Here is a 45424-nt window from a genome sequence, read left to right as displayed (position 1 = left end):
TCATCGGCCCGCACGTACAGTGCAGTTGCGAGGGTGTCTATCTCGGTCGTCACACACTGAGAATGGGCACCCTCGCTCCGTCCGCGCAGCTACCCTTTGGAATCAATCATCTAGGCGGCGCGCTCTGCGGGAGTCAGTCTCTCCAGCATCAGCAGCAACGCCAGTTCCACCGCCTCCGCGCGCTCGACGCCGACCCCGCGATCGGCGAAGAGCCGCCTGCGGTGGCGTACGAAGAGGGCGACTGCCTCGTCGAGGTCGTCGGTCGGGGTGGGTGACGGTTCGACATACATGATCCAGTGGGCTCCGTCACTCCGCTCCACGGACGCGCACCGGCGTTCCCGGGCGACGCTCGGCGGTCAGCGTGACGAGCCGAGGATCACCACGACGCAGGCGCTCATCCCCATGGTGACCAGGACCATGGCGACGAGTGTTCCCCGCAGCCACTGCCGGATCCGGGCCTGGTGCCGCGCTTCCGCCGCGGCGACCTGTTCGGCGATGTGGTCGGTCACCATGCGAGCGACGTGCCGCTGCTCGTCGACGTACCACTTCCCGATGTCCCGCCGCTGCTCTGGAGTGAGCCCCTCCACTCGCGCGGTGAGGTCCGCCACGCGGAGGTACACCGCCCCCATATGAGCCTCCCGGTACAGGAAGCCCTCGATGTCGCTCAGGCCACGAGCGGCCTCCTCACGTGCGGTCATGGCGCACCCCCGGTGGAAACGAGAACCCCGCGCGGTCATGCCGTGCTCCCTTCCTTCGTACGGCCGACACCCTGGCCCTGCGCGCGCCCGCCCGTGACGGAGGCGTCCCGGGGGTGCTGCACGGACGCGAGGGACACGAGGTCCCGGCCCGTCAGCGCCGCGGTGAGCCAGACCGCCAGGACGCGGATCTTCCGCTCCCAACTGGGCACCGCCAGCACGTGATAGCCCCGGTGCATCAACCATGCCGGGAATCCCTTGATGACGATGCCCTTGTACTGGAAGATTCCGCGCCCAAGCCCCAACGTCGCCACCACGCCGAGGCTGCTGTGGCGGTAGTTGCGGACGCGCCTGCCGCGCAGGTCGGCCACGAGGTTCCGGGCGAGGAGCCGGCCCTGCCGTACGGCGTGCTGGGCGTTGGGCACCGTGCGCGTCCCCGGCACCGGCGAGGCCAGGTCGGGAACGGACGCGTCGTCGCCGGCCGCCCACACGTCGGGCACCGGTTCGCCGTCCGTGCCCACGCGCAGATCGGCGCGGACCAGCAGCAGACCCCGTTCGTCGACCGGCAGGTCCGTGTGGTTGTGCACGACCGGGTTCGAGGCGTTGCCCGCGGTCCAGACGATCAGCGTGGAGTCGTACTCCTCCCCGTCGGAGAGGACGACGTGGCCGCCCTCGGCGGACAGCACCTGTGTGTCGAGGTGGACATGCGCGCCCCGGCGTTCCAGATGGCGTACCACCCACGCACCGGGTCCGTCGCCCACCTCGGGCAGGATGCGGCTCCGGGCCTCGACCAGGTGGAAGGACAGGTCGTCGGTGGTGAGTTCCGGATAGGACCTGAGCATCGCGGTCGCCAGCGAGAGCAGTTCACCGAAGCCCTCGACGCCGGAGAACCCGCCGCCCACGAACGTGACGGTGAGCAGCTTTCGCCGCTCGGGGCCGGGCGGCAGCGACGCGGCCTGGTCGAACGCCGTCATCAGCCGGTCCCGGATCGCCACGGCCTCCTCGACGTGCTTGAGACCGATGGCCTGCCGCGCGAGTCCGGGGATGGGGATGGTGCGGGTCACGGCTCCGGCGGTGACCACGAGGATGTCGTAGCGCAGCTCGTAGGCGGCTCCTTGCACCGGGCGGGCGGTCACCGTACGGTCCGCGGCGCAGATCCCGGTCACGGTCCCCGCGATCAGCCGGGTACCGCTCAGATGCCGCCGCAGTGAGACGACGGCGTGCCGCGCCTCCACCGAACCGGCCGCCACCTCCGGCAGGAAGGGCTGATAGGTCATGTACGGGCGCGGGTCGACGACCGTGACCCGGGCCTCGCCCGGACGCAGCTTCTTCCGCAGGCCCCATGCGGTGTAGAAGCCCGCGTAGCCGCCGCCGACGATCAGGATCTCTCGCATGATTCCCTCTGCTTCGTTGTCCGTCACCACATAGACCGCGTGGGCCGCGCAGATGTGACACGCAAGGTGCTCACGGACACCGTGCGGGGAATCCGTGGGCGTGAACGAGGAATGGGCGGGCAGACGGAGGTTCGGAGGTTGAAACTATGATTCCGCTGCTTCTTGTTCTTCTGCTGGCCCTGATTCTCTTCGGTGCGGGTTTCGCGCTGAAGATTCTCTGGTGGGTCGCGATCATCGTGCTGGTGCTGTGGCTCGTCGGTTTTGTGGCCCGTCCGAAGGGCGGGAGCGGCCGTTGGTACCGCTGGTAGCACTGTTATTCGGCGCGAGGAAATAATTCCCGTGTAACCGACGGGGAAAAGGGGACCGGCGGTATTGTCCGCCGGTCCCCTTCCGCGCGGCATCGCCTGTCGGCTCCGGCGTACCCTACGGTGCGGATGTCGGCAGGGCGGGGGGAAAAACATGGGCGACATGGTGGTGGTCGAGGACCTGCGGCGTACCTACGGCAGCGGTGGCACCGCCGTGCACGCGCTGCGCGGTGTCTCCTTCAGCGTGCCGCGCGGTGAACTCGTCGCCCTCAGAGGCCGATCGGGCTCCGGTAAGACCACCGTGCTCAACCTGGTCGGCGGTCTCGACACTCCCGACGGCGGCCGGATCACCCTGGACGGCACCGACCTGGCAGGCCTCGGTGAGGACGACCTGCTGGCGCTGCGCCGGGACCGTATCGGCTTCGTCTTCCAGTCCTTCGGGCTCATCCCGATTCTGACCGCGGCCGAGAACGTCGGGGTCCCGTTGCAGCTGCGGAAGGTTCCGGCCCGCGAGCGCGAGGCCCGCGTCGGCCTTCTGCTTTCCCTGGTCGGGCTCTCCGGCCATGCCGACCAGCGTCCCGGCGAACTGTCCGGCGGCCAGCAGCAGCGCGTCGCCATCGCCCGCGCGCTGGCCAACAACCCGGCCCTGATCATCGCCGACGAACCCACCGGCCAACTCGACGCGGACACCGGGCTCACCGTGATGGACCTGCTGCGTGCCGTCGTCCGCAGCGAGTCCGTCACCGCGCTCGTCGCCACCCACGACACCCAACTCCTCGCGCTGGCCGACCGCGTACTCGAACTCCGCGACGGCCGCATCGTCGAGGACGCCTGACCGCACCCGCCGCCGCGCACTCCATGCGCCGTTCCGCATTAGCCTGGCCGCTGTCCCACCGCTTCAGTGCCAGACCTCAACTCCCGGGAGTCCGCGTGGCAGTTCATCAACAGCCCACCGGGGCAGCGGACTTGGACGAGCTGCGGCGGCGGGCCACCGCGGCTGCCGCCCCGCGACGTGAGGAGGGGCTGGTCGTCTGCGAGAACCTGGTGCGGATCTACCAGACCGAGGGCGTCGAAGTGCAGGCCCTCCAAGGGCTCGACCTGGCCGTGGCCGAGGGCGAGATGATCGCGGTGATCGGTGCCTCCGGCTCCGGCAAGTCCACTCTGCTGGGCATACTCTCCGGCCAGGACGTGCCGACCGCTGGTGCCGCCGAGGTCGCCGGACACGACCTGCTGGCCATGAAGCGCCGCGACCGCCTCAACTACCGCCGTACGACTGTGGGGTTCGTCTGGCAGCAGACCTCCCGCAATCTGCTGCCCTACCTCTCGGCGGCCGAGAACGTGATGCTTCCGATGACGTACACCGGGGTCAGGCGTTCCCAACGGCGGGCCCGTGCCGAGGAGTTGCTCGACCTGCTGTCCGTCGGCCACTGCCGGGACCGCACCCCCGACACCCTCTCCGGCGGTGAGCAGCAGCGGGTCGCCGTGGCCGTGGCGAACGCCAACGAGCCCCGGGTGCTGTTCGCCGACGAACCCACCGGCGAACTCGACACCGCCACCAGCGACGAGGTCTTCGCCGCACTGCGCCGGGCCAACGAGGACCTGGGCGTCACCGTGATCGTGGTCACCCACGACGCGCTGGTGTCCGAGCAGGTCCAGCGCACCGTACTGATCCGCAACGGCCGCACCTCCACCGAGGTACTGCGCCGGGTCGCCACCGGCGAGGACGGCGTCGACGTGCTCACCGCCGAGGAGTACGCGGTCCTGGACGCCAGTGGGCGGCTGCAGTTGCCGGGCGAGTTCACCGAACGCCTGCACATGCGCAAGCGGGTGCGGCTGGCCCTGGAGAGCGACCACATCGGCGTTTGGCCGGACGAGGCCGCCCGCCGGGCGAAGTCCGAGGCCGAGGACGCGAATTAGCGGGCGTTCACGTGAGGCGCAGTACCGCCCCCAACCGGCGTCGCCGGGCGAGGACCGTCTCGGTGGCCGCCGCCGTCAGGATCAGCGCGGTCACGCCCGCGACGAGGGCGAGGGTCAGTGAGTAGTCGGTCCGCAGCGCCGGCTGGGCGGGGCCGCCGGTGAACTGCCGTAGGTCCAACGTCCCCGCCATGAGCAGTGGTTCGAGCAGTCCGAGCAGTGTGCCGCCCGCCGCCGAGGCCACCGCCAGCGGCAGCAGTTGCAGGAAGTGCAGTGCCCCGGCCTCCTTGCCGCCGAGTCCGAGCGTGCGCAGGAACGAGGTGGTGCGGCTGCGCTCGTCGGAGGTGAGGGTGAGTTCAAGGGCGAGCGCGAGCAGGCCCGTCAGCGCGGCGAGGAGCGAGGTGACGGTGTAGATCGTGCCGAGCCCTTGTGTCAGGCCGTCCGCACGCAGGGTGTCCAGCGTCTCGGAACGGACGCGGATCCGGGCCAGGGGCCCGAGCGCCCCGGCCGCCGCCGACCGCAGTGCGGCGGGCCCGGTGTCGGCGGGAGTGTCGCCCTTGAGGAGCAACACGGTGCTTCCCGAGGGCTGTTGGGGCAGCAGGCGGTCGGCGTCGGCGGTGGTGATCAGCAGGGGCGTCCCGGCGGGGAGCTGCGCCGTGACCGGCCCGAGGAGCGGGTCGTCGAGCTGCGCGGCGGTGAGCGTGCCGACCGGCTCGAGGGCCAGGTCCACCGGAGGCCGGCCCGGGGTCACGACCGTGGTGGTGAAGCCGCCGGTGTGCTCCCTCGCCCGGAGACCGGGGGAGAGGAAGGACGGCAGCGGGGTGCTCGCGCCGGCCCGGGTCCCAAGCCCGGACAGCAGGGCTTCGGCCAGCGGTGACTTCGGGGCGACGGCGGCCAGTTGGCGCGGATCCACGGTGACCACGGCGACCTGGGGGATCGCCGCGCCGTCGGCCTGTCCCGCCAGGTCTAGGAGGCGCAGCCGCTGGACGGCGGTCCGTATTCCGGTGGTGGCGGCCCCAGGCGCCGCGGTGCCGGTGGAGGCTGCGGTCCCGGCCACGGTCGCGCTCGCGTCGGCGCCGGTGGTCCAGGCCGCCCCCGTGGTCAGACCCTCGTCGATCGTACGGTGCACAAGGCCCCCGAAAACGGCCGTCCCCAGCGTCAGGACCAGGACGAAGAGCGCCAGGCCGGTCGCCGGGGCGTCGTGGGCGGCCCGGGCCGCTCCGACGAAGCCCACCGTTCCCCGGCCGCGCCGGGCCTGCCGCAGTACCAGGCGCAGGACGAGCGGACAGATCCGCAGCAGGAGCAGTACGACGGCCAGCGCCACCAGCACCGGCACCGCGCCCAGGATCCCGTCGGGGCCCTGCGAGCGCAGCGCGACCACCCCGGCCGCCGCCGTGAGCAGCACCGTCAGCTCCAGGACCAGGCGTCGGCCGACCACGGTCCTCCGGCGCGAGCGGCGGAGTCGGCCGGGCCTGCGCGGTTCGCGGACCGCGAGCCAGGTCATCAGCGGCACCGTCAGCGCCACCACGGCGGTGGCGAGGGCGGCGGGCACCGGTCGCGGCGATCCGGAGGTGCCGGTGGGGGCGAGGAACCATCCGATCGCCCAGCCGAGCAGGGCGGCGGTCAGCACCACCGGCCAGGCCACGGCGCAGCGCAGCAGTACCAGCCGCGCGGTGGACGCGCCCCGCGCGCGCTGCAACCGCAGGTGCGCCCGCCTTCGGCGCAGCAGCAGCCGTACCGCTACGGCGGTGGTGGCCAGCGCGACCGCGGCCAGCGCGTCGACGGCGAACGTCGCGAGCGAGCGGGCCTGTTGGTCCTGTGCGGTGAACGCGGCGAGCATCGGCGTCAGGAAGTCGGTCAGCAGCAGCGGCCCGGTGGTCTGGCCGCCGACCTGGCAGGCGGTGTCGCCGGTGATCGAGTCGACTCCCTGGCACAGGGTGGCACTGAGGTCCGCGCTGTAGTGGGACAGCGGTCCGGTCAGGGCACGGGCCCGGTCGAGCGCCGCTCCGGACAGGTCGGCGCGCAACTGCCAGGTCACTCGCGGGCCGCCCACTCCGGCGCCGGCCAGCAGGTCGGCCGCGTCGAGGCCGACGAGACCGCGGACGGCGAGCACGCTCCCCGCGGAACGCTCCGCCGGGTGGCGCGACGGCTGGTCGAGGTTCTCCCGGCCGGTCCAGAAACCGTCGGTCGCGGCCGTGGTGCGGTAGACCCCGCTCACCAGCAACTGCGCCTGGGGCGGGGCGTTCTGCACCCCGGCCGCCTTGGCGAACTCGAGCGTCAGCCGACTGCCGGCCCGGACGCCCAACGCCCGCGCGGTGGCTTGCGACAACCCGACCTGGGGCGCAGTGGCCGGTGGTGTGCGGTCGGCGGGCGCGTGGCCGCTCACGTAGCGCAGATGGGCCCGAGCGGACGGCAGATAGCCGACCGTCAGTTGGGTGCTGGTGTTCGCCGCTCCGGGCGGTCGCGGGGAGAGCAGGGACGCCTGGTCGTAGTCGTAGCTGCCGCCGCCGGTGAAGGCCACGTGCCGGGCGGCTCCGCCGCCGAGCTGCTGGGTGAGGGCGCGGCCGGCGCCGAGCAGGGTGGCCATGTCCACGGCGGGCGGCTGGGTGTTGAAGACCTCCGGTGTGGTGCTCAGGCTGATCAGGGGAGCCTGGGACTGCGCGGCGTCGACCCGCTGCCGTAGCGCACGGTCCTCCTGGCCGCCCGCGAAGGCGGGGGCCCAGGCGCACAGCGCCGTCAGCGCCAGGACCAGCGCGGCGAGGCAGGCCAGCAGGGGCAGGTCGCCCCGGCTCTCCCTGCGGATCAGGTTGCGCGTCACCGCCGCGCCCACTGGGCGCGTCATCGTCTCGTGTCCGGTCGTACGGCTCAACGGTCCTCCCCCGCTCGCAGCACACGCACCAGGTCCACCCGGGACAGCAGTCGGGCCAGTGCCAGTACGACCGCGCTGATGGTGAGCGCGGTCCCCAGCGCGGTCAGTGCCACGGTGCCCCAGGGGATGACCTGCGGGAGCGGCGGATAGGGGGTCCGTCCGCTGTCGTCCACGGTGACCAGGGGCAGCACCACCGCTGCCAGGGCCATGCCCAGCAACGCCCCCGGGACCACCGCGAACAGCGCCAGACCCAGCTGCTCGGCGCCCAGCAGCGCGGACAGGCTCTTGGCACGGACTCCGATCGCCCGCAGCAGGGCGAACTCCTTGCGCCGCTGCCGGGCGGAGACCACCGCGTGCACGGTGAAGGCGACGACCGCGAAACCGGGGGCCAGATACCGGACCAGCTCCAGCGTCCGGCGCAGCCCGGCGCGGAACGGGTCGGCCTGGAGGGACGCGGTGGTGCGCGCCGTGGTGGTGACCCGGCCCAGCGCGGGCTGCGCCTCCACGGCGGCGGCCGTACGCGCGCTGTCGGTGCTGCCGAGCCACCAGAACGCGGGATCCTCCTGGTCCACGCCGGCCTGTGTCATCGCGGTGGCGAGTTGCCGCTGATCGGCGATCAGATGCCCTTGACCGCGGCCCAGTCCGGGCAGCGAGTCGACCTCGCCCACGATCCGGGCGGTGATCCGGCCCTCGCCCAGGTCCAGGGTGGTGGTGCCGCCCACGCTCAGCCGTGCCTCGCGCAGTGTCGTGGCGTCGGCGCGCACCGGAAGCGGCGCCGGACCGCCCGCCGGACCCGCGACCAGCCGCACCTGGCTGCCGGCCTGAGTGTCGTAGTCGCTGTCGGACAGACCGCCGAAGGCGTCCGAGGTCGCCGGGGAGGGCCGGATACCGGTGCTGACGGTGGTGCGCAGTACCTCGGAACGACGGGGGGCGATCGAGCACACCCCGGGGGTGCCGGGTTGGTAGCTGTCGGTCAACCGCCCTTTGCAGGCGCCCTCGGTGGAGTCGGCGGCGTGGGCCGTGCCGTCGGCCCAGGCCTGCTCGCCGGGGAGCCGGGAGACCCACCTGTCCGTGGTGTCGCGCGCGCCGACCCGGATCAGTTCCAGGTCCAGGCGCGCGGGACGCGTGTCGGGCTGAGGCAGGACGTTGACGGCGGTCACCGTCAGCGGATACGCCCGGGGGTGGCCGCCGCTCAGCGCCACGCCGAGGGGGACCGCGACGGTGTGTACGGCGCCGTCGGCGGTGGGCAGCCGGGTGGTCACGGCGCTGACGAGGCCGGACGCGTCCTGCACGGTCAGCTCCAGGCTCGGCGCCGCTCGGTTGCCGTCGCTGCGCAGCCGCTCGTCCAGCAGCAGCGCGGTCGGACGCCCGGGGAGCGGTATCCCGAAGACGACCGGTGCCGGGGTGCGGGGAGCGGGCCCGCCGACCGTGCCGACCAGGTCCTCGGTGGCGCCGCCGGGCAGGTTCACCGTGGACCGCGTCACCGGGGCCACGCCGGTCACCGCCGGCAGCGTGCGATAGGCGGTGCCCAGGACGGAGGAGGGGTAGCCGTCGTCCGCCGACGGGGTGATCCGCACGTCCGCGCCGACGGTGAACGCGGCCTGCTCCGACGCCAGACCGCCCAGACAGGCCAGCGCGGTGGTGGCGAAGGCGCTCACCGACATGGCCAGGCACATCAGCACCACCGGCCCCGCGTTGCGCGCGGCCCGCCGGCCCAACTGCCAGCCGGCCAACGGGAGTACGAGACCGCGGCCGCGCCGCCCGAACACGTCCAGCAGCAGCGAGGTCAGCGGCAGCAGCCGCAGCAGCAGGAGTGCGGCGGCGCCGGCCACCAGGGTCGGCACCAGGACCAGCACCGGGTCCACGGAGGCGCTGCCGGTGCCCACGTCGGCGATCAGCGAGTGGTGCCGCCGTAACTCCAGATAACCCAGGGCCGCGACGGCCGGCAGGGCCAGGTCGGCGCCCAGCCGCTGTGCGGCGGCGGCCCGTGCGCCTCGGGCCGGCCGCGACCGTGCCGACGGGAGCACGGGCAGCAGGACCGCCGCCGCGTGCACCAGCAGGGTCACCCCTACGGCCGCCCACGCGTCGGTGCCCCGCCTGCCGGGGTGCAGCAGCCCCGCGAGGAAGGGGGCGGCGACGACGGCCGGGACACCGGTGAGCGCCCACTCGGCCGCCGCGCCGCGCAGCAGCCGGGGGGTGCCGGCGCCTCTGGCCCGCTGGAGCGCCAGTTCCTCGCGCCGGCGCACGGTCAGCTCGCGGGCGGCCAGCACCAGGGTGGCCAGCGCGAGGACCGCAAGCAGCACGCTCGGCAGGTACAGCGAGGACCGGGCCGCCACCGTCGGCACCGTCAAGTCGTCGATCGCGCCCGGCAGTCCGGAGGCCACCGTCACATCGGCCAGCGACGGCCGTCGACCGCCGAACACCGACACGCGGCTCTGACTGCCGGAGAAGGCGCGCAGCCGGTCGCGCAGTCCGGCGAGGCCGTCCGCGTCGAGCCGGGAGAGGTCGGGCTGCACACTCCAGTGGGCCGTCAGATGCCCGTTCAGGACGGCGCTGCCGTTGAGAGCGGACGGCGAGACCACCAGCAGGTCCTGGTCGGCGGTCTCTCCCTGGGCCAGATCGCCGGCCATCGCGGGCCAGAACCCGACGGCACCCGTCGCCCGGAAGACGCCGGTGATCCGCAGGGTCATGGCGCGGTTGAACGCGTCCTGCACGCGGAGACCGGAGCCGGGCCCGATGCCCAGGCGTTTCGCCAGCGCGTCCGGCACCGCCGTGTCGACCGGGGCGGTGGACCCGGTGGAGACCCTGACCTCGGGCAGCGAGGTGAACGCGCTGGCCGGGGCGTCGGCGGCACCGGCCGGCCAGCGTCCGGCGACCAACCGCCCGAACCCGCCCCCGTCCTGCACCGCGACCGGATGCAGTCCGGCGCCTCCGGGGGTGCGCGGTGGGCCCGCGACCCCGTCGATGCCCGTCACCGAGACCGGCGAGGTGCCCTGCAGCCCCACATAGGTCCGCTGCGGCACCCCGGCGAACACCCGGTCGGCGGCGGCCCGCACATCGCGGTCGGCCGCGGCCATTCCTCCGGCCCGGAAGGACGCGTTGACGTTCACCTGCGCGTCGAGGTCGGCGGCCAGCCGTCGTACGGCACCGGCCTGCACCGAACTGCCCGCCAGCGCCGCGAGGGCGGCCAGTGCCGTGGCGCACAGCAGCACGGTCACCGCGACGGCGGCCAGCACCAGTCCGTGCTGTGCGGCCCGCCTGGCGACCACGGGAAGCCGGCGCCGGGCCGGACGCGGAGCGCGCGGGCCGCGCCGCGGCGAAGACCTGACGGCCGTGGCGAACACATGAACCCCCGCAGAATCGAACATGTGACGTACGGCGCGCCACAGTCCTACCAGGCACGCTTCGGGCGACGCAAGAAACGCCGATCGTCGACGTCCGCGAACCGACCTTGCGGATGGCCTCGGTTGAAGCGCGGGAGCGGTGCCGCTACCACCGGTCGCACGCCGCTGACCATTCCTTCGGCCGTCGTGTTCAGGTTGTGTTCAGGCTCGGACGGGCCTCGGCCAACTCACGCACCAGAAGCGCCAAAGCTCTGGCAAAGGGGGCTGGGGCGACCGCCGGACACCGTGTCATCGTGCCTGCCATGACGACAGATCACCTCACGCATCACCGGCCCCCGGGCCATGTACGACACACGGCGAGCAAGGTGCCGGAGGTGACCGTCTACTTCTGGATCATCAAGGTGCTGACGACCGGCATGGGCGAGACGGCCTCCGACTTCCTGGCCCATGTGTTCGGCCCGATCCCCGCCGTCGGCCTCGGCGGCCTCGCCCTGGTGGGCGCCCTCGCGGTGCAGTTCGCCGTCCGGCGGTACGTGGCCTGGATCTACTGGACCGCGGTCGTCATGGTCAGCGTCTTCGGCACCATGGCCGCCGACGTCCTGCACGTCGGCCTCGGTGTGCCGTACGCGGTCTCGACGCCGTTCTTCATGCTCGCGCTGGCCGCGGTCTTCGCCCTCTGGTACCGCTCCGAGGGCACCCTGTCCATCCACAGCATCCACACCCGGCGCCGCGAACTCTTCTACTGGGCAACCGTGTTGGCCACCTTCGCCCTGGGCACCGCCGCCGGGGATCTCACCGCCACGATCGGCCTCGGCTATCTGGGCTCCGCCGTCCTGTACGCAGTGGCGATCGCCGTTCCGGCCGTCGCCCACCGGTGGGGCGGTCTGAACGCGGTGGCCGCGTTCTGGACGGCGTACGTCATCACCCGCCCGCTCGGCGCGTCCGTCGCCGACTGGATGGCCGTCGGCCACGGCCGCGGCGGCCTCGCCATGGGGCTCGGACCGGTCACGCTGTCGTGGACGGTGGCCATCCTCGGCTTCGTGGGGTACCTGGCGTTGTCCCGCAAGGATGTCGGGCAGGGCGGCACGAGGTGAGGGACAGGTTCGTGGTCATCCTGCGGGCAGGGTGACCACGAACCGTGCCCCGGGCGTGTGCCCGGAGTCGTACGTCACCTCGCCGCCTGCGGAGCGGGCGAGACGTCGGGCCAGGGGCAGGCCGAGGCCCGCCCCGCCGTGGCCGTCGTCCGGATCCGCCCGTCGGCCGGGCTCGAAGAGCAGCCCGGCGAACGCGGGCGGTACGCCGGGGCCGTCGTCGGTGACGTCGACGCCCACACCGTCGGGTGTGCGGTGCACGCGGACGGCGACGGCGGAGCGGGCGTAGCGGCCGGCGTTGGCGAGCAGCGGGCCGACGATGCGTTCGAGGAGGGCGGGCGGCACCCCCGCCACCAGAGACGGGCCGTCGACGGTGACCGTCAACTCGCCCGGCACGCACAGGACTTCGGCCGACCGCCGTAGCGTGGGCAGCATCTGGGCGGTGCCCGGAGCGGTGAGTGTGCCGTCGCGGGCGTCGGCCAGCAGGGTGTCGCAGATGGTGCGCATGGACTCGGCGGCCTCCGCGATGACCTGGTGACTGGCGCGGGTCTGGTCGGCCGTGCGGGGGTGGGCCCGCCACCAGTCGAGCTCGGCGATGATCCGGCTCAGAGGGGTACGCAGCTCGTGCGAGAGCTCCCCGGTGAGCTGTCGCTCGTGGCGCAGCAGGGTGCGGATACGGTCGAGGATGGCGTCCAACGACGCGCCGAGACGGGCGAGTTCGGCCGGGTGCCGCATGCTGCCGAAACGTTCCCCGGAGGCCACGGCGCTCCACTGGCCGGCCTGGTCGGTCATCGTGCGCACGGGACGCAGGGCGCGGCCGACCGCCAGCCGGGTCAGGACGTAGGTGCAGGCGAGCATGACGGCGTCCAGGGCGAGCGATCCCAGGAGCAGGGTGTCGGCCGAACTCCGGTAGGGGGAGAGGTCCAGCGCGGTGACGACCATGGCCCGGCCGGTGCCGCCGGGGACCGGACGGGAGCACAGGCGCAGCGGCCCGTGGACGTCGGCGGTGACGCACCGTTGTCCGCCGCGCCCGGCGAGCGCGTCGGCGACCCGGGTCAGGGAGCCCGCGGCCGGCGGCGCCTCCAGCAGCTGCCGTCCGGAGTAGATCCACACGTCGGCGTCGAGGAGCTCGTCGTGGGAGGTCTCCAGGACGCGCACCGTCGGGCCGCTGGTGTCGACCGTGGTCGCGACGGCCGCGGCGCGGGTGCGCAGCTCGTCGTCCGCCTGGTGCTGGAGGCGGTGACCGGCCACGGCGTTGAAGGCGACGGTGAGGACCAGCATCAGCAGCGTGGCCGTGACGAGGGCCACGAGCGAGAGCCGGCCGCGCAGCGTGCGGGGCGCCGCACGGCGCAGTAGGGCGCTCATGTGCCGCCGGCGAAGGACACCGCTCATGCCAGGTGGTGCCCGATCCCGCGAGCGGTGCCGATCGTGCGTTCGCTGCCCGCCTCGCGCAGCTTGCGGCGGAGCCGGGTCAGGTACTGGTCGAGGGTGTTGTCATGGACCCGGGCCCCTTCGGGCCAGCCGGCCCTGACCAGTTCGCGGCGGCCGACGATCCCGCCGTGGGCGGCCATGAGCGCGGCCAGCAGCCGGAACTCGGTCGGCGTCAGATCGACCCGCGCGCCCCGGACGTCGACCGTGTGCCGGACGGCGTCCAGCACCAGGTCTCCCGCAGTGGCGGCGGGCGGCGGCGCGGCCCGTTTGAGGGCCGCCCGCAGCCGGGCGGCGAGTTCGGCGAGATGGAAGGGCTTGGACAGATAGTCGTCGCCGCCGGCCGAGAACCCCGCCAGCCGGTCGGGCAGCCGGTGGTGCGCGCTGAGGAAGACGACGGGGGAGCGGAACCCGTTCGCGCGCATCGCCTGGCACACGTCCCGCCCGTCGGCGTCGGGCAGCCCGATGTCCAGCACGGCTGCACAGATGTCGTCGGTGGCCAGCCGCAGGGCGGTCGCGCCGTCCGACGCGGGGACGGTGTCGAAGTCCTCGTCGCGCAACCCGCGCATCAGCACGTCCCGCAGCGCGTGATCGTCCTCGACGACCAGGATGGTCCGGCGCATGATGCTCCCCTGGGTGACTACAATTCTGTAGACCGTCTACGGCACTGTAGACGATGGTGGGACGGGAGTGCGCCGCACTGCGGTCCTGGTGCGGGCATCCGACGGCACGGTCCGGTCACCGGGCGGACGCCTGACCGCGCCGTCCGCACGTCACCCCCTCCGACGGACATCGAAGCGCCCGACCGGGGCACGCGGGAGAGTGGGCCACTTACCGTGCGCCCGCGCAGCGGCCCGTCCAGTGTTTCCAGGAAGGCATCATGGCGTCGTCTCATACGCACAAGTGGGGCTCACGGAACGGCAGTTCCACGGGCGGCCGAAGCCGCGCGCCGGGCGAGGCCGAGGGGAAACAGGCGCTGGCCGCCACCGGGCGCGCCGGATTCGTCGCACGAGGCGTCGTCTACGTCCTCGTCGGCGCCCTCGCCCTGCGGATCGCGTTCGGCGACAGCGGCCCGGAGGCGGACCGGCAGGGCGCGTTGCAGCAGGTCGCGGCGCAGCCCTTCGGCAAGGTGATGCTGTGGATGCTGGTCGTCGGCTTCGGCTGCATGGCGATCTGGCGGGGTTCCCGGGCACTGCTGGCCAAGGGGCCGAAGAACAAGGTCGGTTCGCGGTTGCTGGACGGGGGCCGGGCCGTGTTCTACGGCTTCGTCTGCTGGGGTACGGCCTCCTTCGCCGCCGGTACCGGTGGGTCGTCCGGCAGCGACGCCAAGTCACGGGACTGGACCGCCTCGGCGCTGAAGCTGCCGGGCGGCCAGGTCCTGGTGGGTCTCGTCGGCTGCGTCCTGATCGGAGTCGGTGTGACCCTCGCGGTGCGCGCGGTGATGCGGCGATTCCTGCGGAGGCTGGAGACCGGGCGGATGAGCCGCCGGGTACGGCAGGTCGTCACCGCCCTCGGTGTCGCCGGCGGTGCGGCGCGCGGTGCCGTGTTCGCCGGGGTGGGCGTCTTCGCGCTGGTGGCGGCCGTCCGCTTCGACCCGCACCAGGCCAAGGGCATGGACGCCACCCTCCGCACCTTCGCGCACACTCCGGTGGGCCCGTGGCTGCTGGTCGCGGTGGCCGTCGGACTCGTCCTGTTCGGCGGATTCTCCTTCGCGTCGGCACGCTGGCGCCGCCTGTGACCGGTGCTCGGCCGAATCCGGTGGGCGGGGCCGGGGAACAAATATCCGTCCGCGCAGACATGAAGTCGCCCGGAGCGGGCACGTGGGGTTCGTCCTGTCCTCCCACTCAAGGCGGCATCGTGGTTTCCTCCGTGAACACCCTCGGCGCAACTGCCCCCGCCCGCGCGGGAACACGGCAGACAGTGGACGAACTGCCGTGGATCGAGGACGGGTCCAGGGTCGCGCCCAAGGACGCACGCGTGATGTCGAGGCTCTTCCTGGACCGGCTGCGGGAGCTTGAGGAGGGCACCCAGGAGTACCAGTACGCGCGGAACACGCTGATCGAGATGAACCTGTCCCTGGTGGCCTTCGCCGCCCGCCGCTTCCGCAACCGGGGCAGCGGCGACATGGAGGACGTCATCCAGGTCGGAACCATCGGCCTCATCAAGGCCATCGACCGCTTCGACCTCACCCGCGAGGTCGAGTTCACCTCCTTCGCCATCCCCTACATCGTCGGCGAGATCAAGCGCTTCTTCCGCGACACCACCTGGGCCGTCCACGTCCCGCGCCGCCTCCAGGAACTCCGCGTCGACCTCGCCAAGAGCAAGGAGACCCTCGCCACCGAACTGGGCCGCAACCCCACGGTCAAGGAACTCGCCACCCACCTGGAACTGACCGAGGACGAGGTCATCGAGGGGCTCATCGCCGCCAACGGCTATGTCGCCGGCTCCATCGACACCCCGGGCGGCGACGACGACACCGACGGCGCGCCGAGGTACAGCGACACCCTGGGCGACGCCGACCCGGCCCTGGAACTGTTCGAGGACCTCCACACGCTCGGCCCGCTGCTGCAACGGCTCGACGAGCGGGAGCGGACCATCATCGAGATGCGCTTCGGCCAGGAGCTCACCCAGGTCGAGATCGGCCGCGAACTGAACCTCTCGCAGATGCACATCTCCCGCCTGCTGAACCGCACCCTCAAGAAGCTGCGCACCGGCCTGCTGTCCACGTGACCCCCACCCGCACCGCGCCGAAAGGTCAGGGATGAGCGCCGAGCACGATCCGCTCCACCAACCGTCCGCACCCGTCGTCACGGAGCCGGTACCCGACCTCCAACTCCAGCTGCTGGTACGGCTGATCGGCCAGGACGCAGAGGCCGCCCTGCCCATCACGCTCACCGTCGGGGGCGCGTTCCTGCACGGCGACCTGATCTCCCACGAGGCGTGGACCACCGACTGGGCGCACAGCCTGCACGGTCTCGACGGCCCCGGCGCGAAGCTGCTGGAACGGTTCCCGGAGCAGGTGGACGAGGTGGTCGAGGAGCGGCAGGGCCGGTCCGCGCCGCAACGGCTGCCGCAGTGGATCCATCTGCGCGACGCCACCGGCGTCGCCGCCGGAGGCGGCTCCGTGGTCATGCCCCTGTGGCGTGGCCGGCTCACGGACGTGTCCGGCTGGTCGCTGGGGAAGCCGAAGTAGTCGTCGCGGGCGTCCGCCACGGCGCGGGTGGAGTGGGTGGGTGAGGAAGCGGTCTGTGAGGATGGGCCCATGGATGTGCGCAGCAGAAACCGGGTGACGGTGACCGGCCGGGCCGGCGGGCCGGTGGTGGTGCTGGCGCACGGATTCGGGTGCGACCAGCACATGTGGCGGCTGGTGGTGCCGCTTCTGGAACACCACTTCACCGTGGTGGTCTTCGACCATGTGGGAGCCGGACGCTCCGATCTGTCGGCATGGAGTCCGGAGCGCTACTCCACACTGGACGGCTACACCGAGGACGTACTGGAGATCTGCCGTGAACTGGACCTCGGCCCGGTGACCTTCGTCGGGCACTCGGTGAGCGCGATGATGGGCGTCCTGGCCGCCGCGCGGGAGCCGAAGGCGTTCACCGGCCTCGTGCTGCTCGCCCCCTCGCCGTGCTTCGTCGACGATCCGGCCACCGGCTACCGCGGCGGGTTCAGCGCCGAGGACATCGACGAGCTCCTGGGCTCCCTGGACGCGAACTACCTGGGCTGGGCGGGCGCCATGGCACCGGTGATCATGGGCAATCCGGAGCGCCCGGAACTGGGGGAGGAGCTGACCAACAGCTTCTGCCGCACCGATCCGGAGATCGCCCGCTCCTTCGCCCGCGTCACGTTCCTCTCGGACAACCGGGAGGACCTCGCCGGCGTCACCGTGCCCACGCTGGTCGTGCAGTGCTCCCGGGACGCCATCGCGCCCCCGGAGGTCGGCGAGTTCGTACGGTCCCGGATCCCGGGAAGCCGCCTGGTCACCCTCAAAGCGACCGGACACTGCCCCCAGCTCGCCGCGCCCGAGTCGACGGCCGCCGCGATCACCGACTTCGCCGAGGCCGCCCGCCGATGAACACGAGCGGCGAGACCGGGAGCGGCGATCACCGATCTCCCGCCAGACAGCCCGGTGCCGAGCACGCGGCGTTCTCCGCGCTGCTGGAGGACAGCGCCGAGGACCTCTACGAACACGCGCCCTGCGGCTACCTGTCCACACTTCTGGACGGCACCATCGCGAAGATCAACAGCACCCTGCTCGACTGGCTCGGCCACGACCGCGGTGACCTGGTGGGCCGCAGGACCTTCTCCGACCTGCTGACCGTGGGCGGCCGGCTCTACCACGAGACCCACTTCGCCCCGCTGCTGCGCATCCAGGGCGAGGTCAGCGGGATCGCCCTGGAACTGAAGGCGACCGACGGCACCCGGCTGCCCGTGCTGGTGACCTCCACGGTCAAGACCGGCGAAGACGGCCGGCCGCTGCTGATCCGCACCACCGTCTTCGACGCCCGCGACCGCCGCGCCTACGAGACGGAACTGCTGCGAGCCCGCCGCCAGGCCGAGCACGAACGCGAAGAGCTCATGCGCCTCAACGCCACCCTGCAGCAGACCCTGCTGCCGCCCACACTCGTGAACGTGCCCGGACTCGACGTCGCCGCGTACTACCACGTCGCCTCCACCGACATGGTCGGGGGCGACTTCTACGACCTCTTCCCGCTCTCCGCCGGGACCTGGGGGCTGTTCCTCGGGGACGTGTGCGGCAAGGGCGCCGCCGCGGCGGCCGTCACCTCGCTGGCCCGCTACACGCTGCGCGCCGCCGCCGTCTACGACCCCGACCCGGCCGCCGTCCTGAGCAACCTCAACACCGTCCTCAACCACGAGTACAACGGCCACGACCCCCGGTTCTGCACCGTCGTCTTCGGGCTGCTCACCCCTGAGGGCGAGTACGGCGGCTTCCGCATCACGCTGGCCAGCGGCGGCCACCCCCCGGCCCTGCTGCTGCGCGCCGACGGCAGCGCCGACCAGGTGGACACCCCCGGCGGACAGCTCATCGGCGTCCTGCCCGACGCCCACATCGCCACCGCCACCGTGCACCTGGCGGCGGGCGACACCCTGCTGCTGTACACGGACGGTCTCACCGAGGCCCGCCAGGCCCGCACCGGCGACGGCGGCCGCTACGGCGACGAGGCGCTCCTCGACTTCGCCCGGGCACTGGCACCCACCACCGCCTCCGACGCCGTCGCCGCGATCCGCGACCTGCTCGACACCTTCGGCACCGGCATCGACGACGACACCGCCGTCCTCGCCATCAACGTGCCCCGACCGCCCAGCGAAGAGCAGCAGTGAACCGACTCGCCGTGCAGACCCGGACCACACCCGCGGGCCCCGTCGTCGAACTGACCGGCGAGCTCGACTACGACAGTTGCGTCCAGGTGCGTGAACTCCTGCCAGAGCTCGCGCTCCAGGACGGTCAGCAGCTCGTCGTGGACCTGACCGGGGTCACCTTCTGCGACTCCAGCGGCATCACCGCGCTGCTCGCGGCCCGCAACCACGCCCTTGCCGCGCGGGCAGGAATCGCGCTGGCCGCGGTTCCCGCGCATCTCGGCCGGATCTTCCAGATGGTCGGCCTGGACCAGGTCTTCCCCACCCACCCCACCGCACAGGCGGCCGAAGCGGCCTGGACCCCTCCGGCGGCCGGGCCCTGAACCGTCAACGCGCGAGATAGAACCGGATCGTCGTGCCGTCCGGAGCCGTATGCACGCGGACGAGGTCGGCGACGGCGTGGACCAGGAGGAGTCCGCGCCCGCCGGGCAGGTCGCGTGAGGACGGGTGGCGGCCGGCCAGCGGATCGGTCAGCCGGCCGCGGTCCTCGACCTCGCAGACGATCTGCTCGCCCTCGGCCCAGATCCGCAGCGTCCCCGAACCGCCCCCGTGCACCACGCTGTTGGTGGTCAACTCCGCGACGGCCAGCGCCAGATCCTGCAGCCCCATGCCCGCCAGGCCCAGACGCTCGGCCTCCTGGACCGCGAAACTGCGGGACTTGGGGAGCTCGCCCGCGTCGAAGGCGACGGAGGCCGCGCCCGGAGGATGGACGAGCGGCTCGTTGTAGCGGGCGATCATCCGCTCGGGGTCGTAGGTGCCGGCGGCGAGCCGACCCTGTCCGTCGAGCACGAGCGGGTGGGTGGCGCGGGCGTCGGCGAGCACCCGCGGTGCCAGGCGGTCCGCGTCGTAGGGGCACAGGATCGTCAACTCGCGGCCCGCGAAAGCGGAGTTGATCAGCGCCTCGTGCTGGACGCACGCCGGGTACTCCAGGGCGGTGCGACCGGGCCAGATCGGTTCCCCTATGATCCGCACCGGGCCGCCGGAGTGCGTGTCGGCGAAGGCCCGCAGCACGCCCGGGATGATCCGCCCCGGATTGCGGCCGACCTCGGTCATGTCGAGGAACCGCACCTCGGCGGCGCCCGGCCCGAGACCGGCTCTGATCAGGTCGAGGTGCGGGCCCGGCACGGCGACCGCGACGGGCTCCCCGGCCGCCAGGCCTTCCAGGACGAAGGGCACCGTGGCCGCCGCGTACTGCTCCTCACCCCGGTAGAACAGCGCGGGATGTACGAACGGTCGACCGTCGGTGGCCGTACTCATCGCACCGCCACCTCGATCCTCGTCGGTCCGGCCGGAACATGTCCACGACGCGCGGCAGTCTACGGGGGTGGCCGCCGGGGCGTCAGGAACAGAAGTCCGTGACCGTGTCGGCGAGGATGTCCGTCAGCCGGTGCAGGGAGGCGATGTCGGCCCATTCGACGGTCTCGTGGGCTCCCGCGCCGTCGGCCCCGAAGAGCAGACAGGGGATCCCGGCCCGGTCCAGCAGGGCGCAGTCGGTCCAGTACGGCTCGGCGAGGACAGCGGGCGTGTGCCCGAGGACGGAGCGCGCGTGGTGGAGCAGCGTGCGTACAACAGGCTGGTCCGGGTCTCCCTCGAACGGCTCGCGGTGCAGACCGCGGCGCAGCTCGTAGGTGAAGTCCGGGACGGTGGCGGTGAGTCGGTCGAGGATCGCGGTCAACTCGGCCTGGACGGTGTCGGCGTCCTCGCCCGGCACGGTGCGCCGTTCGAGGGTGATCCGGCACTGCGCGGGGTAGGTCGAGGGCTCCTCGCCGCCGTGGATGACGGAGGCGTGCACGGTGCCGGAGCCGAGCCGCGGATGCCCTTCGGCCGAGGCGAGGCGTTGGCCCAACTCCTCAACGGCCACCAGGAAATGACCGGCCTTCGCGATGGCGTCGATGCCCAGGCCGGGCTGCGACCCGTGGGCGGCCCGCCCGTGCACGATCACGTCGAACCAGACGAACCCCTTGTGGGCGAGGACCACTTGGAGCCGGCTCGGCTCGGTGACGATCGCCGCGTCGGCGGTGAACGACTCAAGTACCTCCTCTGTGCCGGCACTCGCGTTCTCCTCGTCGGCGACGAGGGCGAGCAGCACATCACCGCGCAACGGCTCCCGCGCGGTGGCCCGGGCGGCGGCGATCATCATGGCCGCGACACCGCCCTTCATGTCGCAGGCCCCCCGCCCGAACAGCTTCCCGTCCTCTGTCCGGGGGCTGAGCGGCTCGCCCTCGTAGCCGCCCAGGCCCACGGTGTCGAGATGCCCGTTGAGCATCAGCGAACGGCCACCACCCGTGCCCCGGGCGATCGCGACGAGGGACGGGCGCCCCGGATTCCGCTCCAGCCGGTGCACCTCGAACCCGCGCGTACCGAGCCAGTCGGCGCACAGATCGGCGATCGCGCCTTCGCCCGCGCCCGAGGCCGCGAGACCCGGGTTGACCGAGTCGACCGCGACCAGCCGCTCCAACAGGCGTACGGGGTCGAGCTCTTCGGACTTCTGCGTCATCGCTGCTCCTCCTGGACGTGGGGGTTGGCGGTCGTGCCCTCGGTGCTCAGCAGGACCACGGTGGAGTCGGGACCGACGGCCAGGGCTCTACGGCGCCCGGTGGCGCCCGCCCCGGTCAGCGCGGCGCGGGCACCCGCGAGCGAGGCCGCGCCGCAGGGGCCCGCGGAGACACCGGCGGCGGCGAGATCGCGGGCGGCGCCCGCGCTGTCCGCGTCCGTGACCGCGACGGCGGCGTCCAGACCGTCGCGCAGCAGCGGCCACGCCAGGCTGGAGACGGTGCCGCAGTTCAGCCCGGCCATCGTGGTGGTGCCGGTCGGCACACTGACGAGCTCCCCGCGGCCGAGGCCGGCCAGTACACAGGCCGCGGTGACGGGCTCCACCGTCAACAGCGCGGTCGCGGCGGCCCCGTCCCGCCGGCTGCGGTAGTGCGTGACGGCGGCCTGCGCGAGCGAGCCCACGCCCGCCGGGACGACCACCAGGCCCGGCGCCCCGGCGCCCAGCTGCTCGTCGATCTCGGCGAACAGCGTGGAGTAGCCCTCTACGATCCAGCCTGGGATGCGCTCGTAGCCGGGCCAGCCGGTGTCCTGCATGAGCACGGAGTCCGGTCCGTCCGCCGCCTCGGCCGCCCGGCACACGGCCTCGTCGTAGGTGCCGGGCACCAGGACCACGTCCGCGCCCTCGTCCTCGATGGCGGTCACGGCCGCCGGGTGGACGCCTCGGGGCACGAAGACCTGGGCACGCTGCCCGAACTGCCGCGCAATCCGGGCCACGGCCCGGCCGTGGTTGCCGTCGGTGGCGGTGACCAGGCGTACCGGGGTGCCGTCCGTCCGCCGGGCCAGCACCCGGTGGATCGCCCAGGACGCGCCCAGCGCCTTGAACGCGGGCAGCCCCAGGCGCGCGGACTCGTCCTTGACGAACACTCGCCCGATCCCCAACTCGGCTGCCAGAGAGGGGAGTTCGGTCAGAGCGGTGGGCGCGTAGCCGGGCAGCCCGGCGTGGAAGTCCCGCACCTCGGCCGGAGGCGGCGCGCAGGTCCAGGTTCGGGCGCCGGACCTGACGTACCAGGGCAGGCGGCGCGGGGCGGAGCTGTCGGAGAGGAGAGAAGTCGTGGACACCTGATCAGCGTGTGATCAATCGTATGATTAGTCCAGCGCATGTTTCCGAACGGTATTCGTCAGAAAAACTGACCGATGGCGGACCGATGGAGGCCGGTGATGTTCGACCTGCACCGACTGCGCCTCCTGCGCGAGCTGAAGCACCGCGGCACGCTGGCCGCCGTCGCCGCCGCGCTGTCGTACAGCCCCTCCGCCGTCTCCCAGCAGCTCTCGCAGCTCGAATCCGAGGTCGGCGTCCCGCTGCTGGTGCCCGTGGGGCGCAGGGTACGGCTCACCCCGCAGGCGGAGATCCTCGTCGCGCACACCGAGGCCGTGCTCAAGCGGCTGGAGGAGGCCGAGGCGGACATCGCCACCTCCCTCACCGACCTCACCGGCACGCTCCGCATCGCCTCCTTCCAGACCGCGGCGCTCGCCCTGGTGCCGACCGCGCTGACACTGCTGCGCGACGCCCACCCCCGCCTGCGGGTCGAGGTCACCCAGGCCGAGCCGAGCGAGGCGCTGCCCGCGCTCCTCGCCCGCGACTTCGACCTCGTCATCACCGAGGAGTACCCGGGCAACCCGCACCCCCGGCCCGCCGAACTCGAACACGAACCCCTCTGCGAGGACCCACTGCGGCTGGCCACCCCGAGATCCGTCGGCCAGGACACCGGACCGATGGACGCGCTCCGTGCGCTGGCCGACCACCCCTGGGTGATGGAACACGTGGGCTCACCCGCCCGGCACTGGGCCACCGCACTGTGCCGCACCGCGGGCTTCGAACCCGATGTGCGCTTCGAGTCCGCCGACCTGGTGCTGCATCTGCGACTGGCCGAACTCGGCCATGCCGCCGCCCTGTTGCCGGACCTCGCGTGGAACGGTCGCCCGCCCACCGTCACGCTTCGACAGCTCCCCGAGGGCCATCGCGCCCGCTCCCTGTTCACCGCCGTACGCAGCGGACGCGGCCCCCACCCCGCCATCCGCGCCTGCCGCCAGGCACTGCGGCGGGCGATCGCGCCCTAGTACGCGAACTCACCTACGGAGCGGTCCTGTCCAGGTCGAGCCGGCCGACGCGGGCCACGTTCTCCCGGTCGTCGGCGTCCGCGCTCGGCTCCGCCGCGAACCAGGCGTCGAGGATCTCCCTGAGCAGCGGCTCGGACGTCAGGCGCAGGCCGAGGGCCAGCACGTTGGCGTCGTTCCAGCGGCGCGCGCCGTCCGCCGTGTAGGCGTCCGTGCACAGCGCCGCCCGTACGCCCGCCACCTTGTTCGCGGCGATCGACGCGCCCGTACCGGTCCAGCAGCACACGACCGCCTGGTCCGCGGTCCCGGCGGCCACCTCACGGGCCGCCGCCTCCGAGCAGACCGCCCACTGCGGGTCGTCCCCGGGCCGCAGCGCCCCGTGCGTCAGCACCTCGTGACCGCGCTCGCGCAACTCCGCGACGAGGGCGCGCGCCACAGGTTCGTCCATGTCCGAGGAAACAGAGATCCGCATGTCCCGCAGGCTAGTCAGCGGACGCGTTCCGTGCCATCTGCGCGCACACGGGAGCGGTCCCGGCCGCGTCGTAGGGCGGCGACAGACCCCTGGCCCACGACCCGGCGGGAGCCGATGACGGTTACGACCGGCGCCAGTTCTGGTTGGCGCCGCCGGTGCAGGTCCAGATCTCCAGTGCCGTGCTGTTGGCCGTGCCGTGGCCGACCGCGTCCAGACACTTCCCGGAGCCGACGTCGACGACGCTGCCGTCGGAACGCACCCGCCACTGCTGGTGCGTGCCGCCGTTGCAGTCCCAGATCTCCACCGGGCTGCCGTCGGCGGTGGCACCGCCGGTGACCTCAAGGCACTTGGAGCCGTAGACGGTCAGCTGGTTGGTGGTCGTGGAGGTCCAGGTCTGGTTGGTGCCTCCGTTGCAGTCCCACAGGGCCGGCTGGGTGCCGTTGGTCTGGTCGGCACCGGGGACGTCGACGCAGCGGCCGGACTCCTGGCCCTTCAGAGGCGCCGACTCCGCGCCGCGCAGCCAGCTCTGGTTGGTGCCGCCCGTGCAGGTCCACAGCTCCAGCAGGGTGCCCGGGGCGGTGTCCTCGGCCGTGGCGTCCAGGCATTTGCCCGAGGCGGGGTTGACCACCGTGCCGTCGCTGTTCACGGTCCACTTCTCGGTGGCGGTGCCGTCGCAGTCGTGGATCTGCACCGGGGTGCCGTCGGTGGTGGCGCCGCCCTTGGCGTCCAGGCACTTCGTGCCGCCGTAGACGGTGAGTTGGCCTGCCGGGGTCAGGGTCCAGGACTGGTTCGCGGCGCCGTTGCAGTCCCAGAGCGCGAGTTGGGTGCCGCTGGTCCGGCTCGCCCCGGGGACGTCCGCGCACAGGCCGGACTGGCGGCCCTTGAGGATGCCGGCGTGGTTGCCCGGCGGGTTCGCGGTGACGGACAGGTTGTCGAACTGGTCGCTCTGGTAGCCCACCACACCAAGGCCGATCTGTCCCGCCGAGAACGAACTGTCGTCCGTGGCACCGAGGCCGGCGCCGTCGGCGGTGGCGGTGATCCGGTCGCCGGAGAAGCCGAGGGAGAGTGTGTGCCACGCGTGGGTGCCGAGCGCGGCCCGGGTTCCCGAGACCAGGGTGGTCAGGGTGCCGGCCGCCGAGCTCCTGACGATGGACCAGGTGCCGGTGTCGCTCACCCGGAGCAGATAGGCGGCCTGGTGGCTCTGTGGACGGTTCTGGGTGTTGGCACGGCCCAACAAGCTCGACCGAACCGGCCTGTTGGAGGTTCACGTCGACCTTGACGGTGTAGTCGGTCCACGTCGGGTCGCCGAGCAGCGAGAAGGCGTCGGAGTCGTCCTGCCACTCGATCGGCTTGACCGGGGCCACCTGCTGCACGCACTGCCCCGACCGTCCGTCGGCGCACGCACGTGCCTCGAACGCGCCCTGCATGTCGGAGAGATACGTGGCCTCGCTACCGGTGGCGTAGCTGTCGAAGGTGTCGCCGTAGGGCAGGGCGAGGGCGTGGGCCGCGGGCGCGGTGGCGGTGCTCCTGCCCTGGCCGGTGGTCGTGGTGACCGTGTAGATCCAGCCCGGCTGGAGCGTCAGCGAGTACGCGCCGCCGGTCGGGGTGATGTCCTGCGTGTGCACGAAGTCGGTGGCCGGGCCGGGGCTGTTCACCCTGGTCGCGCAGACGTGCACCGCCCCGGTGGACAGACCGCTGCGCACCTGCACGTCGACCGTCTGCGATGCGGTCGCGGTGGTGGTCTCCAGGACCGTGGAGTAGTCGGACCCGTTCGGCGACTTCAGCGTCGCGTAGGTGCCGTCGGACTCGGCGCCCCCGAGGTAGCCCGACGCGGAGTCGACGAACTTCCAGCCGGGCTGGGCGAATTGGGTGACCTGAGCGGTCGCCCAGGTGTCCTCGCCGATCGCGTAGTTGCCGGACCAGGGCGAGTTCGCGATGGCCGGGCCGACGGTGCTGTACGGCAGGTTGGGGTAAATGGCCGCGACCAGCGGCCAGTTGAGATACGCGGTCATCCGGGCGTCCACATAACCGCGCACGATCGAACGGATCAGTGCCGGGGCGCCGGAGTCCATGTCGAGCGAGCCGTTCTCCGACGCCCACAGCGGTTTGCCGTTGTTCTTCGCCGTGGTCGTGCTGGAGCAGGTGTCGGCACTGCCGCCGTCACCGCCCGCGCAGGGGTAGTGGGCGCCGATGACCGAAACGGCGTTGTCGAACGCGGAGTTGACCGCCATGTCGTCCGCGACGCTCCAGCCCGAGTCGTCGCCGACGATCTGTACGGAGCCGTAACCGGCGCTGTCGAGCGCGGACCGCAGCTGGATGTACCAGTCGACGTCGTGGCCCCGTTCGTTCCAGCCGCCGAGATAGCTGATCGTCAGACCGTGCTGCTTGGCACAACCCAGCCAGGAGATCAGGTAGTTGATGGTGTCGGTGGACCAGAACCCGCCGCTGATCCAGCCCGCGGCGGCCCAGGCCGGGCCGTACAGCTTGAGGTCCGGGTTGCGGGCCTCGGCCTGCTCGGCGAGCCAGAACTCGTATCCCGCGTCGCAGTTGACCTGTCCCTTGGTGTGCTCGACGGACGGCTCCGAGCCGTCGGTGGAGTTGGCGTCGCCACCGATCTCCAGTTTCAGCAGCTGCAGGTTCGCGCCGTAGCCCGGCTTGAACAGATAGTCCAGGATCTGCGACCGCTGGGCGGCCGGATAGTCGCGCAGCAGACGGGAGTTGCCTCCGCCGCCGCTGATCGCGCCGATCCCGTCGAACGTCCGGCCGCTCTGACCGCCGTCCACGGTGATCGTGGTGGCTGCCGCGGCGGCGGCCCGGGCCGGCTGCGCGCCGACGGAACAGAGGGCGGCGACAAGCGCCATGACCCACAAGGGCAGGAGATGCCTCAAGGTTCTTCGCACAGTGTCGTCCTTCTCCACCGGGGGGTGAGGACAGCGTCGGAGAGCGCTCTCAGCGCGAATCGGCGGAGCTGTCCGTGGAGGTTTGTGCGACAGTGTGGGGACGTGTTGAATTAGGATCAAGGGTCTATACCTGTTGACCTGCGCACCGGTGATCCGGGCAGTGCACTTCCGGCCAACTCGCCTGCTACGTCGCCGAATCCGCCGTTCCCCGGCCGGTCCCGCCGCTCCACTCCCGGTACGCGGCCACCGCTGTCGGCAGGGTGGGGAAGATGTGGTCCTCGCCGACCGAGTCCACCAGCCCGTACGCCTCCAGGTCGTCGAGGAGGTCCTGTTTCACCCGGGCGAGGGCGAACACCACGCCGCGGTGGACGAGTTCGCGGCGGACATCGTCGACCGCGTCCAGGGCGGTGATGTCCACCTCCACGTTGGCCTCGGTGTTGAGGACGAACCATCGCACCGGGACCGACTGTTGGTCGACCGCGGCCAGCGCGCGCCGGCGGAAGTCCTCCGCGTTGGCGAAGAAGAGCGGTGAGTCGTAGCGGTAGACCAGCAGGCCGGGGATGGTGCGGGCCTGGGGGTAGTCGTCCACGTCGTGCATTCCGGCCACGCCGGGGACCAGGCCCTCGACGGCGTCGTGCGGGCGGGCCACCCGGGTGAGGAGTTCGGCCACCGACAGGCCCACGGCGACGATCACGCCGTAGAGGATGTCCAGAGCGAGGACGCCGGCCAGGCAGCCGAGGGCCAGGAGCAGTTCGCGGCGGCGGAACGCGGCGAGGCGGTGGAAGCCGGTGAGGTCGATCATGCGGACGGCTGCGTAGACGACCAGGGCGCCGAGCACCGCCGAGGGGGTGCGGGACAGCAGCGGGCTCAGGAACAGCAGGACCGCCAGCACGGCCGCCCCGGCGACCAGCGAGTAGGCCTGGCTGCGGGCGCCCGCGGAGGAGGCCAGCGCGGTGCGGCTGGCGCTGCTGCTCACCGGGAAGCCGTGCAGCACACCGGCGCCGAGGTTGGCCGCGCCCAGGGCCAGGAACTCCTGGTCGGCGTCGAGACCGGGGCCCTCGTCCTCGTCGCCGCCGGTGAAGGCGCGGGCGGTGAGAATGAAGTCGGTGTAGCCGACGAGCAGGACACCGAGCGCGGGCAGCACCAGGTGGGGCAGTTCGTTGAGGTCCGGCAGGCCGACCGTGGGAAGCCCTGCCGGGACATGGCCGATCACCTTGATGCCGTACCGGTCGTCGAGGTCGAACACCACCACGGCCGCCGTGCCCAGCACCACGGCCAGCAGGGGACCGGGCACCGCCTTGGACATGCGCGCCACCGTGAAGAGGAACACGAGCACGACGGCGGCGACCAGCAGCGTGGGTACGTGGAGGTGGTCCAGGTGCCGTACGAAGGACCAGAGTTGGGGGAAGAAGGCCGAACCGGTCGTCGGCACCCCGGTGAGCTTGGGCAGCTGGTCCACGATCATGATCAGGGCGACGCCCGCCAGATAGCCGATCAGAACGGGGCGCGAGAGAAGATCGGCGACGAAGCCAAGCCGTACCGCCCACGCGGTCACGCACAGCAGGCCGACCGTGGCAGCCAGAGCGGCGGCAAGCGTGGCGTACTGGCTCGGGTCGCCGGCCGCGAGGGGGCCCACCACGGTCGCCGTCATGAGCGCGGTCGTCGACTCGGGGCCCACGGACAGCAGCCGGGACGAGCCCAGTACCGCGTACAGGGCGAGCGCGGGCAGGATCGCCCACAGTCCGGCGACCGGGGGCAGCCCGGCGACCCCGGCGTACGCCATCACCTGCGGGACGAGATACGCGGCGACCGTGACACCGGCCAGCAGGTCGCCGCGCAGCCAGGCACGCCGGTATCCGGCGAGCGCGGCGATTCCGGGCGTCAGGCGCCACGCCATGCGGCGCTCGCCCGGGCTCTGGGACACGGTGTTCCTCGGCCTGTCGCGTTCAGAGGCTCGCCGCGTGATCCGGGACGTAGGTCTGCAGATCGCGCGGCGGGCGCTCGTAACCGGTGGACGGCGGGCGGGGCGGGAGTTCGAGGACCGGCGGCGTCACCTCGTGGTAGGCAAGGGAGTCCAGCAGGTGGGCGATCATGTTCAGCCGGGCCCGGCGCTTGTCGTCGCTCTCCACGACGTACCACGGGGCCTCGGAGATGTCGGTGTGCACCAGCATCTCGTCCTTGGCCCGCGAGTAGCCCTCCCAGTGGGTGATGGACTCCAGGTCCATCGGCGACAGCTTCCAGCGCCGCAGCGGATCCTCCAGCCGGCGCCGGAACCGGTCCTGCTGCACGGCGTCGCTCACCGAGAACCAGTACTTGCGCAGCAGGATCCCGTCCTCCACGAGCATGCGCTCGAAGATGGGGCACTGGCGCAGGAACAGCTGGTACTCCTCCTTGGTGCAGAAGCCCATCACCCGTTCGACGCCGGCCCGGTTGTACCAGGAGCGGTCGAACAGCACGATCTCCCCCGCGGCCGGCAGATGCTCGACGTACCGCTGGAAGTACCACTGGGTGCGCTGCCGGTCGGTCGGCTTCGGCAGTGCGGCGATCCGGGCGACGCGCGGGTTGAGGTGCTCCGCGACTCGCTTGATGGTGCCGCCCTTGCCCGCCGCGTCCCGGCCCTCGAAGACGATCACCAGCCGGGCGCCCTCGGCCCGCACCCACTCCTGGAGCTTCACCAACTCCGTCTGCAGACGCAGCAGTTCGGTCTCGTACGCCTCGCGCGGCAGCTTTGCCGCCTTCTTGCCGGCCATGCCGCCTCAACCCCTCGATGACGTGCGCAGTCGCTTGTGTCCAAGGTCGAACACCTGGACAGCACCGTACTGATCGCCGGGCGCCCGCGCACCCCCGGACGCCCGCCTGCCGGGTTTGCGGCGGCCGGCAGCGGCAACCCGGAGCCCGTGACTGCGATGACGACCCAACAGGAGCTCGTCCGGTTTCTGGAGGACCGCTTCGCCTGTGCGCAGGCCTGCACCGCCTGTGCGCGGGCCTGTGTGCTGTGCGTCAGCCGCACGGATCCGGACGCCACCGACCACGAGGCACTCGTACGGCAGAAGGCGCTGTGGTGCGCCGAGGTGTGCGACGCGACCTGCCGGATGCTGGCCGAGCAGAACCTCCAGGACGAGTCCGCCCTCCGCCTCCAGGCCAAGTGGTGTCTGCTCGTCTGCCTGGAATGCGCACAGGTCTTCGACGGACGGCCGGGCGCGGAGGCGGACGCGGAGACCTGCCGGGACTGCGCACGGGCGTGCACGGAGTTCCTGGCGACGCTGAACTGACCGGCGCGGGCGCCCTCTTCGCCTGCATCGCCATTCCCAATTTCTGGAACACGTTCTACGGTGTGCGCCGTCAGGACCGGCCTGGGGAAGCCTGGAGGCGCCGTGCATCTCGAATACACGCCCGAGCAGCAGCGGCTGCGCACCGAACTGCGCGCCTACTTCGCCGAGTTGGTGCCCGACCACGCCTACTCCCGCTACGCCGACCCGGCCGCCCAGAAACGCTTCTACCGCGAGACGATCCGCCGGCTCGGCACGGACGGCTGGCTCGGAGTCGGCTGGCCCGAGGAGTACGGCGGGCGCGGGCTGACACCGATGGAGCAGTTCATCTTCTTCGACGAGGCCGCGCAGGCGGGCGTACCGCTGCCGCTGATGGCGCTCAACACCGTCGGCCCGACGATCATGCGGTTCGGCACCGACGAACAGAAGGCGTACTTCCTCCCCAAGATTCTCTCCGGCGAGATCGACTTCGCCATCGGCTACAGCGAGCCCGAGGCCGGCACCGACCTTGCCGCGCTCAAGACCAAGGCCGTACGGGACGGCGACGAGTACGTCGTCGACGGGCAGAAGATCTGGACCACCAACGGCGACACCGCCGACTGGGTGTGGCTGGCCACCCGCACCGACCCGGACGCCCCGCCGCACAAGGGCATCACCATGCTCCTGGTGCCGACCGCAGACCCCGGCTACACCTGCACGGTGATCAACACCCTCGCCTCGCACGACACCACCGCGAGCTACTACGAGAACATCCGTGTCCCGGTCTCCCGCCGCGTCGGCGAGGAGAACCGGGGCTGGCGCCTGATCACCAACCAGCTCAACCACGAACGCGTCACCCTCGCCGCCCACGGCACCATGGCCATCCGCGCCCTGCACGACGTCCAGCACTGGGCCATGGAGACCAAACTCGCCGACGGCCGCCGCGTCGTCGACCTCCCCTGGGTCCGCCGCCTCCTCGCCCGCACCCACGCCAGGCTCGACGCGATGAAACTCCTCAACTGGCAGATGGTGAACGCCGTCCAGGAAGGCACCCTCACTCCGCAGGACGCCTCCGCCGTCAAGGTCTACGGCTCCGAGGCGCGCCGTGACGCCTACGCCTGGCTCATGGAGATCGTCGCCGCGGCGGGCGCCCTGAAGGAGGGCTCCGCGGGCGCCGTCCTGCACGGCGAACTGGAACGCGGCTACCGCTCCGCCGTGATCTTCACCTTCGGCGGCGGCAACAACGAGATCCAGCGCGAGATCATCTCCTGGATCGGTCTGGGAATGCCGAGGGTACGGCGTTAGCCCGCGTGTGACGAAGATTTTGGTTGGCACAAAAGAGGGATAGCCGGCACCAAGATCGCCATCGCTACTCAGAGGCGACGGCGCATCATCTCAATGCAGGCTGCTCGTGCAGCGGTTGACCGGTCACGGGGGTAGGCGGAGCCGAGGTTCATCCCCTCGTCGGTCCTGATGGGCGGCTGCTGCCAGGCGAGACTCATCTGTGCGCCGCCTTCCGCGCGGGCCGTGGCGACGAGGATCGCGTACGGCCCCGCGAGGGACGACGTTTCGATCTGGAGCCATGCCTGGTGGAACGCCATGCGCGCCAGCAGACTGCTGACCTCGTCCGTGAGTTGCTGCCCGATCAGGTCCGAGGACGCAGGGCGGCGTCGTATGCGGTAAGGCGTCTCCAGGTACTCCTCGACCGCGGTCAGGGCTTCGGCCAACGTCTTCGCCCGGTGCTCCCGTCTCACCGCCCGCTGGTTCGTTCGAAGTCCTGGCGAACCCTGGCAGTTGACCTCGACTGCTCCAAGATCCCCGACAGAGTCAAGCTCGGAAGCTGTGTCAGAACCGGTGATCAGTAACGTTCCGTAGCGATCGGCTGAGAACGCGTCTTTGGGTCTGGCGGTTGGGGGTGGGGGCCTGGACGGCCTGGGTCGGCGTGGGGCCGGGTGCCGGTTTGTCGAGGGGGCCGTTGTCCTGGGGTGTGGCCTGGACGGCCCCTGGCCCGCAGTGGGCGTCGACGAGAGGGTGAAGGTGAAAAGGAGACCTTTGTTCCCGCTTTGGTCGGCAAGGTCATGCGGTGGCCGATCCCCCGTCAAGCCGCTGCGCGGTGGCCCTGCCGGGGAGGCCATGACGGAGTCGGCGCCGTTAAGGCCATGGCCGGGAGCGTGCGGGAGCGCTCCGGCCAGGTGCCCGCGCGGGAGACCGTGCGGGCACTCCCCGCGACCGGGGCGGGCGATAGGGGGCGGCCGCCGCGTTGGTCGGCGTCAACGCTGGCGGCCGCTGGCGCGAGGGGTCCCGCCCCTGCTCCCTTTCCGATGCGGGTCCCCTGCGCGGGATCGTCCTCATGGCTCCCGGGGCATCGCGGGAGAGTCCGCCCCGGCTCGAAACAGCCGCGGGACGAGAGATCTGGATTCCGCCGACACGGTCCCGAGTCCAGTCGGATGCGGTGATCGTTTCGGGCCCGGGGCCCGGGGCCCGGGGCCTCTGACGGGTTCTGCCAGCATGAGAGAACCCCTCTCTCGTGTTCGAATCCTAAGGCGTCGCCGCCAGGGGTGACAGCGGGACATCCAGCCTACGGAGGGGAGCGGGTATGCCTCTGTCACCTGCCAGGGGCTTCCTGATGCGCACCCGGCTCCGGGCCGGCTGTTCGAACTCGGCGTAATACGCGTGGGGGCCAGACGGATTGCCTGTGGCCGTTGCATCCGGAGGCGTAGGGGTGTGGGCTTGCCGGCCGCTTTCACCGGTTCGACGGGGTGCGGCGACGAACGGGGCGGTCGGGGAGGCCGGGTGAGGCGGCGGACCATGAGGGTGATGAAGGCCCAGGTCATGTCGGCCGCGCCGTGGGAGATGAGCCGCTCGTAGTCCCGGACATTCTCCTGGCTCTTATGATCCACGAGATGGCCCGCTCGACTCGCCACCGCTTGGCCAGGACGGCGAAGCCGTCCTGGCCCTTGCGGCGGGGCACCGTCTTGACGGTGATGCCGAGGAAGGAGCGAGGGGCCCCGAAGTTTCCGGACAGGCAGCCAATGGGGTTGTCCTGGACAAGGAAGCGAGGAAGAAGTGGCGCCACCCAGTAAGTACTCGCCGGAGTTCCGCGAGGAAGCCGTCCAGATCGCGTTGAGGTCGAGCAAGACGATCTCCGAAGTCGCCCGGGAGCTTGAGCTGAACTCGGAGACGCTGCGCGGCTGGGTGAGGAAGTACCAGAAGCAGCAGGAACCGGCTCCCGATGCGGTACTGACGGTGAACGAGCGGGCGCGCCTGAAGGAACTTGAACGGCGCAACCGCGAGCTGGAGATGGAAAATTCCTTCTTGAAAAGAAGCCGCGGTGATCCAGCGTACTTCGCGAAGGATCCCCGGTAGCAAGCAAGTACGAGTTCATCGACGAGATGCGGCTCGACACCGAGAAGTACGCATACAGCGTCGAGTTCATGTGCGGCCGACTCGGCGTCTCCAGATCTGGCTACTACGACTGGCGATCCTGCCCGGAATCCGCGACGGCCCAGCGGCGCGAGGAACTGAAACTGCTCATCGAGAAGGCCTTCGACCTGTCCGACGGCACCTATGGCGACCGGCGCATCCAGGCTCAGTTGGACCGCTGGGGCGTCACCGCCGGCCTGGAACTGGTCCGCCGACTCATGCGCGAACTGGGCCTGGTGCCCTGCCGGCCGCGGCCGAAGAGGTTCATTCGGCGAGCGTGGGGGCTAGGGCGGCCAGGAGCTCAACGGCCTCCGTGATGTAGCGGTAGGCGGTGGTGGTGCCGATCCCGAAGCCGGCTGCGAGCTGTGCGTAGGGCTGGCCGTTGCGGAGGTGGGCGAGGGTGAGCAGGGCCTGTCGGCCTGCGTTCAGGCGCCGCCCCCGTGTGCCGAGAGCGCGCCGATGTTCTCTCAGGCGGGTGGCGAGGAAGCGGAGGGCAGAGCTGGACACGTCGACGCCGGACGGGTGGACACGCATGCGAAGCCTCTGGTGGAGACGGTTCTCTTGGTCGAAGACCCATCTACCAGGGGCTTCGCCTGTCTGTAAGGCCAACTTCCCCACCAACGCATGAGGTTGGGAAGGCTCACTGCCACAGCAGGGCCTCCTGGTACTCGGCCGGGATCGCATCCCGCACCGCCGGGAGGCCCTGCTGTTGTGAACGCAGTTCCTGCCGTGGGATCGCCCCGGCAGGAACGGCGTTCGGTTGAGCGAGCCCGCCGAACGGTGAGCGGCAGGCTGCTCGGAAGCGGCCTAACTCACGATCCAGACCTGGGCCGCCGCCGGGTGTGCGTCGTCGCAACTCCACTGCATGAGCTGGCTGCCGGCACCGCCGACCGTGTCGAGGCACAGATTGGTGCCCGCGTGCCTGAACTTCGCGCCGATCTTTTGGTCGACGATCACGGCGGTCTCGACCCACTGTTCCGACGCCAGCCCGTCACAGAGGTACTCGTCGACGGCCTCGCCCGGAACGCTGGTGCCGTTGTTGACCTCGGCGCAGTACCCGCTCGCCTGATTCACCAGGTAGTAGGTGTCCGGCGAACCGGTCGACACGAACGCCCAGTTCTGCGTGCTGGAGCCGTTGCAGTTGGCCAGCTGAAGTCTGACGTTGAGCACCCCGCCGGGCGCGTCCACGCATTGGCTGTAGGCCATGTTCTTGATCGTGTGATAGCTGCTCGCGGCAGCGGCGGCCGTGACACGAGCGGACACTCCCGCCGTAGAGTCCGGCGTCGGCACGGCGGCACTCGCTCCCGTCGCCAACGTGACCATGCCCGCGCAGCTCAGAAGCGTCGCCGCCAGGACGGTGATCCTGTTCTGGATCTTCATTGTCGCAACTCCTATGACTTGTCGACCGGAAACCCGATTCCGTCTCGCTCGTGGACAGCGTGTTCCGGCGAAAGCGCGCAGTCGCCCTCTGTTCCGCCCAGCGGACCAGCCATCGCTTCCTGGCTTGTGGTCGGCTTCCCAGCGCGCGGCTGTGAGCAACTCAGCAGGCGGGCGCTGAGCACCGCATGCTCTCCTGACCGTACGGCAGCCGACGCGGTGTGTTCGGCCGGGACGCCGTTCCTCGGGCAGAGGCGTGGCCCGACCCTCGTGACAGGGTGGCGTCCGGGAGTGAAGCCCCGAACGCCCCGGCTCTCACGGGGCCCGGCTGTCCCGTGCCGGCCCACGCCGAAGCAGCTCCTGGGGCCTGTCCGTGGCGGATCAGGTCGGTCTCTGCCAACGGCATTGATCAGTGTGGGTGAGCGGGGTCTGGTGCACGCAGCTGCAGGGTGGCGGAGGACGGCGACGTGGTCGGGGAGTCGGCGACCGACGACAACGCTGCTGAGGGTCCCCCTTGCCCTCAAGGCAGTGGGGGAGCGCGCCAGACCCTTGGGACTCCGGCGTGATCCGCCGGGCAGCCCCCTGGGCCAGGCAGGGTTGGGGATTATGCGGGTGACCGATCCCGACCTGCCCGGCCTTCTCCGCCCCTCCTGCTCAGGTGGATTCGCGGACGACGAGCCGGCAGGGAACGCTGTGCAGGCCGGGCGCCGGCTCGGCGTCGATGGCGTCCAGCAGCAGGAGGGCTGCCCGTCGGCCGATCTCGGAGAGGTCCGTGTCGATGGTGGTGAGGGGCGGACGGGAGGCCAGGGCCATGACGTCCCAGTTGTCGTAACCCACGATCGACACCCTGCCGGGGACGTCCAGGCCGTTCTCGCGCAGCGCGTCGGCGACACCCCTGGCGATCTGGTCGTTGCCGCAGAAGAAGGCGTCCGTGTCCGGTGCGGTGCGCAGCACCGCTTCGGCGGCACGGCGACCCCATGCCTCGCTCCACTCCCCGAAGTGCACACGTCCGGTGGCGAGTTCCATGGCGGATTGCTCGAGCAGTTCGAGGGTGTGGCGGGCGCGGTCGCGGGCTGCCGCGTGGTGGGCCGGGCCGGTGATGTGCGCGATCCGGGTGCGTCCGGTGGCCAGCAGGTGCTCGATGGCCAGCTGGGCTCCGCTCCGGTCGTCGGACACGACGGAGATGTCGTCCGGATCGGTGGACGGCGAGAGTGCGTAGACCGTCGGAATCGGTTCGACGCCCTTCAGCGGCGGACGCGGGTCGGTCCGCCGGCCGGTCACGATGATGCCGTCCACCCGGCGGTCCATGAGGTTGCTCAGGTGGTGCTGCTCGCGGATGGCGTCGCCGCGGGTGTCGCACAGCAGCACGGAGATCTTGCCGGCGCCGAGCGCGTCCTCCGCGCCGAGGAGGACGGGTGTGCTGAAGCGGCCGATGCCGTCGGTGGTCATCAGCCCGACGGTCCAGCTGCGGCCGGTGTGCAGGCTCTGCGCCTGCTGGTTGGGGCGGAAACCTAGTTCCTCGACGGCGTCCAGAACCCGTTGCCGGGTCTCCGGCCGCATTCTCCCACCTCCGTTCAGCGCCTTCGAGGCCGTCCCGACACTGACACCGGCCAGTCGTGCTACGTCGGTGAGCTTCGCCCGCCCGGTGGACGGAAGACCTGGAGCGGCAGTCACGCGCAACCCTTTTCCTAGACGATGCCTGCAGGGTGCATCCTGGCACCGTTCCGGGCTGCTGGCCAGTTCCGAACCGCCATTGAAAATACTTGTGCGCATCCCTTGACGCGCACTCGTCCCGCTTCCTACCTTTCCCGACAGAAAAACGTTTGCCCAAAGCGGGTTCGAGAGCACGGAGCAGCGCCCGTCCTAATCTCCGGGACACCGCGACGCCACCCACGCGTCGGGTCCCCGACTCGTTTCCCACCTACCTCTCCGGAGAACCATGCCCCGCCCACGTTCCGCCGCGCCTTCCTCCCCGGCCTCGGCCCCGTCCGAACAGGCAGGCACCTTCACGGGACCGGTCCGCCTCGGACCGGGCGCCAAGGCCGCACTCGCCCCTGTCGCAGTCGAGGTACGCGCCGGCTTCTGGAGCACCCGCCGTGAGGTGAACGCGCGTACATCCCTCCCGCAGGGCCCCGAACTGCTCGAAACGGCAGGGAATCTGCACAATCTGCGGCTGGCGGCGGGCACGGTCGAGGGAGAGTTCCGGGGCGCGTACCCGTTCGTGGACACGGATGTCTACAAGTGGCTGGAGGCGGCCTCCTGGCAGCTGGCCCAAGGCCCGTCCGCCGAGCTGGAGTCGGACGTCGACCGGATCGTCTCGCTGGTGGCAGCCGCGCAGCAGACCGACGGCTACCTCAACACCTGGTTCCAGCTGGTGAAGGGGGGCGAGCGGTACAAGGACCTCCGCTGGGGCCACGAGCTGTACTGCGCGGGCCATCTGATCCAGGCGGCCGTCGCCCATCACCGGGCCACCGGTCGGACCGAACTCCTCGATGTGGCCCGCAAGTTCGCCGACCAGGTCGACTCGGTCTTCGGGCCGCCCGGCAGCGGCAAGGAGATCGACGGCATCGACGGCCACCCGGAGGTCGAGACCGCCCTGGTCGAGCTGTACCGGGAGACCGGCGAGCGCCGCTACCTTGATCTGGCCGGATACTTCGTCGACCGGTTCGGCCACGGCCTGCTGGGCGGCGAGGCGTACTGCCAGGACCGGGTGCCGCTGCGCGAGGCGGACAACGTGGAAGGCCATGCCGTCCGGCAGTTGTATCTGCTGGCCGCCGCCGCGGACCTGGCCACCGAGACAGGGGAAGCCGAACTGCGCTCCGCCGCCGAGCGGTTGTGGCATGCGATGACCACCACGAAGACCCATCTCACCGGCGGGCTCGGCGCGCACCATGAGGAGGAGGACTTCGGCGACCCCTACGAACTGCCCAACGAGCGGGCGTACTGCGAGACTTGCGCGGCCATCGCGTCGGTCCAGTGGAGCTGGCGGATGGCCCTGCTCACCGGTGAGGCCCGCTACTCCGACCTGATCGAACGCACCCTGTACAACGGCTTCCTGGCCGGAGTGTCCCTGGACGGCGAGCGCTGGCTCTACGTCAATCCGCTCCAGGTCCGCGACGGCCACACCGACACCGGCGGAGATCAGTCGGCCCGCCGCACCCGCTGGTTCCGCTGCGCCTGCTGCCCGCCGAACGTCATGCGGCTGCTGGCCTCCCTGGAGCACTACCTCGCCACCAGCGACACCGGCGGCCTCCAGATCCACCAGTACGCCACAGGCCGCTACGCGGGCGACCTCGACGGGACCTCGGTCGCGGTGCGCGTCGAGACCGAATACCCCTGGCAGGGTGCCATCGGCGTGACCGTCGAGGACACCCCGGCCGACCGGCCCTGGACCCTCTCGCTGCGTGTCCCGCAGTGGTGCGGCGAGTACCGGGTGCGGTGCGGGGACACGGAGTACGACCAGACCGATGCCCCCGTGGCCGACGGCTGGCTGCGGCTGGAGCGCACCTGGGCCCCCGGCGACCAGGTGGTCCTCGAACTCGCCCTCGAGCCTCGCCTGACCGCGGCCGACCCGCGAGTGGATGCCGTGCGCGGTTGCGTGGCGATCGAGCGCGGGCCGCTCGTCTACTGCCTGGAGCAGGTGGACAACCCCGGCGGCGGTCTGGACGACATCGTCCTCGACACCACCCGCCCACTCGCCGTCGAGCACTGTCCGGACCTGCTCGGAGGCGTCACCACGGTGGTGGCGGCCGGCCATCGCCGGCCCATCGCCGACGCGGGCTGGTGGCCGTACACCTCAGCGCACGGCGAGGCACCGGACACGGACAACGATCCGGTCGAACTCACCGCCATCCCCTACTACGCGTGGGCCAACCGCCAGGACGGCAGCATGCGCGTCTGGCTGCCCACCTCCTGAGCCCTCCACATCCATCCCCCGCTTCCTCTCCCTACGAGCCGCACCAAGACAACGAGGTCACCGTGAGAAACACCCGCCGCACCCTCATCGCCGCCATAGCCACCGTCGGCGCGCTCACCACCGTCGCCGCCTGTGGCGGCGGTTCCGACTCCTCCGCCTCCGGTTCCGGCAAGGCCGGCGGGACGTACAACTTCTGGGACCCGTACCCGCAGTTCGACGCCTCCTCGCCGTGGGGCAAGCTCGTCACGAAGTGCGGCACGGACGCGGGGGTAAAGGTCAAGCGCATCGGCATGGACACCACGGACCTGGGCAACAAGGCGCTGCTGGCCGCACAGCAGGGCAACGCGCCCGACGTGATGCTGGTGGACAACCCGGTCGTCTCCACGCTCGTGGAGGCGGGGATCCTCAACAAGACGAGTGACCTCGGCCTGGACACGAAGTCGATCCAGAAGAACATCCTCGGCGCGGGCGTCATCGACAACGCCTCCTACGGGGTGCCGATCGGCGCCAACACCCTCGCGCTCTACTACAACAAGAAGATCCTCTCCGCCGCGGGCGTCGACGCCGCCTCCATCAAGGACTGGAACTCCCTCACGGCAGCCCTGAAGAAGGTCAAGTCGGCCGGGAAGAAGGGCATCACGTTCTCCGCGATCAACACGGAGGAGGGCAGCTTCCAGTTCCTGCCCTGGTTCTGGGGCGCGGGCGGCGACCTCACCAAGCTCAACTCGGCCAAGGGAGTCGCCGCCCTCTCCTTGTGGAAGCAGTGGGTCGACGCGGGATACGCGCCCAAGGACGTGCTGCAGAACACCCAGACCACCAGCTGGCAGGAGTTCGCCACCGGCGAGTACGCGTTCAGTGAGAACGGCACCTGGCAGCTCGGCAACGCGGACAAGGCCGGCTTCGAGTACGGCGTCATCAACATCCCCGGGCAGAACGGCGGCTCCGCGCCGGTACCGACCGGCGGCGAGTTCGTCACCGTCCCGGTCCAGAAGGACTCCTCCCGCTACGACGTCAGCAAGAAGATCGTCACGTGTCTGACCAGCTCCGCGAACCTGCTGTCCACGGATACGGCTCTGACGTACGTGGCGCCCACCGCGGAGGTGCAGGCTCAGCAGGTGAAGCAGAACCCCGAGCTGAAGCCGTGGGTCGGCGCGGTGGCGGCGGCGCGTGGCCGCACCAGCGGCGGTCTGGGCACCAAGTACCCGACGATCTCCCAGCCGATGTGGACCGCCGTGCAGTCCGCCCTGTCGGGCGGCAAGGCCCCGCAGGCGGCCCTCGACACCGCTCAGACGGCCGCGGGCAAGGGCTGACACCCGGCCTCGCCGCTTCTCCGGAAACCGCACGCAACCGCGCCCGCCCGGACACCGCCACCAGCCCGGACACGCCACCCGCATTCAGGAGTACGCATGACCATCGCCCGCGTCGACCGCCGCTCGCGGCGGTCCCCGGCCGGGTCCGGGGCGACCGGCACCGGACAACGGACGGACGCGTCGGCACTGCGGCGCCGGCACCACCGGGGTAGCCGGCTCACCGCGCTGGCCTTCACCATCCCGCTGATCGTCTACCTTGCCGCCTTCTACGCCTATCCGCTCTACCGCAATCTCGACCTGAGCCTGCGCGACTACACCGTCCGGTCGTTCGTGCAGGGGGACGCGCCCTTCTCCGGCCTGGACAACTTCAGGACCGTCCTCGACGATCCGACGTTCGGCCCCGCGATGCGCCACACCTTGATCTTCACCTTCGCGTCGATCGCCTTCCAGTACGCGGCCGGGCTCGCCCTCGCCGTCTTCTTCAACCGGCACTTCCGGCTCGCGCCCACCCTGCGCGCCCTGTTCCTGATCCCCTGGCTGCTGCCGCTGATCGTGTCGGCGTCGACGTGGTCGTGGATGTTCAACAGCGAGTCCGGGGTCATCAACTACGCCCTGCACCTGGTGGGCGTGTCCCCGGTGGACTGGCTCAACTCGCCCGACTGGGCGCTGACCTCGGTCGTCATCGCCAACATCTGGATCGGCATCCCCTTCAACCTGGTCATCCTCTACAGCGGGCTCCAGAACATCCCCGCCGAGCTGTACGAGGCCGCGTCCCTGGACGGGGCCGGGGCCTGGCAGCAGTTCCGCCGGATCACCTTCCCGCTGTTGCGCCCGGTGTCGGCGATCACCCTGCTCCTCGGGCTCGTCTACACGCTCAAGGTGTTCGACCTGATCTGGATCATGACCAAGGGCGGCCCCGGCGACGCCTCCTCCACCCTCGCCACCTGGTCGTACCAGCTCGGCTTCGGCACGCTCCTGCCGAAGTTCGGCCCCGGCGCGGCCGTCGGCAACATCCTCATCCTCATCGCACTCGTCTTCGGCCTGCTCTACATCCGCGTCCAGAGGAGGCAGGAAGCATGAAGTCCCGTACGGGAAAACGCCGTTACACCGTCATCGGCCTCCTGCTGACCGCCCTGATGCTGTTCCCCGTCTACTGGATGCTGAACGTGTCCCTCACCCCGCAGCAGGACATGCGCAAGAGCCCGCCCGACCTGCTGCCCCTGCACCCCACCTTCGAGGGCTACCGCGCCGTCCTGAACGATCAGATGCCCTACCTCGGCACCAGCCTGCTCATCGGCCTGGGCACGGTCGCCCTCACCCTGCTGCTCGCCGCCCCGGGCGGCTTCGCGCTGGCCAAACTCCGGCCCTTCGGCGGAGGAGTCCTCGGTCTCGTCCTGCTGATCGCCCAGATGATCCCAGGGATCGTCATGGCGATGGGGTTCTACGGCATCTTCCTGGACCTCGGCCTGCTCAACTCGTGGTGGGGGCTGATCGTCGCGGACTCCACCATCGCGGTGCCGTTCGGCGTGATGATCTTCACCGCGTTCATGTCGGGCATCCCCGGCGAGCTCATCGCCGCGGCCCGCATCGACGGGGCCGGCACCTTCCGCACCTTCTGGTCGATCGTCCTGCCGGTGAGCCGCAACGCCTTGGTCACCGTCTCGCTCTTCAGCTTCCTGTGGGCCTGGTCCGACTTCGTCTTTGCCAACACCCTCGACGGCGGAGGCGATCTGAGGCCGATCACCCTCGGCATCTACAAGTACATCGGCAACAACAACCAGGAGTGGAACTCGATCATGGCCACCGCCGTCGTCGCGTCGATCCCGGCAGCGGTGCTCCTCGTTCTCGCCCAGCGCTACGTGGCCGCGGGCGTGACCGCGGGCGCGGTCAAGGACTGATCCGCCATGCCCACCGCCCTCGGCCCGCCGCCCGGTAGGGGCCGTGGTCCGCCCCTGCCGCTCCGGCCGACCGGACAGAGCCGTCACCCGCTGTGCGGGGCCAAGTCCCCGGAGCCCGTCGGCCGGTCCCCCCAGGCCGACCCGGCGTGTCCCGCACCACCGCCAGATCCCCATCCCCCTCAGGAGAGCCGCTGATGTCATACCTGAGTACCCGTCACCGTTACAGAGCACCTGTCGGCCGCGCCACCGCCGGCGCTCTGGCCACAGCCCTGGCCGCCACTGCCGTCGTCCTGACGGGCGCACCCGCTCAAGCCACCCCTACGTCGGCCACCACCTTGGTCGTCAACGCCGCGCAGAATCTGCGGTCCGTGACCCACGTCGGCACGGGCAGCCTCTACGGCCTGTCGAGCGCGAGCACGCCCGCCGACAGCGTCGTGCAGGCCCTGAAGCCCAACACCTTCGTCCAGATGGCGCCGGGTGGAAGCCAGCTTCCCAACGGAGAGCCCGCTCCCGCGGGTGATGCCCTCGTCGTCGCCTCCAAGGCTGCCAACGCGGGCGCCAAGGTGGTCGTACGGATGCCGGACTGGTACCCGGATTTCCCGTACAAGTGGGTGAGCTGGAGCGACTGGCTGTCCGCCGTCGACAAGCAGGTGGCCGCGGTGAAGTCCTCCGGCGCCACGAACATCAGCGCGTACGAGCTGTGGAACGAGCCCGACTGGACCTGGGACACCACCAACGCCGGTGCCTTCGACGCCGGTTGGGCCCGTACGTACAACGAGGTGCGCAGCAAGGACGCCACGACCCCGATCCAGGGCCCGAGCTACTCGGCCTGGAACCAGTCCTGGATGACCACCTTCCTCACCGACGCCAAGGCCAGCGGCACGGTCCCCGACATCGTCGCCTGGCACGAACTCCAGGGCAGCTCCGGCATCGCCGCCCATGTTGCGGCCTACCGCTCGCTGGAGAGCAGCCTCGGCATCAGCCCGCGTCCGATCGCCATCGAGGAGTACGGCACGCCCTCCGAGATGGGCAACTCCGGTGCACTCATCGGCTATGCCGCCAAGTTCGAGCGCGCGGGCGTCCATGATGCCGAGCTGGCCTTCTGGAACCACTACGGCACCCTCGGCGACACCCTGACCGACACCGGCGGCTCGCCCAACGGCTCCTACTGGACCTACAAGTGGTACGGCGACATGTCCGGGAACATGCTCACCACCACGCCCCCCGCCCAGACCGGCATCGACGGTCTGGCCTCCCTCAACGGCGCGGGCAACCAGATCAGCGTCATCACCGGCGGCTGCACCGGCTCCTGCGCCGTCACGATCAACGGGCTCTCCTCCCTGTCGGCCTACGGCAGCACCGTCCACGTCAAGCTGGAGTACAGCCCCGGCACCGGCCGCACCACCGCCTCCTCCGGCCCGATCACCATCTCCGACACCGACTACTCCGTCTCGAACGGTTCCATCACGGTGCCGGTGACGATGAACGCCTCCGACGGCTACCACCTGGTGATCACTCCCAGTGGCACCTCGACGTCCCTGGCCGGGCGCTACCAGATCACCAACAAGAACAGCGGCCTCGCCCTGGACACCCTCAACGCGGCCACCTCACAAGGCACTTCGGTCGTCCAGGCCACGTCCACCACGGGCACCGACCAGAACTGGACCCTGACGGCCGCCGGTTCGGGCCTCTACAAGATCGTCAACCAGAAGAGCGGCCTGCTGCTCGGCATCACCAACGCGGGCACCAGCGACGGTGGTACCGCCCTGATCTGGGGTGACAACGGCACCGCCGACCACCTCTGGCAGGTCATACCGGCCCGTGACGGCTACTACAAGATCGCCAACTACAACAGCGGGCGACTGCTCGGCGTCGACCAGATGAGCACGTCCTCCGGCGCCCAGGTCCTGCAGTGGTCCGACAACGGCACCGCCGACCACCTGTGGAGTCTGACCTCTCGCTGAGGCGGCCCGACACGCGGCTCCTCGCCTGGCGCTCGGCAGGCGAGAAGCCGTGGCTCTCTCCCGATCCGGACGGAACCACTCGTGGGCCTCCATGGGGTGCTGGGCGAGCAGTTCCAGCAGCAGTCCGCAGCCGGCCGGTCGTCGGTGAGGTACCGCTTGGCCGCCAACGCCCTGGCGTCGTCGACGGTCATGTCCGCAGGAGTGGCGTATTGACGGCCACTCGGTGATCTCCTTTTGAGGCTATGCGGTGAGTTCGGTGGGCAGGGCGGTCTCGTCGGTTTCTGACCCGATCGGGTGGAGACGGGCCTTGGCGAGGAGTTCGGCGCCCATGTAGCGGCGGGCCTCGGTCCATTCATCGTTCTGCTCGGCCAGGACCGCGCCGACGGGGCGGATCAGGGCGGTGCGGTCGGGGAAGATGCCGACCGCGTCGGTGCGGCGTCGGATCTCCTTGTTGAGTCGTTCCTGCGGGTTGATGCCCCTATGGTCCGTCAAGCGGCAGCGGGCAGTTTGACGGTCTGGATGGCGTTGCTCGGCTTCAGTTGGGTGTAGATCTCACGCGCGATATAGCGCTTGAGGCATCGGATTACCTCACGACGGCTCTTGCCTTCTTGGGTGCGTCGTTCCAGGTAAACCTGGGTGCGGACGTCCCACCGCAGGCGGCTTTGTGTGATCCGATAGAGCGCGGCGTTGGCCTGGCGGTCGCCGCCGCGGTTGAGCCTGCGTCTGTGAGTCTTGCCGGATGACCGGTCGACGGGGCTGACACCGCACAAGGCGGCGAACGAGGCTTCGTTGGAGAGTCGTTCAGGGTTGTCACCTGCGGTGACCAGGAGCACGGCAGCGCTGTCGGGTCCGACGCCGGGGGTTTCCAGGAGAGTTGGTGTGTGACGTCGGATGGTGGAGGTGACGATGGGTGAGATCGCGATCCTCGTCCGTCAGGTGCTGGACTCTGCTTGCCAGCAGGCGCAGGGTGGAGGTGACGGCTTCTGAGGCGGCGGATGGCTCAAGGCTGGCGCAGGCGGGGATGAGTCTGGGGTTTCTGAGCGGGGACAGCTGTTCGCGCAGGTCTGCTGGAGCGGTGACCAGCACGGCCTTGAGCTGGTTGATCGCCTGGGTGCGGGCCTTGATTGCGGAGTCTTTGGCGAGCTTGTAGGCACGCAGGTCCTCCACGGGACCGTCGCCGGTTTTGGGGACGGCGGTGGCACGGCCGCTGAGAACCGCGCGGGCGGCTGCCTCTGCGTCGACCGGATCGCTCTTCCCATACCGGCGTCGGGCAGCCTTGTCGGGCTGGTTGACCTCGACGACCGTGATCTGTTCCGCGCGCAATTGACGTGTCAGGCCCGCACCGTAGGAGCCGGTGCACTCCACGCCGGCCCTGTTCACAGGCCCGTGCGAGCGGGCCCACTCGATGAGCAGTCGGTAGCCGTCCGAGTTTGCCGGGAAGGCTTCGTGACCGGGCAAGCCTCCAGTGCTGGTGATCAGTGCCGCCACATGGATGTCCTTGTGGGTGTCGACTCCCCATATGAGCTCGGGCTGGATGGGCAGGGCCGTGACGGCCGACTGCGGTGCGCTGGTTGTGGTGGCCACGGAAGTCCTTGATCCCATCAGTGGTGTGCGGGTTCCGGTCCGGCCGGCCGGTCAGAACTGTGATGGCGCCGTCAGCGGCGAAGCCCCTGTCGAGACATAGCAGTCCGGCCGGAAGCGGAGAGAGTCGCTCCCGCGCTGAGGTCGGCAGATCAATCCACAGGCAGCAGGTGCCAGTTGGACCACGGGCCAGACCGCGACGCGAGAGCGACGTCTGAGTGCGTTGTGGCAAAGGGAGTCCCTGTTCGATGAGCAGGGGCTTCTTCGTGTGCGGGGCATGATCGCCCTGGGGTAGGGGCAGGCAGCGG

Annotated in this window: 40 protein-coding genes and 3 pseudogenes; 21 read left to right on the top strand and 22 right to left on the bottom strand. The window is 70.9% G+C overall.

What is annotated here, in order from left to right; genetic code table 11:
- Window positions 1-110: 110 nt before the first annotated feature.
- From AB0I51_RS43765 to AB0I51_RS43755, 3 genes are all read right to left on the bottom strand, one after another.
- Window positions 111-290, bottom strand: coding sequence for a hypothetical protein (locus tag AB0I51_RS43765; RefSeq protein ID WP_362984340.1), 180 nt, complete (start codon window positions 288-290; stop codon window positions 111-113).
- A gap of 66 nt (window positions 291-356) precedes the next feature.
- Window positions 357-698, bottom strand: coding sequence for a hypothetical protein (locus AB0I51_RS43760; protein WP_362984338.1), 342 nt, complete (start codon window positions 696-698; stop codon window positions 357-359).
- A gap of 35 nt (window positions 699-733) precedes the next feature.
- Complete coding sequence (locus AB0I51_RS43755; RefSeq protein WP_362984336.1) at window positions 734-2089, bottom strand: NAD(P)/FAD-dependent oxidoreductase; 1356 nt, start codon at window positions 2087-2089, stop codon at window positions 734-736.
- Between the two features lie 146 nt (window positions 2090-2235).
- Here AB0I51_RS43755 and AB0I51_RS43750 point away from each other — a divergent pair, with 146 nt between their 5' ends.
- The 3 genes from AB0I51_RS43750 to AB0I51_RS43740 all read left to right on the top strand — a co-directional run bounded on the left by AB0I51_RS43750 (window position 2236) and on the right by AB0I51_RS43740 (window position 4311).
- Window positions 2236-2397: a hypothetical protein gene (locus tag AB0I51_RS43750; RefSeq protein ID WP_026178601.1), complete on the top strand. Its 162-nt coding sequence runs from the start codon at window positions 2236-2238 to the stop codon at window positions 2395-2397.
- A 151-nt stretch (window positions 2398-2548) separates the two neighbouring features.
- Window positions 2549-3229 (top strand): ABC transporter ATP-binding protein, encoded by a 681-nt coding sequence (locus tag AB0I51_RS43745; RefSeq protein ID WP_362984333.1) that lies wholly within the window; start codon window positions 2549-2551, stop codon window positions 3227-3229.
- A gap of 131 nt (window positions 3230-3360) precedes the next feature.
- Entirely contained in the window at window positions 3361-4311 is a 951-nt protein-coding gene (locus AB0I51_RS43740) for an ABC transporter ATP-binding protein (protein WP_362984349.1), read from the top strand.
- A 7-nt stretch (window positions 4312-4318) separates the two neighbouring features.
- On the opposite strand, the gene AB0I51_RS43735 is transcribed toward AB0I51_RS43740, so the two are convergent.
- A complete protein-coding gene (locus AB0I51_RS43735) occupies window positions 4319-7177 on the bottom strand; it encodes a hypothetical protein (protein ID WP_362984331.1) in 2859 nt (952 codons plus the stop codon).
- Window positions 7174-10446 (bottom strand): ABC transporter permease, encoded by a 3273-nt coding sequence (locus AB0I51_RS43730; RefSeq protein WP_362984328.1) that lies wholly within the window; start codon window positions 10444-10446, stop codon window positions 7174-7176. The genes AB0I51_RS43735 and AB0I51_RS43730 overlap by 4 nt, the downstream gene beginning before the upstream one ends.
- 377 nt (window positions 10447-10823) lie before the next feature.
- On the opposite strand from AB0I51_RS43730, the gene AB0I51_RS43725 reads away from it, so the two are divergent.
- Window positions 10824-11615 carry a hypothetical protein gene (locus AB0I51_RS43725; protein WP_362984326.1) on the top strand — a complete coding sequence of 264 codons (792 nt, stop codon included), beginning with the start codon at window positions 10824-10826 and terminating at the stop codon, window positions 11613-11615.
- 15 nt (window positions 11616-11630) lie between these two features.
- Here the strand turns inward: AB0I51_RS43725 and AB0I51_RS43720 are convergent, their stop codons facing one another.
- Together AB0I51_RS43720 and AB0I51_RS43715 are read right to left on the bottom strand one after the other, a co-directional pair.
- Window positions 11631-12977 carry a HAMP domain-containing sensor histidine kinase gene (locus AB0I51_RS43720; protein ID WP_362984348.1) on the bottom strand — a complete coding sequence of 449 codons (1347 nt, stop codon included), beginning with the start codon at window positions 12975-12977 and terminating at the stop codon, window positions 11631-11633.
- 23 nt (window positions 12978-13000) lie between these two features.
- Entirely contained in the window at window positions 13001-13663 is a 663-nt protein-coding gene (locus AB0I51_RS43715; RefSeq protein WP_362984324.1) for a response regulator transcription factor, read from the bottom strand.
- Between the two features lie 257 nt (window positions 13664-13920).
- Between AB0I51_RS43715 and AB0I51_RS43710 the strand changes: the two genes are divergently transcribed.
- The 6 genes from AB0I51_RS43710 to AB0I51_RS43685 all read left to right on the top strand — a co-directional run bounded on the left by AB0I51_RS43710 (window position 13921) and on the right by AB0I51_RS43685 (window position 18742).
- Window positions 13921-14778, top strand: coding sequence for a DUF1206 domain-containing protein (locus tag AB0I51_RS43710; protein ID WP_362984322.1), 858 nt, complete (start codon window positions 13921-13923; stop codon window positions 14776-14778).
- 242 nt (window positions 14779-15020) lie between these two features.
- Window positions 15021-15770: a SigB/SigF/SigG family RNA polymerase sigma factor gene (locus AB0I51_RS43705; protein ID WP_362984346.1), complete on the top strand. Its 750-nt coding sequence runs from the start codon at window positions 15021-15023 to the stop codon at window positions 15768-15770.
- Between the two features lie 31 nt (window positions 15771-15801).
- The gene (locus AB0I51_RS43700) at window positions 15802-16233 is read left to right on the top strand and encodes a hypothetical protein (RefSeq protein ID WP_362984320.1); all 432 of its coding nucleotides are present in this window, start codon (window positions 15802-15804) and stop codon (window positions 16231-16233) included.
- Between the two features lie 69 nt (window positions 16234-16302).
- Complete coding sequence (locus AB0I51_RS43695; RefSeq protein WP_362984318.1) at window positions 16303-17115, top strand: alpha/beta hydrolase; 813 nt, start codon at window positions 16303-16305, stop codon at window positions 17113-17115.
- Window positions 17112-18383 carry a SpoIIE family protein phosphatase gene (locus AB0I51_RS43690; RefSeq protein WP_362984316.1) on the top strand — a complete coding sequence of 424 codons (1272 nt, stop codon included), beginning with the start codon at window positions 17112-17114 and terminating at the stop codon, window positions 18381-18383. The genes AB0I51_RS43695 and AB0I51_RS43690 overlap by 4 nt, the downstream gene beginning before the upstream one ends.
- Window positions 18380-18742 carry an STAS domain-containing protein gene (locus tag AB0I51_RS43685; protein ID WP_362984314.1) on the top strand — a complete coding sequence of 121 codons (363 nt, stop codon included), beginning with the start codon at window positions 18380-18382 and terminating at the stop codon, window positions 18740-18742. Before AB0I51_RS43690 ends, AB0I51_RS43685 begins: the two co-directional genes overlap by 4 nt.
- A 4-nt stretch (window positions 18743-18746) precedes the next feature.
- On the opposite strand, the gene AB0I51_RS43680 is transcribed toward AB0I51_RS43685, so the two are convergent.
- From AB0I51_RS43680 to AB0I51_RS43670, 3 genes are all read right to left on the bottom strand, one after another.
- Window positions 18747-19676 (bottom strand): anti-sigma factor RsbA family regulatory protein, encoded by a 930-nt coding sequence (locus tag AB0I51_RS43680; protein WP_362984312.1) that lies wholly within the window; start codon window positions 19674-19676, stop codon window positions 18747-18749.
- A gap of 82 nt (window positions 19677-19758) precedes the next feature.
- Window positions 19759-20916 (bottom strand): ArgE/DapE family deacylase, encoded by a 1158-nt coding sequence (locus AB0I51_RS43675; RefSeq protein ID WP_362984310.1) that lies wholly within the window; start codon window positions 20914-20916, stop codon window positions 19759-19761.
- Window positions 20913-22031 (bottom strand): diaminopropionate ammonia-lyase, encoded by a 1119-nt coding sequence (locus AB0I51_RS43670; protein WP_362984308.1) that lies wholly within the window; start codon window positions 22029-22031, stop codon window positions 20913-20915. Before AB0I51_RS43670 ends, AB0I51_RS43675 begins: the two co-directional genes overlap by 4 nt.
- 99 nt (window positions 22032-22130) lie before the next feature.
- Here AB0I51_RS43670 and AB0I51_RS43665 point away from each other — a divergent pair, with 99 nt between their 5' ends.
- Complete coding sequence (locus AB0I51_RS43665; RefSeq protein WP_362984306.1) at window positions 22131-23030, top strand: LysR substrate-binding domain-containing protein; 900 nt, start codon at window positions 22131-22133, stop codon at window positions 23028-23030.
- A 13-nt stretch (window positions 23031-23043) separates the two neighbouring features.
- Here AB0I51_RS43665 and AB0I51_RS43660 read toward each other — a convergent pair whose 3' ends face one another.
- Both AB0I51_RS43660 and AB0I51_RS43655 read right to left on the bottom strand, forming a co-directional pair.
- The gene (locus AB0I51_RS43660) at window positions 23044-23499 is read right to left on the bottom strand and encodes an RpiB/LacA/LacB family sugar-phosphate isomerase (protein WP_362984304.1); all 456 of its coding nucleotides are present in this window, start codon (window positions 23497-23499) and stop codon (window positions 23044-23046) included.
- A gap of 121 nt (window positions 23500-23620) precedes the next feature.
- Window positions 23621-24733, bottom strand: coding sequence for a ricin-type beta-trefoil lectin domain protein (locus AB0I51_RS43655; RefSeq protein WP_362984302.1), 1113 nt, complete (start codon window positions 24731-24733; stop codon window positions 23621-23623).
- Window positions 24734-25116: 383 nt separating this feature from the next.
- Between AB0I51_RS43655 and AB0I51_RS43650 the strand changes: the two genes are divergently transcribed.
- Window positions 25117-25260 (top strand): hypothetical protein, encoded by a 144-nt coding sequence (locus AB0I51_RS43650; RefSeq protein ID WP_362984300.1) that lies wholly within the window; start codon window positions 25117-25119, stop codon window positions 25258-25260.
- A 164-nt stretch (window positions 25261-25424) separates the two neighbouring features.
- Here the strand turns inward: AB0I51_RS43650 and AB0I51_RS43645 are convergent.
- The 3 genes and pseudogenes from AB0I51_RS43645 to ppk2 form a co-directional block, all read right to left on the bottom strand.
- Window positions 25425-26360 (bottom strand): annotated as a pseudogene (locus AB0I51_RS43645) (galactosylceramidase); the annotation flags it as partial.
- A 223-nt stretch (window positions 26361-26583) separates the two neighbouring features.
- On the bottom strand, window positions 26584-28296 hold the full coding sequence (gene sulP / locus AB0I51_RS43640; protein ID WP_362984344.1) for a sulfate permease: 1713 nt from the start codon (window positions 28294-28296) through the stop codon (window positions 26584-26586).
- A gap of 49 nt (window positions 28297-28345) precedes the next feature.
- On the bottom strand, window positions 28346-29149 hold the full coding sequence (gene ppk2, locus AB0I51_RS43635; protein WP_362984298.1) for a polyphosphate kinase 2: 804 nt from the start codon (window positions 29147-29149) through the stop codon (window positions 28346-28348).
- Between the two features lie 147 nt (window positions 29150-29296).
- Here ppk2 and AB0I51_RS43630 point away from each other — a divergent pair, with 147 nt between their 5' ends.
- Window positions 29297-29671, top strand: coding sequence for a ferredoxin (locus tag AB0I51_RS43630; RefSeq protein WP_362984342.1), 375 nt, complete (start codon window positions 29297-29299; stop codon window positions 29669-29671).
- 102 nt (window positions 29672-29773) lie between these two features.
- Window positions 29774-30952, top strand: coding sequence for an acyl-CoA dehydrogenase family protein (locus AB0I51_RS43625; RefSeq protein WP_362984296.1), 1179 nt, complete (start codon window positions 29774-29776; stop codon window positions 30950-30952).
- A 68-nt stretch (window positions 30953-31020) separates the two neighbouring features.
- On the opposite strand, the gene AB0I51_RS43620 is transcribed toward AB0I51_RS43625, so the two are convergent.
- On the bottom strand, window positions 31021-31401 hold the full coding sequence (locus tag AB0I51_RS43620) for a hypothetical protein (protein WP_362984295.1): 381 nt from the start codon (window positions 31399-31401) through the stop codon (window positions 31021-31023).
- Window positions 31402-32713: 1312 nt separating this feature from the next.
- Between AB0I51_RS43620 and AB0I51_RS43615 the strand changes: the two genes are divergently transcribed.
- Entirely contained in the window at window positions 32714-33013 is a 300-nt protein-coding gene (locus AB0I51_RS43615; protein ID WP_362984293.1) for a transposase, read from the top strand.
- 26 nt (window positions 33014-33039) lie between these two features.
- Entirely contained in the window at window positions 33040-33387 is a 348-nt protein-coding gene (locus AB0I51_RS43610) for an IS3 family transposase (protein ID WP_362984291.1), read from the top strand.
- On the opposite strand, the pseudogene AB0I51_RS43605 reads toward AB0I51_RS43610, so the two are convergent.
- The 3 genes and pseudogenes from AB0I51_RS43605 to AB0I51_RS43595 all read right to left on the bottom strand — a co-directional run.
- A pseudogene (locus AB0I51_RS43605) lies at window positions 33338-33604 on the bottom strand (transposase family protein); the annotation flags it as partial. The gene AB0I51_RS43610 and the pseudogene AB0I51_RS43605 overlap by 50 nt on opposite strands.
- 273 nt (window positions 33605-33877) lie before the next feature.
- Window positions 33878-34450, bottom strand: coding sequence for an RICIN domain-containing protein (locus AB0I51_RS43600; protein ID WP_362984289.1), 573 nt, complete (start codon window positions 34448-34450; stop codon window positions 33878-33880).
- A 651-nt stretch (window positions 34451-35101) separates the two neighbouring features.
- Window positions 35102-36121 (bottom strand): LacI family DNA-binding transcriptional regulator, encoded by a 1020-nt coding sequence (locus AB0I51_RS43595; protein ID WP_362984287.1) that lies wholly within the window; start codon window positions 36119-36121, stop codon window positions 35102-35104.
- Window positions 36122-36386: 265 nt separating this feature from the next.
- Between AB0I51_RS43595 and AB0I51_RS43590 the strand changes: the two genes are divergently transcribed.
- The 5 genes from AB0I51_RS43590 (at window position 36387) to AB0I51_RS43570 (ending at window position 43535) form a co-directional block, all read left to right on the top strand.
- Window positions 36387-38363 carry a beta-L-arabinofuranosidase domain-containing protein gene (locus AB0I51_RS43590; RefSeq protein ID WP_362984285.1) on the top strand — a complete coding sequence of 659 codons (1977 nt, stop codon included), beginning with the start codon at window positions 36387-36389 and terminating at the stop codon, window positions 38361-38363.
- 62 nt (window positions 38364-38425) lie between these two features.
- Complete coding sequence (locus tag AB0I51_RS43585; RefSeq protein WP_362984283.1) at window positions 38426-39673, top strand: extracellular solute-binding protein; 1248 nt, start codon at window positions 38426-38428, stop codon at window positions 39671-39673.
- A gap of 96 nt (window positions 39674-39769) precedes the next feature.
- Window positions 39770-40753 (top strand): sugar ABC transporter permease, encoded by a 984-nt coding sequence (locus tag AB0I51_RS43580; RefSeq protein ID WP_362984281.1) that lies wholly within the window; start codon window positions 39770-39772, stop codon window positions 40751-40753.
- Window positions 40750-41571, top strand: a complete 822-nt coding sequence (locus tag AB0I51_RS43575; RefSeq protein ID WP_362984279.1) for a carbohydrate ABC transporter permease — start codon at window positions 40750-40752, stop codon at window positions 41569-41571. Before AB0I51_RS43580 ends, AB0I51_RS43575 begins: the two co-directional genes overlap by 4 nt.
- A 194-nt stretch (window positions 41572-41765) precedes the next feature.
- Window positions 41766-43535: an RICIN domain-containing protein gene (locus AB0I51_RS43570; protein WP_362984277.1), complete on the top strand. Its 1770-nt coding sequence runs from the start codon at window positions 41766-41768 to the stop codon at window positions 43533-43535.
- A 240-nt stretch (window positions 43536-43775) separates the two neighbouring features.
- Here AB0I51_RS43570 and AB0I51_RS43565 read toward each other — a convergent pair.
- The 3 genes and pseudogenes from AB0I51_RS43565 to AB0I51_RS43555 all read right to left on the bottom strand — a co-directional run.
- Window positions 43776-44006 (bottom strand): annotated as a pseudogene (locus AB0I51_RS43565) (transposase); the annotation flags it as partial.
- Window positions 44007-44023: 17 nt separating this feature from the next.
- On the bottom strand, window positions 44024-44368 hold the full coding sequence (locus AB0I51_RS43560) for a transposase (RefSeq protein ID WP_362984275.1): 345 nt from the start codon (window positions 44366-44368) through the stop codon (window positions 44024-44026).
- Complete coding sequence (locus AB0I51_RS43555; RefSeq protein WP_362984273.1) at window positions 44346-45119, bottom strand: transposase; 774 nt, start codon at window positions 45117-45119, stop codon at window positions 44346-44348. Before AB0I51_RS43555 ends, AB0I51_RS43560 begins: the two co-directional genes overlap by 23 nt.
- Window positions 45120-45424 lie beyond the last annotated feature (305 nt).

Origin of the sequence: Streptomyces sp. NPDC050549, assembly GCF_040655035.1 — a bacterium.
GTDB lineage: Bacteria > Actinomycetota > Actinomycetes > Streptomycetales > Streptomycetaceae > Streptomyces.
This window is presented reverse-complemented; position numbering and strand designations above follow the sequence as displayed.

What these genes read in the sequence shown, in the direction of transcription:
- AB0I51_RS43765 (WP_362984340.1), bottom strand. Translation starts at nt 290, where the DNA reads ATGTATGTCGAACCGTCACCCACCCCGACCGACGACCTCGACGAGGCA.
- AB0I51_RS43760 (WP_362984338.1), bottom strand. Translation starts at nt 698, where the DNA reads ATGACCGCACGTGAGGAGGCCGCTCGTGGCCTGAGCGACATCGAGGGC.
- AB0I51_RS43755 (WP_362984336.1), bottom strand. Translation starts at nt 2,089, where the DNA reads ATGCGAGAGATCCTGATCGTCGGCGGCGGCTACGCGGGCTTCTACACC.
- AB0I51_RS43750 (WP_026178601.1), top strand. Translation starts at nt 2,236, where the DNA reads ATGATTCCGCTGCTTCTTGTTCTTCTGCTGGCCCTGATTCTCTTCGGT.
- AB0I51_RS43745 (WP_362984333.1), top strand. Translation starts at nt 2,549, where the DNA reads ATGGGCGACATGGTGGTGGTCGAGGACCTGCGGCGTACCTACGGCAGC.
- AB0I51_RS43725 (WP_362984326.1), top strand. Translation starts at nt 10,824, where the DNA reads ATGACGACAGATCACCTCACGCATCACCGGCCCCCGGGCCATGTACGA.
- AB0I51_RS43720 (WP_362984348.1), bottom strand. Translation starts at nt 12,977, where the DNA reads ATGAGCGCCCTACTGCGCCGTGCGGCGCCCCGCACGCTGCGCGGCCGG.
- AB0I51_RS43715 (WP_362984324.1), bottom strand. Translation starts at nt 13,663, where the DNA reads ATGCGCCGGACCATCCTGGTCGTCGAGGACGATCACGCGCTGCGGGAC.
- AB0I51_RS43710 (WP_362984322.1), top strand. Translation starts at nt 13,921, where the DNA reads ATGGCGTCGTCTCATACGCACAAGTGGGGCTCACGGAACGGCAGTTCC.
- AB0I51_RS43705 (WP_362984346.1), top strand. Translation starts at nt 15,021, where the DNA reads ATGTCGAGGCTCTTCCTGGACCGGCTGCGGGAGCTTGAGGAGGGCACC.
- AB0I51_RS43700 (WP_362984320.1), top strand. Translation starts at nt 15,802, where the DNA reads ATGAGCGCCGAGCACGATCCGCTCCACCAACCGTCCGCACCCGTCGTC.
- AB0I51_RS43695 (WP_362984318.1), top strand. Translation starts at nt 16,303, where the DNA reads ATGGATGTGCGCAGCAGAAACCGGGTGACGGTGACCGGCCGGGCCGGC.
- AB0I51_RS43690 (WP_362984316.1), top strand. Translation starts at nt 17,112, where the DNA reads ATGAACACGAGCGGCGAGACCGGGAGCGGCGATCACCGATCTCCCGCC.
- AB0I51_RS43680 (WP_362984312.1), bottom strand. Translation starts at nt 19,676, where the DNA reads ATGAGTACGGCCACCGACGGTCGACCGTTCGTACATCCCGCGCTGTTC.
- AB0I51_RS43675 (WP_362984310.1), bottom strand. Translation starts at nt 20,916, where the DNA reads ATGACGCAGAAGTCCGAAGAGCTCGACCCCGTACGCCTGTTGGAGCGG.
- AB0I51_RS43665 (WP_362984306.1), top strand. Translation starts at nt 22,131, where the DNA reads ATGTTCGACCTGCACCGACTGCGCCTCCTGCGCGAGCTGAAGCACCGC.
- AB0I51_RS43660 (WP_362984304.1), bottom strand. Translation starts at nt 23,499, where the DNA reads ATGCGGATCTCTGTTTCCTCGGACATGGACGAACCTGTGGCGCGCGCC.
- sulP (WP_362984344.1), bottom strand. Translation starts at nt 28,296, where the DNA reads ATGGCGTGGCGCCTGACGCCCGGAATCGCCGCGCTCGCCGGATACCGG.
- ppk2 (WP_362984298.1), bottom strand. Translation starts at nt 29,149, where the DNA reads ATGGCCGGCAAGAAGGCGGCAAAGCTGCCGCGCGAGGCGTACGAGACC.
- AB0I51_RS43610 (WP_362984291.1), top strand. Translation starts at nt 33,040, where the DNA reads ATGCGGCTCGACACCGAGAAGTACGCATACAGCGTCGAGTTCATGTGC.
- AB0I51_RS43600 (WP_362984289.1), bottom strand. Translation starts at nt 34,450, where the DNA reads ATGAAGATCCAGAACAGGATCACCGTCCTGGCGGCGACGCTTCTGAGC.
- AB0I51_RS43590 (WP_362984285.1), top strand. Translation starts at nt 36,387, where the DNA reads ATGCCCCGCCCACGTTCCGCCGCGCCTTCCTCCCCGGCCTCGGCCCCG.
- AB0I51_RS43580 (WP_362984281.1), top strand. Translation starts at nt 39,770, where the DNA reads ATGACCATCGCCCGCGTCGACCGCCGCTCGCGGCGGTCCCCGGCCGGG.
- AB0I51_RS43575 (WP_362984279.1), top strand. Translation starts at nt 40,750, where the DNA reads ATGAAGTCCCGTACGGGAAAACGCCGTTACACCGTCATCGGCCTCCTG.
- AB0I51_RS43570 (WP_362984277.1), top strand. Translation starts at nt 41,766, where the DNA reads ATGTCATACCTGAGTACCCGTCACCGTTACAGAGCACCTGTCGGCCGC.